Annotated in this window: 52 protein-coding genes, 2 pseudogenes and 1 riboswitch (1 of these 55 running past the window's edge); of the genes and pseudogenes, 12 read left to right on the top strand and 42 right to left on the bottom strand. The window is 35.0% G+C overall.

All coding sequences use genetic code 11. The annotated features are described in order from the left end of the window. The 5 genes from recD2 to cymR form a co-directional block, all read right to left on the bottom strand. Positions 1–730 carry the beginning of an SF1B family DNA helicase RecD2 gene (gene recD2, locus AC1DVK_RS04160; RefSeq protein ID WP_477625919.1) on the bottom strand. The gene continues 1,679 nt to the left of window position 1, outside the view, so only the first 730 of its 2,409 coding nucleotides appear in the window; the start codon lies at positions 728–730; the stop codon falls past the left edge of the window. A gap of 36 nt (positions 731–766) precedes the next feature. Further along, positions 767–1,432 (bottom strand): tetratricopeptide repeat protein, encoded by a 666-nt coding sequence (locus tag AC1DVK_RS04155; RefSeq protein WP_477625918.1) that lies wholly within the window; start codon positions 1,430–1,432, stop codon positions 767–769. A gap of 124 nt (positions 1,433–1,556) precedes the next feature. Further along, positions 1,557–2,672, bottom strand: a complete 1,116-nt coding sequence (gene mnmA, locus AC1DVK_RS04150) for a tRNA 2-thiouridine(34) synthase MnmA (RefSeq protein ID WP_317777383.1) — start codon at positions 2,670–2,672, stop codon at positions 1,557–1,559. A 29-nt stretch (positions 2,673–2,701) separates the two neighbouring features. Further along, positions 2,702–3,847 carry a cysteine desulfurase family protein gene (locus AC1DVK_RS04145; RefSeq protein WP_477625917.1) on the bottom strand — a complete coding sequence of 382 codons (1,146 nt, stop codon included), beginning with the start codon at positions 3,845–3,847 and terminating at the stop codon, positions 2,702–2,704. A 60-nt stretch (positions 3,848–3,907) separates the two neighbouring features. Continuing rightward, positions 3,908–4,327, bottom strand: coding sequence for a cysteine metabolism transcriptional regulator CymR (gene cymR / locus AC1DVK_RS04140; RefSeq protein ID WP_089361582.1), 420 nt, complete (start codon positions 4,325–4,327; stop codon positions 3,908–3,910). Positions 4,328–4,759: 432 nt separating this feature from the next. On the opposite strand from cymR, the gene AC1DVK_RS04135 reads away from it, so the two are divergent. Then, positions 4,760–4,960 (top strand): nuclease-related domain-containing protein, encoded by a 201-nt coding sequence (locus AC1DVK_RS04135; protein WP_477625952.1) that lies wholly within the window; start codon positions 4,760–4,762, stop codon positions 4,958–4,960. On the opposite strand, the gene AC1DVK_RS04130 is transcribed toward AC1DVK_RS04135, so the two are convergent. Then, positions 4,909–5,121, bottom strand: coding sequence for a hypothetical protein (locus AC1DVK_RS04130; protein ID WP_477625916.1), 213 nt, complete (start codon positions 5,119–5,121; stop codon positions 4,909–4,911). The two genes, AC1DVK_RS04135 and AC1DVK_RS04130, sit on opposite strands and share 52 nt — an antisense overlap. A 27-nt stretch (positions 5,122–5,148) precedes the next feature. Between AC1DVK_RS04130 and AC1DVK_RS04125 the strand changes: the two genes are divergently transcribed. Continuing rightward, positions 5,149–5,307 carry a nuclease-related domain-containing protein gene (locus AC1DVK_RS04125; protein ID WP_477625951.1) on the top strand — a complete coding sequence of 53 codons (159 nt, stop codon included), beginning with the start codon at positions 5,149–5,151 and terminating at the stop codon, positions 5,305–5,307. 286 nt (positions 5,308–5,593) lie between these two features. On the opposite strand, the gene AC1DVK_RS04120 is transcribed toward AC1DVK_RS04125, so the two are convergent. Then, positions 5,594–5,719 (bottom strand): hypothetical protein, encoded by a 126-nt coding sequence (locus AC1DVK_RS04120; protein WP_477625915.1) that lies wholly within the window; start codon positions 5,717–5,719, stop codon positions 5,594–5,596. A gap of 222 nt (positions 5,720–5,941) precedes the next feature. Between AC1DVK_RS04120 and AC1DVK_RS04115 the strand changes: the two genes are divergently transcribed. Continuing rightward, entirely contained in the window at positions 5,942–7,213 is a 1,272-nt protein-coding gene (locus AC1DVK_RS04115; protein ID WP_477625914.1) for a replication-associated recombination protein A, read from the top strand. Positions 7,214–7,242: 29 nt separating this feature from the next. Here AC1DVK_RS04115 and AC1DVK_RS04110 read toward each other — a convergent pair whose 3' ends face one another. From AC1DVK_RS04110 to AC1DVK_RS04090, 5 genes are all read right to left on the bottom strand, one after another. After that, the gene (locus AC1DVK_RS04110; RefSeq protein ID WP_477625913.1) at positions 7,243–7,890 is read right to left on the bottom strand and encodes a DUF2642 domain-containing protein; all 648 of its coding nucleotides are present in this window, start codon (positions 7,888–7,890) and stop codon (positions 7,243–7,245) included. A gap of 257 nt (positions 7,891–8,147) precedes the next feature. Beyond that, positions 8,148–9,443, bottom strand: coding sequence for a hypothetical protein (locus AC1DVK_RS04105; RefSeq protein WP_477625912.1), 1,296 nt, complete (start codon positions 9,441–9,443; stop codon positions 8,148–8,150). A gap of 494 nt (positions 9,444–9,937) precedes the next feature. Continuing rightward, the gene (locus AC1DVK_RS04100) at positions 9,938–10,630 is read right to left on the bottom strand and encodes an ABC transporter ATP-binding protein (RefSeq protein WP_477625911.1); all 693 of its coding nucleotides are present in this window, start codon (positions 10,628–10,630) and stop codon (positions 9,938–9,940) included. Then, positions 10,627–11,004, bottom strand: coding sequence for a GntR family transcriptional regulator (locus tag AC1DVK_RS04095; RefSeq protein WP_089361589.1), 378 nt, complete (start codon positions 11,002–11,004; stop codon positions 10,627–10,629). Before AC1DVK_RS04095 ends, AC1DVK_RS04100 begins: the two co-directional genes overlap by 4 nt. Before the next feature lie 3 nt (positions 11,005–11,007). Further along, positions 11,008–11,796, bottom strand: coding sequence for a hypothetical protein (locus AC1DVK_RS04090; RefSeq protein WP_477625910.1), 789 nt, complete (start codon positions 11,794–11,796; stop codon positions 11,008–11,010). A gap of 154 nt (positions 11,797–11,950) precedes the next feature. Between AC1DVK_RS04090 and tagU the strand changes: the two genes are divergently transcribed. Next, positions 11,951–12,880, top strand: a complete 930-nt coding sequence (gene tagU / locus AC1DVK_RS04085) for a polyisoprenyl-teichoic acid--peptidoglycan teichoic acid transferase TagU (protein WP_410861941.1) — start codon at positions 11,951–11,953, stop codon at positions 12,878–12,880. A gap of 463 nt (positions 12,881–13,343) precedes the next feature. On the opposite strand, the gene AC1DVK_RS04080 is transcribed toward tagU, so the two are convergent. The 4 genes from AC1DVK_RS04080 to AC1DVK_RS04065 form a co-directional block, all read right to left on the bottom strand. Next, positions 13,344–13,802 (bottom strand): hypothetical protein, encoded by a 459-nt coding sequence (locus AC1DVK_RS04080; protein WP_477625909.1) that lies wholly within the window; start codon positions 13,800–13,802, stop codon positions 13,344–13,346. Between the two features lie 485 nt (positions 13,803–14,287). Further along, positions 14,288–14,773, bottom strand: a complete 486-nt coding sequence (locus AC1DVK_RS04075; RefSeq protein ID WP_061464175.1) for a VanZ family protein — start codon at positions 14,771–14,773, stop codon at positions 14,288–14,290. Continuing rightward, positions 14,770–14,901, bottom strand: coding sequence for a YwzD family small protein (locus tag AC1DVK_RS04070; RefSeq protein WP_477625908.1), 132 nt, complete (start codon positions 14,899–14,901; stop codon positions 14,770–14,772). The genes AC1DVK_RS04075 and AC1DVK_RS04070 overlap by 4 nt, the downstream gene beginning before the upstream one ends. Positions 14,902–15,201: 300 nt before the next feature. Then, positions 15,202–15,336 carry a hypothetical protein gene (locus tag AC1DVK_RS04065; RefSeq protein WP_260398956.1) on the bottom strand — a complete coding sequence of 45 codons (135 nt, stop codon included), beginning with the start codon at positions 15,334–15,336 and terminating at the stop codon, positions 15,202–15,204. A gap of 352 nt (positions 15,337–15,688) precedes the next feature. Here AC1DVK_RS04065 and purF point away from each other — a divergent pair, with 352 nt between their 5' ends. Further along, the gene (gene purF / locus AC1DVK_RS04060; RefSeq protein WP_477625907.1) at positions 15,689–17,059 is read left to right on the top strand and encodes an amidophosphoribosyltransferase; all 1,371 of its coding nucleotides are present in this window, start codon (positions 15,689–15,691) and stop codon (positions 17,057–17,059) included. A 404-nt stretch (positions 17,060–17,463) separates the two neighbouring features. Here purF and AC1DVK_RS04055 read toward each other — a convergent pair whose 3' ends face one another. From AC1DVK_RS04055 to AC1DVK_RS04015, 9 genes are all read right to left on the bottom strand, one after another. Then, entirely contained in the window at positions 17,464–17,592 is a 129-nt protein-coding gene (locus tag AC1DVK_RS04055) for an anti-repressor SinI family protein (RefSeq protein ID WP_477625906.1), read from the bottom strand. 18 nt (positions 17,593–17,610) lie between these two features. Further along, positions 17,611–17,694: riboswitch (cyclic di-GMP riboswitch) on the bottom strand. A 434-nt stretch (positions 17,695–18,128) separates the two neighbouring features. Then, a complete protein-coding gene (locus AC1DVK_RS04050) occupies positions 18,129–19,928 on the bottom strand; it encodes an ABC transporter ATP-binding protein (RefSeq protein WP_477625905.1) in 1,800 nt (599 codons plus the stop codon). Between the two features lie 259 nt (positions 19,929–20,187). Continuing rightward, positions 20,188–20,670, bottom strand: coding sequence for a lasso peptide biosynthesis B2 protein (locus tag AC1DVK_RS04045; RefSeq protein ID WP_477625904.1), 483 nt, complete (start codon positions 20,668–20,670; stop codon positions 20,188–20,190). 38 nt (positions 20,671–20,708) lie between these two features. Then, on the bottom strand, positions 20,709–20,999 hold the full coding sequence (locus tag AC1DVK_RS04040; protein ID WP_477625903.1) for a lasso peptide biosynthesis PqqD family chaperone: 291 nt from the start codon (positions 20,997–20,999) through the stop codon (positions 20,709–20,711). Next, the gene (locus tag AC1DVK_RS04035) at positions 20,989–21,930 is read right to left on the bottom strand and encodes an HPr kinase/phosphorylase (protein ID WP_477625902.1); all 942 of its coding nucleotides are present in this window, start codon (positions 21,928–21,930) and stop codon (positions 20,989–20,991) included. Before AC1DVK_RS04035 ends, AC1DVK_RS04040 begins: the two co-directional genes overlap by 11 nt. A gap of 140 nt (positions 21,931–22,070) precedes the next feature. Beyond that, positions 22,071–22,202 (bottom strand): paeninodin family lasso peptide, encoded by a 132-nt coding sequence (locus AC1DVK_RS04030; protein WP_141133597.1) that lies wholly within the window; start codon positions 22,200–22,202, stop codon positions 22,071–22,073. Positions 22,203–22,217: 15 nt separating this feature from the next. Beyond that, entirely contained in the window at positions 22,218–24,158 is a 1,941-nt protein-coding gene (locus AC1DVK_RS04025; protein WP_477625901.1) for a lasso peptide isopeptide bond-forming cyclase, read from the bottom strand. A gap of 34 nt (positions 24,159–24,192) precedes the next feature. Next, positions 24,193–24,318 (bottom strand): hypothetical protein, encoded by a 126-nt coding sequence (locus tag AC1DVK_RS04020; RefSeq protein ID WP_410861931.1) that lies wholly within the window; start codon positions 24,316–24,318, stop codon positions 24,193–24,195. An 813-nt stretch (positions 24,319–25,131) separates the two neighbouring features. Further along, positions 25,132–26,367, bottom strand: a complete 1,236-nt coding sequence (locus AC1DVK_RS04015) for a nucleotidyltransferase domain-containing protein (RefSeq protein WP_477625900.1) — start codon at positions 26,365–26,367, stop codon at positions 25,132–25,134. A gap of 479 nt (positions 26,368–26,846) precedes the next feature. Between AC1DVK_RS04015 and AC1DVK_RS04010 the strand changes: the two are divergent. Both AC1DVK_RS04010 and AC1DVK_RS04005 read left to right on the top strand, forming a co-directional pair. After that, positions 26,847–27,592 (top strand): annotated as a pseudogene (locus AC1DVK_RS04010) (integrase core domain-containing protein). A 233-nt stretch (positions 27,593–27,825) separates the two neighbouring features. Then, positions 27,826–29,520 (top strand): hypothetical protein, encoded by a 1,695-nt coding sequence (locus tag AC1DVK_RS04005; RefSeq protein WP_477625899.1) that lies wholly within the window; start codon positions 27,826–27,828, stop codon positions 29,518–29,520. Positions 29,521–30,103: 583 nt separating this feature from the next. Here the strand turns inward: AC1DVK_RS04005 and AC1DVK_RS04000 are convergent. The 15 genes and pseudogenes from AC1DVK_RS04000 to AC1DVK_RS03930 all read right to left on the bottom strand — a co-directional run bounded on the left by AC1DVK_RS04000 (position 30,104) and on the right by AC1DVK_RS03930 (position 47,391). Further along, the gene (locus AC1DVK_RS04000; protein WP_477625898.1) at positions 30,104–31,342 is read right to left on the bottom strand and encodes a hypothetical protein; all 1,239 of its coding nucleotides are present in this window, start codon (positions 31,340–31,342) and stop codon (positions 30,104–30,106) included. A 253-nt stretch (positions 31,343–31,595) separates the two neighbouring features. Next, positions 31,596–33,011: a lipopolysaccharide biosynthesis protein gene (locus tag AC1DVK_RS03995; protein ID WP_477625897.1), complete on the bottom strand. Its 1,416-nt coding sequence runs from the start codon at positions 33,009–33,011 to the stop codon at positions 31,596–31,598. Positions 33,012–33,333: 322 nt separating this feature from the next. Continuing rightward, positions 33,334–34,257 carry a glycosyltransferase gene (locus AC1DVK_RS03990; RefSeq protein ID WP_477625896.1) on the bottom strand — a complete coding sequence of 308 codons (924 nt, stop codon included), beginning with the start codon at positions 34,255–34,257 and terminating at the stop codon, positions 33,334–33,336. Between the two features lie 226 nt (positions 34,258–34,483). Beyond that, positions 34,484–35,599, bottom strand: a complete 1,116-nt coding sequence (locus AC1DVK_RS03985) for a glycosyltransferase family 1 protein (protein ID WP_477625895.1) — start codon at positions 35,597–35,599, stop codon at positions 34,484–34,486. A gap of 108 nt (positions 35,600–35,707) precedes the next feature. Then, positions 35,708–36,805 carry a glycosyltransferase gene (locus tag AC1DVK_RS03980; protein WP_477625894.1) on the bottom strand — a complete coding sequence of 366 codons (1,098 nt, stop codon included), beginning with the start codon at positions 36,803–36,805 and terminating at the stop codon, positions 35,708–35,710. 188 nt (positions 36,806–36,993) lie between these two features. Continuing rightward, the gene (locus AC1DVK_RS03975; RefSeq protein ID WP_289337290.1) at positions 36,994–38,304 is read right to left on the bottom strand and encodes a nucleotide sugar dehydrogenase; all 1,311 of its coding nucleotides are present in this window, start codon (positions 38,302–38,304) and stop codon (positions 36,994–36,996) included. Positions 38,305–38,337: 33 nt separating this feature from the next. After that, positions 38,338–39,444 carry a glycosyltransferase family 4 protein gene (locus AC1DVK_RS03970; RefSeq protein WP_477625893.1) on the bottom strand — a complete coding sequence of 369 codons (1,107 nt, stop codon included), beginning with the start codon at positions 39,442–39,444 and terminating at the stop codon, positions 38,338–38,340. A 39-nt stretch (positions 39,445–39,483) separates the two neighbouring features. Continuing rightward, the gene (locus AC1DVK_RS03965) at positions 39,484–40,368 is read right to left on the bottom strand and encodes an SDR family oxidoreductase (RefSeq protein ID WP_477625892.1); all 885 of its coding nucleotides are present in this window, start codon (positions 40,366–40,368) and stop codon (positions 39,484–39,486) included. Between the two features lie 18 nt (positions 40,369–40,386). Then, complete coding sequence (locus AC1DVK_RS03960) at positions 40,387–41,013, bottom strand: sugar transferase (protein ID WP_477625891.1); 627 nt, start codon at positions 41,011–41,013, stop codon at positions 40,387–40,389. Positions 41,014–41,041: 28 nt separating this feature from the next. Beyond that, positions 41,042–42,061, bottom strand: coding sequence for an NAD-dependent epimerase (locus AC1DVK_RS03955; RefSeq protein WP_284470144.1), 1,020 nt, complete (start codon positions 42,059–42,061; stop codon positions 41,042–41,044). Positions 42,062–42,117: 56 nt separating this feature from the next. Beyond that, positions 42,118–42,925, bottom strand: a pseudogene (locus tag AC1DVK_RS03950) (UTP--glucose-1-phosphate uridylyltransferase). A gap of 72 nt (positions 42,926–42,997) precedes the next feature. Beyond that, positions 42,998–44,818, bottom strand: a complete 1,821-nt coding sequence (locus AC1DVK_RS03945; RefSeq protein ID WP_477625890.1) for a polysaccharide biosynthesis protein — start codon at positions 44,816–44,818, stop codon at positions 42,998–43,000. A 270-nt stretch (positions 44,819–45,088) separates the two neighbouring features. Beyond that, entirely contained in the window at positions 45,089–45,853 is a 765-nt protein-coding gene (locus AC1DVK_RS03940) for a tyrosine-protein phosphatase (RefSeq protein WP_477625889.1), read from the bottom strand. Positions 45,854–45,996: 143 nt separating this feature from the next. Continuing rightward, on the bottom strand, positions 45,997–46,674 hold the full coding sequence (locus AC1DVK_RS03935; protein ID WP_477625888.1) for a CpsD/CapB family tyrosine-protein kinase: 678 nt from the start codon (positions 46,672–46,674) through the stop codon (positions 45,997–45,999). A 36-nt stretch (positions 46,675–46,710) separates the two neighbouring features. After that, positions 46,711–47,391 (bottom strand): YveK family protein, encoded by a 681-nt coding sequence (locus AC1DVK_RS03930; protein WP_477625887.1) that lies wholly within the window; start codon positions 47,389–47,391, stop codon positions 46,711–46,713. A gap of 436 nt (positions 47,392–47,827) precedes the next feature. On the opposite strand from AC1DVK_RS03930, the gene AC1DVK_RS03925 reads away from it, so the two are divergent. The 4 genes from AC1DVK_RS03925 to AC1DVK_RS03910 all read left to right on the top strand — a co-directional run bounded on the left by AC1DVK_RS03925 (position 47,828) and on the right by AC1DVK_RS03910 (position 52,585). Beyond that, positions 47,828–48,139, top strand: coding sequence for a helix-turn-helix domain-containing protein (locus AC1DVK_RS03925; protein WP_477625886.1), 312 nt, complete (start codon positions 47,828–47,830; stop codon positions 48,137–48,139). A gap of 812 nt (positions 48,140–48,951) precedes the next feature. Next, positions 48,952–50,922: a glycosyl hydrolase family 28-related protein gene (locus AC1DVK_RS03920; RefSeq protein ID WP_477625885.1), complete on the top strand. Its 1,971-nt coding sequence runs from the start codon at positions 48,952–48,954 to the stop codon at positions 50,920–50,922. A 257-nt stretch (positions 50,923–51,179) separates the two neighbouring features. After that, the gene (locus AC1DVK_RS03915) at positions 51,180–51,857 is read left to right on the top strand and encodes an acyltransferase (protein WP_477625884.1); all 678 of its coding nucleotides are present in this window, start codon (positions 51,180–51,182) and stop codon (positions 51,855–51,857) included. Positions 51,858–52,519: 662 nt separating this feature from the next. Continuing rightward, positions 52,520–52,585 (top strand): VOC family protein, encoded by a 66-nt coding sequence (locus AC1DVK_RS03910; RefSeq protein ID WP_477625950.1) that lies wholly within the window; start codon positions 52,520–52,522, stop codon positions 52,583–52,585. A gap of 320 nt (positions 52,586–52,905) precedes the next feature. On the opposite strand, the gene AC1DVK_RS03905 is transcribed toward AC1DVK_RS03910, so the two are convergent. Continuing rightward, a protein-coding gene (locus AC1DVK_RS03905) for an IS3 family transposase (RefSeq protein ID WP_477625883.1) occupies positions 52,906–54,056 on the bottom strand; the annotation gives its coding sequence in 2 pieces (ribosomal slippage) (positions 52,906–53,819 and positions 53,819–54,056; 1,152 coding nt in all). 174 nt (positions 54,057–54,230) lie between these two features. Then, positions 54,231–56,246 carry a CDP-glycerol glycerophosphotransferase family protein gene (locus tag AC1DVK_RS03900; RefSeq protein WP_477625882.1) on the bottom strand — a complete coding sequence of 672 codons (2,016 nt, stop codon included), beginning with the start codon at positions 56,244–56,246 and terminating at the stop codon, positions 54,231–54,233. Positions 56,247–56,524: 278 nt separating this feature from the next. Between AC1DVK_RS03900 and AC1DVK_RS03895 the strand changes: the two genes are divergently transcribed. Continuing rightward, the gene (locus AC1DVK_RS03895; RefSeq protein WP_477625881.1) at positions 56,525–57,361 is read left to right on the top strand and encodes a phosphodiester glycosidase family protein; all 837 of its coding nucleotides are present in this window, start codon (positions 56,525–56,527) and stop codon (positions 57,359–57,361) included. The last annotated feature ends 310 nt before the right edge of the window (positions 57,362–57,671 follow it).

Here is a 57,671-nt window from a genome sequence, read left to right as displayed (position 1 = left end):
GAAGGCATTGTGATTCAAGTGTATACAAGCACGCAGCCTTGATTCGGTCGGGATGGCTGCCGGAAATGCCAAGCTGATGCCCAAGCTCATCCGCCCGTCCAAAACCGATCCCTTCAATATCCTCTACGAGCTTATATGGATTTCCCTGAACCATCGTGATCGTATCCTGTTTATACAATTGATAAATCTTCATCGACAGCTGCGGACCGAAGCCATATTGATTCAGGGCGATCATTACCTGCTCCAGACCTTGATGCTCGACTAATGTATCATAGAGGCCCTTTGCCTTTTCCCCGGATAGCTTCGGGATTTCATCAAGTAACGAAGGCTGAGCCAGAATTTTGGAAATTGCCTTTTCCCCTAGTGTATCAACAATGCTCTCGGCTGTTTTTTTTCCAATGCCTTTGAACAGGTCACCGGATAAATAACTGACGATGCCTTCCTTTGATTGGGGCAAATCCTTGCGAAAATGCTCTACATGAAATTGAAGGCCAAAACGCGGATGTTCCTTCATCGCCCCATAAAAAATATAGATCTCATCCTCATGCATCCTTGGAAAGTAACCTGTCACGACAGCTTCCTTCTCTTCATAATTCAGATTCGTTTCATGCACACGAATTCTTACAACCGAGTACATATTTTCTTCATTATGAAAGATCGTCACCAAATGACTTCCTTTCATGAACATTTTCTCTTCTGAAAACAAATCCAATGAATCTTGCTGGCTCAACGCTTCTCCCCACCTTTCCATGCATATGCAGTCTATTTACTCAGCATTCATTTCTTCCATCAGTTTCTTTCCGTGTGCCGCAAGCATATGGTCAGGCTGTGCTTCCAAAGCTTTATCAAAATAAGCCATCGCCGCCTGCGCATCCTCACGATACCCGGCAAACGCAACACCTAAATTATAATAAGCATCGGCATGGCCTGGATCCTGTTCCACGACTATATTCAGTTGATTGATCAATTCATCATATAACTCCGCATTTGCAAGACATAGCGCATATTGAAATCTCGCATCAACGTCATCAGGGCTCAGCTCCACCGTTCTCTGTAAATAAGGCATCGCCAATTTAGGTTGATCTAACGCCATCAATGTCAATCCAAGCATAAAGTAAGCATCGCTGTTCTCCAGACCCAAACGAATAGCCTTTTCAAACATATCCTTCGCTTCGATTAATTTAGTATCGGTTTCATAGTATAAGTTTCCTAATGAATAGTAAGCCGCAGCTGCATTTTCATCCAGCTCAATCGCCTTTTTGTAAAACTTGACCGCTTTATCCGTTTCACCCACTGCAGTCAGTACATTCCCAAAGTTTATGTAGGCAACAGGCTCATTTGGATTTTCCTCGATTGCCTCATTAAAAACTTTCGCCGCTTCTTCGTATTTTCCTTGCTGCATAAACTCAATTCCTTGTTGATTCTTATCCATGATCATTTCACACTCCATTTTTCATATTAAAAAGTATAGCATAAGCCATCGGTCGAATTCAGACAGCACACCCTTAATCCAAAAGAAGTCCCCAACCGCAAACACAGCTGGGGACATGCTTATTTTACCCTACGTAAGTCAGTTTTTCACCTTTTTTAAATACTTCATCAATCGTACCGCCACCCAGGCACACTTCTCCATCATAGAATACGACTGCCTGTCCAGGTGTGATCGCGCGGACTGGCTCGTCAAAGATGACTTCGACATCACCATTTTCCAGAACCTTCACCTTAACACCGCTATCCTCTTGACGGTACCTGAACTTTGCCGTACATGTAAATTCACCAGCAGGTATATGTTCCGCTACCCAGCTGACATTCACTGCACGAAGGGAATTGGAATACAGCACATCATTATCAAAGCCTTGACACACATATAATAGATTGCGCTTCAAGTCTTTTCCCGCAACAAACCAAGGTTCGCCGCTGCCGCCAATCCCTAGACCGTGACGCTGACCAATCGTGTAATACATCAATCCGTCATGCTTGCCCATGACCTTTCCATCCATCGTGACCATATCACCGGGCTGTGCTGGTAGGTAATTGCTTAAAAACTCTTTGAAATTGCGTTCACCGATAAAACAGATGCCTGTTGAATCTTTTTTCGTTGCCGTAGCAAGACCCGCTTCTTTCGCAATCTCTCGGACTTCCTTCTTATCAATGTGTCCAAGCGGAAACATGACTTTTTCCAATTGTTCTTGAGTAAGCTGGTTCAAGAAGTAGGTTTGATCCTTATTATTATCAATACCGCGAAGCATCTTGTATTCGCCATCCCGGTATTCAACCTGTGCGTAATGGCCTGTAGCCACATAATCGGCACCAAGGCTTACCGCATGTTCTAAAAATGCCTTGAATTTGATTTCCTTATTGCACATTACATCCGGATTCGGGGTGCGGCCCGCTTTATACTCATCCAAGAAATAAGTGAATACTTTATCCCAATATTGCTTTTCGAAATTGACCGCATAATAAGGGATGCCGATTTGATTACAAACGGCAATTACATCATTGTAATCTTCCGTTGCCGTACAGACTCCGTTTTCATCTGTATCATCCCAGTTCTTCATGAATATCCCGACCACATCATAGCCTTGATTCTTCAATAGCAGGGCTGACACAGAAGAATCCACGCCTCCTGACATACCCACGACGACGCGTGTATCTTGTGGTGCTTTATTCATTCTGTCACCTCATTTATTTAAAGAAGGAATTATCTTCCAACTAATCTTTTAACGATTTTCACGGTGGTTTCAGCAGCATGCCTGACTTCCTCTTCCGTGTTGTTCAAACCGAAGCTGAAACGAATCGAATTCTTCGTACGCTCCGAATCTTTCCCGAACATCGCCACAAGCACATGCGACGGATCGATTGACCCTGCTGTACAAGCGGATCCGCTCGATACCGCAACACCTGCCAAGTCCATATTAACGAGCATCGATTCCACATTCGTACCCGGGAAACTAATATTCAGCACATGTGGCAGCGACTGTTCCATTGATCCGTTAATTTCATATTGTACATCCGCCCCATCAAGAACGGCAAGCAATACGTCTTTATATTGCTTGTATTGCTCCTTTTTCTTTTCCATCATGCTTTGTGCAATTAAAACAGCTTCTGAAAAACCGGCAATGGCCGGCACACTCTCCGTACCCGCTCGGCGTTTGCGTTCTTGTTCCCCGCCATATAAATGCGGATTCAGCTTCAAGCCTTCACGTATATATAGAAAGCCGATTCCTTTGGGACCGTTGATTTTATGCGCTGTTACACTCAGCAAATCCACACCCAATTCACGAACATCGATAGAGATCAAACCATATGCCTGAACGGCGTCCGTGTGGAAAATGGCTTGATGACCTTTGAGCAATTGTCCAATTTCAGCAATCGGCTGAATCGTTCCGACCTCATTATTGCCGAACATGACCGAAACCAAAATCGTATCGTCCCGCAATGCCGCCTTTAAATCGGCAATGGAAATAAGCCCCGCTTCATTCACAGGTAAATATGTGATTTCAAAGCCAGACTTCTCAAGGAATTGGCATGTATGCAAAACCGCATGATGCTCGATCTCCGTCGTTATGATGTGCTTTCCTTTTTCTTCATAAGCATTCGCAACACCAATGATCGCCGTATTATCCGCCTCGGTTCCGCCGCTCGTGAAAATGATTTCATTCCGCCCGGCACCGATGCTTTTTGCAATACTCGAACGCGCCTCATCTAAAACATGGCGAGCCTCCCGCCCGAAAGCATGAATGCTCGACGGATTACCAAAGTCATGGCTCATGACTGTCATCATTCTATCGATCACATTCGGATGCATCGGTGAAGTCGCAGCATGATCTAAATATATTCTGTCCACTTTATTGTCGCCTCCATTAAAAAACGCAAGCGCCCACATAATAGGCGCATTGCTGATCACTTAAATATAGTACATATAAGAGTTGATTTCACCCGTATCCTTATAGTTCGCCAAATCCATAAGCGTCGTATTATCCAATACATCCTTCACAGCATCGCGGATCCGGATCCAAAGCTGGCGCTTCACCGGCTCTTCATCCTCAATGCCTTCAACAGGGGTAATCGGCCCTTCCAATACGCGAATGACATCACCCGAAGTAATCTCCTGAGGATCCTTAGACAAGACATACCCGCCATACGCACCACGGACACTCTTCACCAGCCCTGCATTACGTAGCGGCGCAATCAACTGCTCCAAATAATGCTCCGACAGATTATGCGTCTGGGCAATCGATTTCAAACTTTTCGGGCCTTCTCCATAGTGTTTAGCAAGCTCGATCATAATCGTTAAACCATAACGGCCTTTAGTAGATATCTTCATACATATACACCTCAAATTATTTATCCGTTTCTAAATTCTTTTGAAATTATAGCATATTCCCGCCAGAAATGCATTCAACCTCCCTTCATTTGTCAAATTATCCTAATTGGAGAGGTGGGGAATATATTGTTAAAAGACGGATTATCCAGTGTCAAGGACGAATTATCTACGCCAAGGACGAATTATTATCTATCAAGGGACGAATTAACTTCTTTGTAAGACAACGTACATTTTTCAAATGAAAGTTCTGTTCTTTGACACATTTACTTTTACTAAAAATAAGGAAACCTATCATTAATAGAGAATATTTCTATTATTAAGGAGTGGTTATGATAAAAGAATGTGAGATACCTTTAAAAGTACATATGATAGAAGTTCTAATGAGACGCTTACAACCTGATCATGCTAAGCAACCGATATTAAACTAAAGACATCAAAAAAATCAAAGCTGGATATAGCGGGGAATATAGAGTCTTATCATCTCTAAATACCCTTCCTGAAAAAGAGTATCTATTTTTTCATGACCTCCGTCTAATTGGATCACCCTTCCCCTTCCAAATCGACATCCTCATTGTCACTTCTTATTTTTTATTAAGGCTGTTTTCACATACTTTGTTGCTATTTACCAGGTAGTGAGTTGTGGTTGATTTCCCCTCCAGATGCTCGCTTTCCTTGGTGCGGGCGGTGAGCCTCCTCGGCGTAAACGCCTGTGGGGTCTCACCTGCCCCGCTGCTCCCGCAGGAGTCTCGCACTTCTGCTCCAATCAACCTTAAATAGTTTCGTTTTAAAAACAACAATCTTTACGAAAAGAGCCTTTATTAATTATTGAAGTGAAAAACATGGCTGGTGAAATCTATTTCGACAACACATTCAATCAACTTATCCGCACAAATCCAGATGGAAAAACAGAAGCTTTTGATGATCCAATTCTGCAAGTGAACCGGCCGCGCCAACAGCTAGTTGAATGGTTGAAATTTTAAAAAATCATCAATCTCCCAGTAGAAATATTAGTCGTCAGCGCCAATTCATCAACGATAATACGAGCTGAGAACAGAGATATTCATGGAAAAGTGATACGTAAAGATAGTATTCTTATAAAAATTTCAGAATTCAAGGAAAAATATGAAAAGAAGAATATCTACTATATTGCTCGACGAACATACGCCTTATATCCCAAATATTTTGGAAAGTTACGGAATACCCCTCACCACCCTTTAAACCGGAGTATACCGCCATAAATGTTATGCTTTTTCTATGGAGAGACGATTAAGAAAGTGGATTTGCCGTACATGTTTGCATTCTTCCCATGATGCCCACATCTCTGCTCTTCAGGATTATGTATTCCTCGTTAAACCAACCATTACCAACAGCGAATTCCGGCAATTCCTCCAACTCAAATCTCCATCAAGTGCAAAAAAGTTATTAACCACATTAAAATTACATCATTCCGGCAACACCAAAGGAAGAGTTTACTTTTTACGTTCGATTATTGAGGATAGGACGAATTAGCTGCCTTAAGGGCGCATTAAATACTAATTCAACTGCATTCACAGCATAATCAGCGCATTTTCCCCATAAGTTGTGATACCTTTATATTAAAAGGAGAGGTGCGCAATGAATATTAAACCGCTTGCTTTCCGGATGCGGCCTCGATCGATTGATGAGATCATCGGGCAGGAGCATCTGGTCGGTGAAGGGAAAATTATCGCAAGGATGGTGAAGGCCAAGCAGCTTTCTTCCATGATTCTGTATGGTCCGCCGGGAATTGGCAAGACATCGATTGCAAGTGCGATTGCCGGAAGCACGAAGTTTGCTTTCCGGACGCTGAATGCGGTGACCAATAATAAAAAGGATATGGAAATCGTGGCAGCCGAGGCTAATATGTCCGGTAAAGTGATTCTGCTGCTTGATGAGGTACATCGACTCGATAAGGCAAAACAGGATTTTCTATTGCCATACCTTGAAAACGGGATGATTACCTTGATCGGTGCAACGACCAGCAATCCCTATCATGCAATCAATCCGGCTATCCGAAGCCGTTGCCAGATTTTCGAGCTCAAATCCTTGGAAACCAATGATATAACTACAGCTCTGGAACGGGCACTTCATGATGAAGAGCGGGGGCTTGGTGCGTATGAAACGGATGTCAGCCTTGATGCCCTTACCCATTTCGCGACTTCTTCAAACGGAGATGTCCGCAGTGCCCTTAACGCTCTTGAGCTCGCCGTCATTTCCACAGAACCCGATGAGTCCGGAACGATTCATATAGATCTGCAAATTGCCGAAGAATGCATGCAGAAAAAAAGCTTCTCACATGATAAGGATGGAGATGCCCATTATGATGTTCTGTCGGCTTTCCAAAAATCAATTCGCGGAAGTGATGTGAATGCAGCCCTTCATTATTTGGGGCGCTTGGTCGAAGCCGGTGATCTTGTCAGCATTGCCCGCCGCATGGTGGTCATTGCCTACGAAGATATAGGTCTTGCCAATCCTCAGGCTGGTCCCAGGGCCCTCGCTGCAGTCGAAGCCGCTGAACGGCTCGGTTTTCCTGAAGCCCGGATTCCACTTGCCAACTCAGTGGTCGAGTTATGCCTATCACCCAAATCGAACACGGCCATTGTCGCAATTGATGCAGCGCTTTCCGACATTCGCAGCGGCCATAGCGGAGATGTACCGGACCATCTTAAGGATGCCCATTACAAAGGAGCCACAGATCTCGGACGCGGCATCGGTTACCTTTATCCGCATGACTACGAGAATGGCTGGGTGAAGCAGCAATACTTACCGGATAAACTGCGCAGCAAAAAATATTACAAACCGAAAAAGAGCGGGAAATTTGAACAAGCCCTGGCATCGGTCTATGAAAATATCGAGAAAAAGAAATAACTCCGGATCGCTTTAGACCCGGAGTTTTTTTATTGTGGGAAATGAAAGCTTTTGACATGTCTCATATTGACAAAGATCGCCTCCCCATGAGCATTCACCATCTCAATGATGCCATCTTTCACCGTACTGAGCTTACCAATATTCTTCGGATGCATCCCTAAGTCGAGCACCACCAGTTTATTGGTCAGCTTTTTCATCTGTTCCTCCAATGTCCTGGCCCAGCTTAAAGATGAGATCTGTGCCAGTTGCTCTGATTTATTCAAACCGTAAGGGCCTTTTTCATCATTTGTAACCGAAAGCCACTTCAAATGATCCATTGAGATGAACATCGTTTTAAATACGGGCGAATAAAAGACGAAATAGTTATTCATGATTCCCACGATATAGCCATGAACCGAGTGTTTTTTCGTGAGCAGGATTTCAACGAACCTCCCCTTCGCATTCATCAACAATTTTCGGAATGATGTCTCTTCGATCTCCAGCTCTCCTCCCGACCCAAACTCCTCTTCGATCATTGGAAAGGAAATATTCTTAATGTGCCTGAATGGAATGTAACGGTACACTTTTCCAGTATACAAGACGATGATGTCCGAGCTTTCTTCAATTAAAATCCCCGCTTCATGTATATTCCCTGCGAGCTCAAGTTCCATATACTGTCCTATATGTTTTGATAACAAGCGTTGCTTCCTCCTTTCTATTGAAATCAATCAAACCAAACAGTATGCTTTGTTCCAACTTGAAACCAGGTTACCAGTCATAATGGTTGCTTGGCCATTTTTTTATCAGTTCCAAATAGCATTTGAACTGATAAAATCGTCATTAAAAAAGTTTATAGAATGAAACATCTCCCATCATGGGCAAAAGCGGCATGTCCACTTTCCATAAGAAGGCACAACAACTCCATATTGGTTGCTGTACCTGTTTGGTATTTCTTTTACCGTGGGTTTTGGGTTGTTGCTTTGATTAAGTTCTCAATCCATATTTGCTTGAACGTATTTACTCGAGGACCCCGAAGTCCCCCTAAACCTCCATTTGATGAACTGCTTGAAGAGCTTTCGTATGATGAACTGCTTGAAGAGCTTTCAATGAATGAACTGCTGCTTTCAACAGAAGAACTTTCATCTAATGAACTGCTGCTTTCAACAGAAGAACTTTCATCTAATGAACTGCTGCTTTCAACAGAAGAACTGCTGCTTTCGTATGATGAACCTTTTCTTTTGTCTGAAGAACTGCTGCTTTCGTCTGATGAACTGCTACTTTCGTCTGATGAACTGCTGCTTTCGTCTGATGAACTGCTGCTTTCAACAGAAGAACTGCTGCTTTCAACAGAAGAACTGCTGCTTTCGTCTGATGAACTGCTGCTTTCGTCTGATGAACTGCTGCTTTCGTCTGATGAACTGCTACTTTCGTCTGACGAACTGCTACTTTCGTCTGATGAACTGCTGCTTTCATCTGACGAACCTTTGCCTTTGTATGATGAACCGCTTGAACTGCTTCCTTTTGACGAACCTCCAGCTGAAGTGCCTCCATTTGCAGAGTTTGCACCTTCTGCTTCTGCTTCGCGATTTTCATTTACCTGTACAGTTATAACTACGAATTGGATATGATCCGTTGTCACATAAAATAATTCTTCATGATGAACAACGATAAGGTGGCTGTCAGTAACTTCCATCAGGATGCCCTCAACTTTATTAGGTCCTCCAGCACTGACGGATACCCAATTGTGGACTAACCGTGATAGTAAGCCGTTAATTGTTTCTGTACCGTCACCAAATTGAGGCAATAACTCATTGTCCGCCAGCTCCAGCACTGTTACACTTTTAATATGGGAAATCGGGTATAGAACAAGCCCGTCATTCTCACTGGATAAAATTAAAAATTCCTCTTTTACATCTACAACCCGGCCAACTTTTGATGCCGGACCGCCGCCATTCACTTGAATGCAGCTAGTTTGAAGTGATTCCAGCATACCTAAAAAATTTGCTGGAAATACTGTTTCTTCTTCGTTGATCGAACATAAATCAAGTTGAGATTTTTTCGCATTCCTCACAACAATTTTCAAATGCTCGATGGCGAAATATACGAGTTGATTTTGTTCTGTTTGAATCACGATATAATCGCTCTGCACTGTTAAAAGCTTGCCTTCTCTAGAATCAGGCCCGCCTTTAAACGCCCTGACAAATTTCCCTGTTAAAGCTTCAAGGTACGGTAAACCAACAGTCTCTTCCATTTTTCCTTTAGCCTCCAATAGTTATTTATACTTTAGTGATATCCGTACTGCATATATATGCGCCTTCTTTCTAATACGGACTCTGCTAATCACCCATTTTGTAGTAAATCATCGTACGCCTAGAAAAATGTTATGAAAAAAACTCTTTCCATTCTATTAAACTATTAAAAAAGGGCCTTCCTTTTTAATAAAAAAACTCCGGAATTTTCCCCGGAGTTACTTCATCATTTACCTTATTGAACGAAATGGCCTTTCTTCCAAGTTACTTAATAATTCCGTCATTTCCCCTCTACTGCTTAACCAAACGCTTCCACACTGGATAACGGCAAATTCATCTCGATCAGCAGAATTGAAAAGGATCCTTGGAAGCAGCCAATAGATCTTTATATACCTCCCATTTGCAAAACAGACTTGCACTCCCTCATAACCTGAAAGTCTGCTCGTATGTCAGGAAAAAAAAAGAATACTCCAAATGGAAATTTGGAGCATGACATTTACCTATGTTTTTCCTTTAGCCACCCGATTACCGATTTCCCACCGTTTTCGCGGAGATCCTCAGCTTCTTCCTTTCCAATGGCATTACCATCCTTGATCACGATCACCTCATCAAGGATTTTCTCGATTTCCTCGATTTCATGAGTGGCCATGATAACCATTTGCCTTTCAAAATCGATATAAGACAGCAAGCTCCGTACTATCGACTCCCTAACCATAACGTCCAAACCTGAGAATGGTTCATCCAATAGCACGACCGGTGCCTCCCGAGACAGGGCCAGCACTAATTTAAGCCGTCCCCGATTACCTTTCGACATCGTACGGACCTTCTTCCGGACATCCAATTTCATGAATGCCAGCATTTCAATTGCCTTATCCAGGTTAAAATCAGCAAATTGCGATGCATGAAAATCAATATACTGACCTGCGGTAAAATTGGTATAGAAAAAATCAAGCTCTGACAGATAAGAAACAACAGAAGCCGTCCTCCTGCTTACCGGCACCCTATCGACCGTCACCTCTCCATGATCCGGTTTCGCGAGTCCGGCAATCAGTTTGAGCAATGTTGACTTACCGCTGCCATTGGCCCCCAACACCCCATATATCTTCCCCACTTCAAACGTGAGTGAAACACCATCAAGGGCAGTAATGCTTCCATACTTTTTCGTTACATCATGCAGCTCAACCGTCATTTTGCATCCCCCTGCTTCTTCAGAAATTGCTGTACCGCTGTCAGCATTTCTTCTCTCGACAAGCCGATTTCTTTCATATTTTCAACGAATGTCTCGATAACTTCCGTTTGAATCCGGGTACGCAATGATGCAATCAGCATCGGATCATTTTTAACGAATGTACCCTGCCCCCTTCTCGTCTCCACAATTCCATCCCTCTCAATCTCGGTATAAGTACGCTGGATCGTATTCGGATTGACACCCATCTCGACTGCCATTTCGCGGACCGATGGCAGCTTATCCCCACTCTTTACCTCACCCCGTACAATTGAATAACAAATTCGATCGGCAACCTGTAAATAAATCGGCTTTGAAGCATGAAAATCCTCTGACATCCTTTACACCTCAATCTTTCGGTCCAAGAGCCAACATGAAGCGAGGAACAATATCACTAATGCGATAACATCCAACCCGCTTGTCAAAAGCGAAATATTCCCTCTACCTTCTAGATAAAACTCCAACTTGGCTTGAGACAAGCTAAACGACGAACCGTTAAAAGCAGGTACAGCCCATAGATCATCCAGTTTCTTATATATCTCGGTATTTCCAACCCAATTTTTCACCAAAACCATTCCTATAAACAGAAAGGACACAATCAGCCAACGAATATTTTTAATAAGCTGAATCCTTGCGAGTGCATGATACACTACCCATAAAAACATCATTAGCACGGCAATGACAATACTGGCCGCCGCCATAACCCCGCCTATCTGTAACAAGCCTACTAATCCCGAAAAACTTTCCACCTGAAAGTCTGGCTGAAAATAACCGGTCGGAACCCTAAAAGCCACAAATACTAAACAGCAGGCAAATAAAATTGAAACCACCTGAAAAAGCACACTTGACAATAATTTACTTCCAAGCAGCATCGCCGCAGACTGGGGATTATGAATCCACAACTGCGTCTTCCCCTCATAATTCAAACATCCAAAAATCAAAGAGAACATAATAAATGGTTGTAAAAACATGATTATCCATGTGCACATATAAAAAAGACCTGCAACTTCCAAATACCTTGATGCCAATAAAGCAATAAATACTAAACCAACCTGTGCAACCAATAGCCAGAGAAGTGTGGATTTCCCGATCAGCCACTCCTTTATCATTAAACCTTTAAACGAATTCAACTTCCCAACCCCTTCATTATTGTTCTAGTTACATAGTACACAGTTACACCAATATATGTCAAAAGCATTATAAAATAACAAAATATACTATTCTTTTATAGTGAATTTAAATATAATAGATGAAGTGGTTACTATAAGAGGAAGGAAGTAAGATATGAGACATGAAAAAAAGACGAAAAAGAAACGGACATGGCTGAAGGTAGTCGGTATAATTGTCCTACTTTTCATATTAGCTGGGGGAGCGTTTGCCTACTCCTTATGGAATGCTCTAACTAAAACCGTTGACTCAATGCATACACCCATAGACCGTAACACGGATAAACGTACAAAAGACCTGGCACTATCGGATCAGGAGCCCTTCTCGATGCTCATGCTCGGTGTCGATGAACGTGATGGCGACAAAGGCCGTTCAGATACAATGATCGTCTTGACGGTCAATCCACAAAAGAAGTCAGTCAAAATGCTAAGCATTCCGCGTGATACACGGACCGAGATCGTCGGTCATGGTACACAGGATAAAATCAACCATGCGTTTGCCTTCGGCGGCGCAAAGATGTCCATGGATACTGTTGAGAACTTCCTCGATATCCCGATCGACTATTATATGAAGATCAATATGGAAGGATTTAAGGATATCGTTGACGCAGTCGGCGGAGTGACTGTTCAAAACGATTTGGACTTCACCTCCGATGGCATTCATTTTGCGAAAGGTTCGCATACTCTTAATGGGAAAGAAGCCTTAGCCTATTCACGAATGAGGCATGATGATCCTAATGGTGATTTTGGCCGTCAGTCCAGGCAACGTTCCATCATCGAGGCTGTCATCAGGGAGGGTGCGAGTGTTTCCTCTCTGACGAAATACAATGATGTCTTCGACGCACTAGGCAATAATATCCAGACGAATTTGACATTTGATGACATGATGGACATCCAAAAGAACTACAGGGACGCTAGCAAAAGCATTACCCAATCATCCATAAATGGCAAAGGAACGAAAATCGACGGAATCTACTACTATATTGTGTCGGATGAGGAAAAAGAAAAGGTTCAATCCGAATTAAAAGAACAATTATCCATCAAATAAGAAAAAATGAAAAAGCTGTCCGGGCCTGCATCCCGACAGCTTTTTCATTTTCACCGTCCAATAATCTGACAAAAAACGAACACCAATTGTAGAGATTTGTTGGAATTTTTGTTGTTTATTAGGCATGAAAAAACGGTATAATCTAGTATGAGCCGATACTTACATTTCCCCTTGCCCCTTTCATCACTTGACACTATTATTCTTTGGACCCGGAATTCCATCAACCATCATTCATCAACCATAATAAATAATCCTAAACAAAAGGAGTGGATTTAATTGAAAATCAAAGCAGGCAGCTGGGCTATGCTAAGCACACAGGACAAAATGTTTATTCTGAAAGCCATCAGTGATCGCTCAAGAATGAAATATGTTTCATGATAAGTAGACCCATTGGATCATTATACGAGAGCATCGCCTCTCCCTTTTCACTAAAACGAACTTGTGCCTGAAAAAGGAGAGGAATCTATTCAAACTGATAATTCCATAACAAACGCCATTCGCCTTTTTCTTTAACGACATAGCAATCCTGTTCCAATGTAAACACCCCAAAACGAGAATTGAAGACCTGTGTAACTGGAATTTTAAAGGCCGTTTTATGCACCCTTCCATCCTTATCCAGACTCCAGTTCTTCACTTTCTTAACACGGCCTACATCATACTGAAAGGTCTCCACATCCATATGCTGTAAAAACACATGGGAGCGGTTTTGCACATAATCTGCCCGATTCGGAAACCGCAGCTTCATTTCAGAACTTAACAAATCCCAGGACTTCCCGAACTCCGCTTCGCTTTCATACTCATAAAAATCTTCCACCACGCTTTTTGAACCGCTCGGCCAAAGAAAAATGATCCAAGCCCCTGCAGCAAATGCCAGGAGAATAATCGCCAATGCTCCCAGTGGAACCTTATTCTGTCTCCTCACTCATCAATCACCCTCACAGGTTATCATTCATTTATATATATAGGGGAAAACGATAAAAAAGAAGCATGTTATTAGACAAAGCCGTTCTCTTTTGAGGTACCGCATGCTAGTTTATTAAATTATTGTTGTATTCCCTTTATGCGGTCGGAATCCCTCTAACTTCGGCATGTTACTTTCGCTCATGTGGAGTCATTCCAAGATGGGCCTTTCTTTTAGAAAATTGCAATGGCAGAATAAATGTGTAATAAACACATTATCGTATTTATTATTTTATCGTATTTTGCAAATATCTTTTTATTGAGTTAACATTGGAATCTGTATAGCCATCGACTTATGGAATAAAAAGATTTCCATCCTTCAAAAACACTAAAAGCAGTGCGATTTCACTTGCGAAATCCACTGCTTTTACTTGTTTTCATTCACTTTTTCCTGTGCGGACACTCCAAAAGAAAGCATATGGTTAGTAGTTTATGTGAAAGGATCTCTCAGATTCTAGGACTTCTCCATCGATAAAAGAAAAGAAAAAAGAATATTCCCAGCAAACCGCCAAACGTGTCCAGCATGACATCCTGCCATAAGGGAGTTCGGCCACCTGTTAGTTTTTGATGCAGCTCGTCAGCACTTGCATAAAAAAGGATGCATAAAAAAGCGCCTGGAAACGAAAGAACAGGATTCTTCACAAAACGGCGCCAAACACCATATGTCAATAATCCAAACACAAAAAAGATAAAAAGATGGGCACCCTTCCGAAGGAAAAACTCCAGAAAACCATTCACCCCTGCTGTTTGGGCACTCACTTCAACGCCACCATACATGAATGAAATGCCGCTTAATCTATCATACCAATACGGCGTATTGAACTGTGTCAATAAAGGGGAAATGCTTTGCTCCTCATACGTTTGCGAGGAAAAAAAGAAGATGACCATCGCCCATAAAACGAGCAAACCCGGGACGTAGTATCTACGGATCATATCCTATCAGGTTCTTCCATGATCCCGCTTAATTTCTCCTTAATCTCCTCCACCAGTTCATTTACAGTAACATCCTGCCCAGACTCTCCTTTGGCAAAAGTGTCTTTTAAAATATCAAAAAAATCCATTCGAATGTTCTCCACTCCAATATAATTGAGCCACCATTTCATACTGTTGTCCTAATCCTTTTTTTCAAAAATAAGGAATATAGCTCTTTTTATTTGATAATCACATATAAAGTGGTGATTGGCAAGCGGAATTAATCTACAAAACGGTAAAATCTGAGTTTTTAAAGAAATAATCACAAAAAGTTCATAACTGATGGAATATTAAAATCATCAGTTGAATAGATGCAGTTCATTTGTTGTAAGAGCCAAATGAAAAAAAACAAAAAAGGGGTGATTCCTCAGCCCCTTCGATACCCACTATTATTGCCCCATTAAATAAGTCATCAATGAAATCAATACTAAAGTAATGGTGATATAAGTCCCAATAAAAATTTTCTTGCTTCTCTGTTTCTTTTCATAAACTTCCTCGAACGTAATGAATTTGTTTTTTGTCATCAAATAATCTCCTTTTATTTTGATGGCAGCTATCTGACATCGCCTTCCGCGAAGTCCCTTTGCTTGATATTTATAGTTATATCGGCATATAACCGAAAACATTTAGGTATTATTCACTATATATTTTATCATACAAAGTACCTTAATTAATATATTCAATTCTACCAACAAGTCTTTTATTCCAAGGTATTCATTCTTAATGCAAAGCAATTATCCCTACCTGTTCATAGAACTGTTTTTTGGGCTGCAATTTGTTTAAACCATATCCATTTACCTATTAGTAAATAAAAAGGATAGAAATTCACCCTTTGCCAAAAATAACAAAAAGGATATCAACGAGAGGAAGAGAAAAATGGATGCAGAAATGCAGGAGAAATGCGGGGTATTTGGAGTGTTTAATCACCCCAAAGCAGCCGAACTAACTTATTACGGACTTCATTCACTTCAACACCGTGGTCAGGAGAGTGCAGGAATTGTGGCTAGTGATGGGAAATCATTCAGGAGTCACAGGGGAATGGGATTAGTTACCCAAGTATTTTCACGGGACATCCTTGATGGGTTAAGCGGAAATATGGCCATTGGTCATGTACGATATTCAACTTCTGGTGAAAGTTTATTGCAAAACGCACAGCCCCTCGTTTTTAAATATAGCGAGGGGGACTTGGCTGTTGCTCATAATGGCAACCTCGTAAATGCAAGGATAGAACGGGATGTGTTACAACAGCAGGGAAGCATATTTCAAACAACAACCGATACTGAAATTATTGCCCACTTAATAGCTCGTTCAAGTAAAAAGCATTTCGCAGAAAGCGCACCTGATATGCTTAAACGTATCGACGGTTCATTTGCCTTGATTATAATGACTGAAAAACAAATGCTAATTGCCTTGGATCGTCATGGGTTACGTCCGCTTAGCCTTGGGAAAATTGGCGAATCAATCATCGCCTCCTCAGAAACATGCGCTTTAAATGCGGTTGATGCTAAGTTCTGGCGGGAAGTTGAACCGGGTGAATGGCTTCTTATAGATGAAAATGGAATTCAAACTGGAAGATTTGCGGAAAAAGGTAAGGTTTCCCTTTGCTCCTTTGAATTTGTCTATTTTGCCCGTCCAGATAGCGTCATTCAAGGAAGAAGTGTCTTAGCAATCCGAAAGGAATTAGGTCAAATTCTGGCAAAAGAACATCCGACAGAGGCTGATGTTGTCGTTGCAGTTCCCGAATCAAGCGTCCCTGCCGCCATTGGTTTCTCCCAACAATCAGGAATTCCATATGAAATGGGGATTATTAAAAACCCTTATGCTGGTCGTTCATTCATTGAGCCCACGCAAGAATTGCGCGACTTAGCTGTTCGACTGAAATTAAGCGCTGTGCAAGAAATCTTGGAAGGAAAAAAGGTGGTATTAGTCGATGATTCGATTGTTAGGGGAACGACAAGCAAGCGCATTGTCCAATTGATTCGGCAAGCAGGTGCCATGGAGGTCCATGTAAGAATTAGTTCACCTATGGTTAGAAACCCTTGTTTTTATGGAGTGGATATGCCAACTAAGGAAGAACTATTTGCCAACAAACACGAACACGAACGAGCGATGGGACAGGTTATCGGGGCAGATTCATTAGCCTTTTTAAGCACCGAAGGGTTATTAGAGGCAGTAGATGTAGATCTTGGAGAAACTAGCAGTCGCTGTATAGCCTGTTTTAGTGGGGCTTACCCAACTGATATTTGATGGATATGCAGGCATCACACAAAAACAACTGTCTTTGTGTGATGCCTAAAACCCCATTTTCCTAATATTAAACCCGCGCGGTATTTCTCCCCCTGACAGTCGAACTCCTCGACCACCAATGAGTGTATCCTTTTATTCCGAGTCTTTAACTTTTTATCTTATAAGTTCATTATAATTTTGACCCACCCGAAAAATGACAACCACAAGGGCAGACTGAATAAGGTTCCCCATATGATTCCCTTCATAATATTTGCAGGTCCATCCATAATAAAAATCCCTCTCATTTAAGTTGATTTTAATATTGTGTCCATGATTCATTGTTCAGGATACCCTTTCATATGTTTTTGGTAAAAAAGTCCATAAAAAAAAGACTGAATATCAGTCTTCCATAAAGTAAATATTTATTAACTCATTAGGAACTTATTATCTCTATTACCTAAGATGAACTCCCGTACATCTTCAATGGATAATCCTAAATTTTTAGCCTCTAAAATTAAATAAACCCATTCTTCTAATTCATTTTTTGCTTTCATGACAAATTCCGCCCCATTTGTGGTAACTCAGCCGCCATAGCATTTAGCCTTAGACCTGTAATTTTGCGTCCCTACTTTTCAATAGGTTTGCCTTTCCCAAGAATATATTAATCCTTCATTTAAATCTATTGAAAAAGACTTTTTGATTCTCTGTTTTCATGGCGCTCAGCCATCATGTCCTCAAAAAAAATTCCCCTACTTTAATACTATATTAATATTAATTATACTTAAAAACGTAACAATTGCTCATAATATTATTCGTTTTTTTATGTCATTTTTCCACATCATTCATCAAAAAGTGACATTACAACATATAACTCAGGTAAAATGCGCTTTCTTTAAACAATTTTATTAAAAAAATAGAGATATAATCCTATAATTAACTCATATTTGCTATACTGAAAAAGTATTTCGAATCAATTGGCTTTACTAGTAATAAAATGATTCAGTTTTAATTAATTTTCCCTAAGAAAAAAAGCCAGCATTACAAACCATAATATGGCTGTAACCTGACTGTTTATTATATATTTTAGAGTTTACACACTTGATTCCATTTGGATCCCTAATAAATTGCTAAACATCCCTCTTTTTTCACTCGCTAATTGGTTATATTCACCGACCTGAATAATTTCTCCCTGATCCATGACCAACACTTGATCGGCATTGCGAATCGTCGATAATCGATGAGCTATTACAATGATGGTCATTTTTCCTTTTAATCTTTCAATTGCAGATTGAATCTTTGCTTCGTTTTCGGTATCCAGTGCACTTGTTGCTTCATCCAAAACAAGGATGGCTGGTTTACGCAGAATCGCTCTGGCCAGTACTAGACGCTGTCTTTCTCCTCCTGACAGGCGGACACCTCGATCACCTATGAGTGTATCCAAACCTTGAGGAAGCTTTCTGACAAAATCGGCAGCTGCAGCGAATTCCAAAGACTCCCATATGGATTCATCACTTGCATCAGGGTCAATGATCAGCAAATTTTCCCTTATTGTTGCATTAAAGAGAAATGGATCCTGTGGAATATAACTTATGGACCTCCGCAACGATAATAAGCGGTCATTTGTAAGGGGAGTATCATCTATTCTGACTTCACCCTTATTAGGCTGATTCAACCCCATTAAAATATCTATTAAGGTGCTTTTTCCGGCACCCGATCGCCCTACAATAGCCGTCATCCGGTTAGAGGGAATGTGTACGTTTATATTTTTAAGGGCATACGTACTCTCACTTTGATCATAACTAAAATACACATTACGACAATCTAACCCTCGTTTAATTTCAATAGGCTTGATATTTTTATAATCGGATTCATATAACTCTCTCGCAACTCTACATTCGTTTTGTAAATCCGACAATGCTTTAAAAGATGGAAGCGTAGATCCTATTTGCTCTAAATTAGATTGAATGCTAGTGAACCTTGGCCATAACCTTGAGAAAATAACCATGATCAGCATTAATTGTGCTGGCTGGGCCATGAACATCTTTATCGAAAAAAACACAAAAATGGCAATTAAAAGTGAAGATACGATTTTGAAGATCATTTGGGAAGTTGTATTTAACGTCGTTAACTTGATTCTGTTTTTTTCCATTCTCTCACTTAAAGAAAGAAACCAATTCAAATGAGACTCCTCTAGTGAATTACTTTTGATATCTTTCATTCCGTTAAGGTGATCTGTCATACCCGCTAAATATGTTTGTGTTAACTGAAAGGTTTCCTTTCCTATAGACTGAGACTTTTTCACAAATTTCCGGGACGAAAAAATAAGGATGAACCCAAAGGCTATTATAAAGCTCGTCATTGGAACAGATAAATAAAAGGCTATACCGATTTGAATGAAAGTAAATATAAGGGAGGCTATAAACTGTAAAAATAAATTTATCCCTGCACTCACATTGAAGGTTTCATTAGTCATGATGTTGATAATATCGGTTTTCCTCTTTTTTAGGTAAAACCCCCAATTCACTTGCAGCAGACTGCCATACGCCTCATCCCTTAACTTTCTAACAAAACCCTGTTGGATTTTCACTCCCAGGATTGTTTGATTCCGCTTAAATACACTTTGTCCTACCATTAATATCACGTAAACTCCAAGTATTAATATAAGACTGAGCGTTTCCGGGATTCCTAAGAATAATTCATTAACCCAGCTTAAGAAAGGAACTTCATCCGTTTTTATATCCATTACACCGGTCAATCCAATCAATGGGATCAATAAGAAAATTCCTACACCTTCTAAAAAACCTATTAAAATCATACAAATAAGATTGATATATAGAATTTTCCCCGAATAATCATGTATTCGTTTGGTAAAAAGTAAGAGATGCTTCATAATCATGTCCTCCATTCGCAGGCCCTATTTAATCGTTTTCCTCCATGTTACCCGGTGGCACCATATTTTATTGTGGTAAAGAGCGAAAATAGAAGGAAAGGTATTGGGTATCCACTTTTCTAAGATTATTAATTCACATTGAAGATGAAGAAATAAATGAGTATGTGTGGGGTTGGTGAAGCGTGGGCTCATGGATCTGCTTATATTCATTATTGATACTCAACACCTGGGGTATTATAAACTTCCTAATATAAGATTATTAACCAGACTCTTGTTCCGTCAGCTTCCTAGAATTGTTCTTTTTAGAGAACTTAGAAACAACAGTGAACCTATCCATCACTTCAAAACCAGTTAGATAAAAAGGTCCACTGCGTAGCCAAGCATGTGCAATGAGCCCTCCATTCTCATCTTTAGCTGTACCTAAATAGAGAGTACTATCAATCTTTCGTTTTTCCAGCATTTTCATACCTGCAATAGCTTTAACAAGACATTGGCTTTCCCATATGGTATAGCGGCTCATAATATTAATAGCCCTCGATACATTTGCTAAAGTCTCTTTATTCGCTGCATTCAAGTCATATGATGACTCTTCCATCTGCTCACCAAGTGTTGGGGCAACCTTTGAAAATGAAAGGCTTTTAAGATAACGGGCCCTGCCTAAATGTAAAAAAGCTTCGATAAACAGCAACTTTGTCTTAAAATTCAATCGAAGAAAAGTCTGAGCTTTCTTTATGATATTCATTTTTTATCCTCCTAGAGCCTAAAGATAAAGATTCATTACTAGGATTTGATACTAACTAAGCCTTGTTCTAACAATTGATTTAAAAAGTCAGTGACATGTGACATACAATCGGCTGGATCGACATTATATTGTGACTGCAATGTTGTAACTAACTCTTGAATTGAAATGGGTTCCTTCATTAACTCCCATATTTCTCCGCCCAGCTCACCTAAATTATAATATTTTCCGTTAGAAACGCTTAACATCACTTTTTCCCCATCCATATCACTTACTATGTTTCCTGGACTTTGGCTATATAGAGTTTTCGTATCAAGTTGATTAATATTCATGAACCATTTCCTCCCCTTTTAATACATGTAAAATTATTTCCGATAAGTCTGTTGCTGTAAAACGATTTGTTGGTCTGCGTATTTGAAAAAACTCAATTTTCTTGATCATTCTAGCAGAAGTATTAAAATGCCAGTCCATCAATCCAGACTTTTGGATAAAAAAATTACGGTATGTATGATGATACAATTTATAAAACCTTTGAAGAGATTGTATAGGCTTAATATCTATCTCTGAATCTTCTCCCTTGATCAATTCAAATACACCAGCAAGCGGGAGTGGTTCAGAAAAAAACTGACTTTGAACAGGAACAGCGAATTTATCTTCTCTAACAATGAGTGGCTGATAGTTATTTGAATCCATTTCAAAATGATTTAAGCTTTCCAGCCATAACTTTTGTTGAGGATATGAAGGTGTTACAATTGGTATATTCTCATGATTAAGAGTTACTGGTATGACATCATCACTCATGAGCTTATAGCCCCTTTTTAAGAAGGCTGAAGCAAGAGTCGATTTCCCAGCACCAGAATCACCAACAATCGCATATGCCTTTCCATCTATGGCTACCGCACTTCCGTGTATAGGAAGGATTTTTCTTTGCATCAATATGGCTCCCATGCAGGTCCCAAGGAGATAAAGTCGAATTTCATCTTCTTGTGCCGCATCAATTGGGGAAAATTCTATTCTATTTCCGCTTTGGATCAAGAAAATGGCCGTCTTGGAAACATGGAACATGATCCAGTCTTTCTTAATGACAAAATCATCATCAGGAACTGAATGCTCAGACCATAATGTATGTAAATCAGCTTTTTCGATAACAATATCCGTTTTACCATCCTCTACATTAATAGGAAGCAATTCAGGCAAAGGTATTTCACTTGAAATTGTTAAACCATACGCTTCATAAACCGTCTTTTTTTTGATATCGATCATATAAATACCCCCGAACAATAAATAACGTCTCTTCATTAGCTGGTCCTAATGTTTAATACTTTGTTATTGAAGTCATACCCCTATTAACTGGAATAGGGGCTTAGGGGAATCCTAACAGACTTTGTTGCGCAAAAAAAAGGTTAACTAAAAGTTATATCACCTTTAGGAGTATGTGATGGGAAAGCAGCATCTGTATATTCTCCATCAGTTCCAAGCATCGTTTGATTAACATCAAGAATTTCTAATTCAGGTTTTTTCCATTCCTTTTTCATAGTATTCACCTCCTTTTAATTAAATTGTTTTAAAAACCGATACACGATTAAACTTCGCATTAGGAACTTATGTTCAGGATTTGTAGCAAGTTCTGGTCCCGTTCCTTTTTTTATCGTAACTAATGCATTCTTGATCGCTTGACCATCCAGGAATTCCAGAGCTTTATCATCTGTGCTAAGCTGCTCTATCTCCTCTATGAATTCACCCCATTTAGGAAGCATCCGGTGTATCCAATCAACTCCTTGCACACCCCTGTACCTTTGGTTAAGCCTTACTCTATCGGGCAAGAAATTCACTGTAGCATTTCTAATCAGGGCACGATCCATGCCATCTTGTACATATTGACCTTCCGGAAGTGATAAACAAAACCGAATAACACGGATATCATTCGTCGGATCTCGCTTCCACAACTTGTATCGTAAGGAGAGCTTTGTGGAAAGCGTATTCCCTGCATTCCATTGAAAGATATCTTCAAAATGCTTTTTTCTTTCATTAAAAATATCAGAATTCGAATACCAGCCTGTTTCATCCATGCCGAATTCTTTAAATTTGTCATACACGCCTATTTCTTCTGCAAATCTTGGAGCGATTAAGGAAGGAATTTTATATGGCGCGCCTTCCGGAAAAATCCGCTCAATGATTGGAAAGCCGATTCTAGCAATAGCTTTCATCTTTCGCAATCTAGATCCACCAACATTTCTCCTATGATGGTCCAACTCTTGGTAAAGTCGAACCCATTTTAATCTTTTTAATAGGAGCGAGTAATACTCTAAGGGGAACCCCCAGGAAATTGAAAAGTTCCCTCTATCCCCATTAAGCAACACACCTACGTCATCCTCATTCGCTTTTTCAAACATTCCTTTCAACCAGAAAGAATTTTCAAAAAACTTATATGGCATCTCCATGATGTCAAGAAAGTCTTCCATTTCAGAATAGGAATCTTTCCCCTTAAAGTCACAATAATGATCAATAATGCCACCAACATGTCCTACCGTCGATTTAATGAAAGGCCGCTCATCTGCAAAAAAATATTTAGGCGTAAAATCTTTGAAATCTTCGGGAGGAATATAACTATATGTATGTAGTGCAGTGCTTTTCCGCTGCAATTTATTCACAGCAAAGCCAACAACAGCCCCAGAATCCAACCCACCACTTAACTGGGCACCAACTTTCCGATGTGTCCTTAATCTAGATGTAACAGCCTCCTGGAAGACACTTTGAAATGCTTCGATGTAATCTTCATTAGATTTAAGTTTTAACTTATCCCCCTGAGTTAAATAGGAATATCGTTTTAACGTTATCCTATTATTCTCTATTGTTAAGCTATGGGATGGTGGTATCTGATTTATGGTTGTATACGGCGTTATTGAAGAATCTACTGCATCAACCATTCCCGATACTGCCAAATACTCAGCAAGCCACTGCTCATTCAACTTTTTTTCAATAAAAGGTAATGACAAAAGTGGATCCATAGTCGTGCAAAATGCAAATTTCTGATAGTTTTGGTGATAATAAAGAGTTCTGCTCCCCGAAAAATCCCTTGCCCCAAACAACTTCTGTTTCTTTTCGTCCCAAATGACAAAAGCAAAATCCCCTACTAAAAATTTGGGCGCATCTTCCTCCCACTTATAGTAGGAAAGGAGAATTAGTTCACTATCCGTCATGCCCTTTTGAGTGGATGGCTTAACTTGTAACCTCTGAAATAACTCATCACGATTATCTATAATTGCATCAGCAGTGATGGTACACTGCCTTTCAAAATCATAAAATGGGAGCTGCTCTCCAACAGATTCTGGCGTGATCCATTGAGCATGACAACCAAGGAAAATCTTTTCAGAATGCCACATCTGAATCGAATCAGCAGGGTACTTTTGTAAAGCCGACATCAAATTATGGCATTGTTGAAGATTTATAGACTCTTCATTAAAATGATAAATACCGGCTATAGCACTCATGTTTTCCCCCTGCTTGTTTTGTTATGTAAATTAATCACATTATCTTTCTTCTATGTTGGTTAAAAACTTTGATGAAAACACTTCTATCATCTGATTTAAAAAATTTCACCCCAACTAATTTTAAAGGTGTCCATATTTCTTTCATTTGTAATAGAGGCATAAATATTCCTCCTTTCTTTATGAATTCATCAACAATTGTCTTTGATCTGTATAGACAATCTTTTATAAAAAAATTCACTTGAATAAAATTCTATTTTAAATGTACTACTGTTGATTTATCTTCTGATGATTTTTACCATCAGTATGATATTGACATCCCTTTTACCTCATATAAGAACGGGTTGTTCTTTATAACGAATTACATAAGCTAAAATTACCATCTATTTATGCCTATGTCAACAAATTTTTAAAGTAAAAAATCTCTAAATATGAGAACCTTTTACTTTGTAAAATTTATTTCAATCGCTCTTTTTTAGAGCTCACCATCTTTGATAAATTACCCAGATAATACAGTTTAAAGTTAAAATATCAGTACTCATATAGTGGATCTGAACAAGATATAAATGAGGGATAATTTAATTTTAGTGAAAAACTTCAGAAAGGTTGGAAGATTAAAACCTTTATGAAGAAAAACCTAATAATTTTTTGGTCTCAGATCCTTTAAGCTTATTTATTAAAAACCTTTAATATGATTAGTCTCACAGAGGATGATTTAACTGTTAGTATAAAGACTCGTATATGACGTCAATTCAAAAGTGATAGCTAAAAGTAGAACGGACAGTCAATTATTAAAGAGAAGCTTCTTCCACTGAAGGGCTAGAATAATTTTTTTCATAAGAAGAACACCTCAATTAGTATGAATTTGCATACTAATTCGATGTTTTGTCTAAATTATAGTACAACCTAACATTTATTCATAAAACTAAAAATGTAAATTCATAAGTATTTCCCACCCCATTTTTACACCATAACCTTAATTAACATTTTTATTAATCTTTCTCCAAAACAACAAAAATGGACGTAAAGGAAAATACAAAAAAAATAGTGGTTTAGGCAGCCTTATTGTATCTATATCTTTAGAACTAGGAGTTAATAATGTAAGAATAAATATTCCCTTCTGTATTTTTGACTTTATTGAAAATTTATATAGGTTAAAAGAGAAAGATTTTCGAATTTTTGAATAAAAATAATTTCCTTGGGCAATATTCATATCCTCTTTTATATTATGCAATTCTGTATTCCCTATTTCTACTATATTAGTTATAGCTAAATTTGCTAACTTTCTAGATTTTTTCCCTGTTGTATATGTATGTTTATCTTTACTAAGTGGAGTTTTTAACAATAGAGAGGCTAGTATTAATGCTTGCCCTATTAAAAGAACGTTTTGTTTTCCCAAATGGTTATTTTGAAACTTTTTTAAAATTATTTTATCTTGGTTTGTAATTTCATCTTTTCTTACCATTTGGTCGATATCCGCCAACCATCGAAGTCGAAACCATCCATGCCTGGAACCATGAGCAACTAGATATAAAAATAAATCCTCATTTCCTAGATAATAGACTGGATAGCCAGTCAATTTACTCTCTCTTTTTCGTTTCCACAATTCATTAAAACTCGGTTCTTTAGTGGGTGCAGGATGAAGTCGCCAATGAATTTCAATCTGAATTTTCTTTTCTGGATGAAAGAATGCCTCATGGTGTTTCCTCCATTTCCAATCAATAAATGTTATTGAATGTTCTTCCTTCTCGTATCCAAGATTCAATAGTAATTTTTCAACTCTATTATAATTTTTCTTTTCAATAAGAATATCTAAATCCTTAGAAGTTCTAAGAGAAATGTCACCGTATATTTCATTAGCAATTACTGGACCTTTTAAATATAAGAGATTTACAGAATTTTCAGTAAAACATTCACTTACTTCCCCCATTTCCCCACTTAGTTGAAGCATTTTTATAGTATTTATTTTATAATCTTGATATAGAGTTTGAACTACATGAGAAGGAATAAATTCATTATTTATCTTATTTATCTTTGAATAAATTAATGGGAAAACTCGATGATGCCTTGCCAGCTGTAGAAATTTGTTCCAGTCGATGTTTAAAAATAATTCTTCTTTAATCGTTACTGTATCATTTCCATTAGTTAATTCCAGTAATAATATTAATTCATTATGTAACATAGACAAATCGCCCTCGTAATTATTATTCATCATCTTCTCCTTTTTATAAAAAACAGATCTATTTCTTAATATTAAAATTGAACCCATAGATTTATAGGTATTCAAATATATTATAATACCTATTAAATAATGGGTGTAAGAGATTGCTAGTTTAATAAAGTCAAAATTACTAAGTTCATTTAACTATTTTGTCTCCATAAGCAACCCCATTATATCTCTGTTTGTAATCATAGCATGAGTTTAAATTATGTCTCAATATATTTTTCAAGCTTTCCGATTAAGGGATATAGGATAATAATCTAAAGTCCTTAATCATAAACATTAAGCAATAATTTTTTAAGTAGTAAAAATAAATAATTCACTATTAGAACTTTTAAATTTTTAATATTATCGGGCAAATGGAGTTAGTATAGTTTCATGGACACATTTTAGTTAAGTCCTTACAATGATTTTTGAGAGGATGTGTCCGTCTTGGAACGTAAGAATACAGGTAAAAAATATAATAATGAATTAAAAAAACTATTGTAAATCTTTATCACTCGGGTAATTTGGTCAAAGAATTAAGCGGCGAATATGGCGTATCAGAAGTTACCATTTATAAATGGATTAAAGAATTTACTCCTATTGGTTTAGGGAAAAGTCCATGACTCCAAAGGATCCCTTCAAATAATCGTATCAAATATTGAACAGGAAAACAAAGAACTCACGAAAGAAATTCATCTCATTTACTTGGAAAGCAAGGAAGGTCTCCAAAGATCCATGAAAGCTTATTAACCAAAGGTTTTTCCCTAAGTCTTAGGCGTGTTCAACGTTAAATGAGCAAGGCAAGAATTCGTTCTACTACTAAGAAAAAATCGGTTTTGGACCTTTATTCTAAGAAAATAGCAGGGTATTCTTTTTCTCGTTCAATGACAACAGAACTGGTCATAAAAGCTTTCAATGACGCACACTATCACAAAAGCCCTCGAAGGTCTTAGTTCTTCAAACGAATCTTGGCTCACAATATACAAGCAGTGAGTTTACATATCCAAAGCCATCATATTAATCAATCCTTTAGTCAGAAAGGTTGCCCGTACGATAATGCCTGTATTGAATCCTTTCATGCCCTATAAAAAAAGAAGAAGTCAACCACGCACAATATCTAGACTATCAAACAGCTAAATTAGCAATGTTCCAATTTATTGAAGGTTGGTATAACCGAAAAAGAATTTACAGTAGCTTGGGCTATCAAACCCTACCAGCCAGATCTAATTAGGAACAGTTTAAGATTTAACCTTTTTGTGTCCAATATATTGACTCAAATCCAAAATGAGTGTTTAGTTCAAATAGATAAATAAATAAAAATCGAAAAAACTTTTTATCATTCATTTAATAAAAAAACTAATACTAAGTGATAGAAGAAGGTATCATTAGATTGAAGTTTTTTTATTTAGTCTATCATCAAATCTAAATTAGTTAATAAAACAAAATAAAAGGGAGAGAAATACCTTGAAACGAAGAAATTTTCTATGGACTAGTTTACTTTTGATTTTTGGTTTCTTTTTTGGCTATACAGTCAAAAAGGAGGGGGATAATTTGATATTCCAACGATTAGATATATTAAAAGATAGTAACGAGAAATCAAAAGAAAATAATCACCCAAATTCAATAAAGGTAATACAACCCACTGGCACTAGTAATGATAGTACTAATATCAATAACTTATTATGTAATGGAAATGGAAAGTTTATCTTCAAAACTGGAACATATCACATTGAAGAAGATATTATTATCAAAAGTAATTCTATATTAGAATTTGAAGAAGGTGCTATTTTTATTAAAAATCCTTCTAGGTTAAAAGAATATAATATATTATTCCTTAAAGATGTCTCTAATGTTACATTATTAAATATTTCTATAGTAGGTGATAAATATAATCATATAGGAACTTCAGGAGAGTGGGGGCATGGAATTACGTTACAAGGTACAACTAACGTAAAAATACAACACTCGAAAGTAATAGAGTGTTGGGGAGATGGAATATATATCGGTGCTGTTCCTATGCAAGGTACTAGATTCTCGGGAAACACATGGATTAATAATGTAATCTGTGATGACAATAGAAGAAATGGACTTACAGTGAGTAGTGTTAAAGGGTTATATGTGCAGAACAGTCAATTCAATAACTCAACAGGTGCAGACCCACAAGCAGGTATAGATTTTGAACCTGACAATGATACCATGTTTTTAGAAGGTTTAGTCTTTGATAATATTATTTTAAAGAGTAACGGTAAAAGAGGAGTATTCTTTTGTTTATGGCTTTTATTTGGTGATAAGGATGAATCACCAATAAAAAACGTTTCTATAACTATGAATAATGTAATAACCGAAGGTGGATTATATGGATTTGAGACATTAATGAGTAATTTCACAGGAAATGCGGGTGGAGACTATTTTAATCGTGTGGCCATCAAAAACCTTAAAGGAGAAATAATCTTAAATAATTGTCAAACAAAAAATAATTTCAAAAACGGTATACGCCTATATAGATGGTATGATGCTGGATTAAAAATAACTTTTAATAATTTTAAATTATTATATCCTAATGGTGAAAAGGGGCAACACTTAGAAAGTAATGCTGCTATATCTTTATTTGACCCAAATGATTCATCAACACCAAACACTTATCATTTAGGTGGAGTAGAATTTAATGATTTAATCTTGATTCATTCAAGGAAGGATCCATTAAGGAAGTCCATCATAGTAAATGACATTACAAATAAGAACCCAGCAAAAAATTTCATTTTATGTAATACAAAAATAATAAATGGCACTATCAAGTTCGCTCAGATGTTAGAAGAAAGTTGCATGGTTATTGATCAAAATAAAGTTCATAAATTAGTAGATACAGTATCAGGTCCCGTTATGTTCGATGACGATTTTTATACTATATTTTCAAACAAAGGAGCACTAACTCCGGTTACAAAAATATTAGATGCAACTAAAATGCATAATGAAGAAATCACATTTATCAACGAAGAAAATCTTTCCTATATTATAAAGTGTAAAGATGGCCAATCATTCTTTCCATTTGATTCAACAACTTTGACACTATCCGGTATGGGTAGCAAAGTAACAGTTAAAAAAGCTAACGAAACTTCTTGGTTTGTAACTAATATATATGGAAAGTGGATTAAGAATTAATACTTTGACTGGATAAAATTAAAACACTTCAAAATAATAAAAAAGTTCAATTTTTTATTAAAAATATCTCTGAAAACTCCTTGATGCTAATCTTAGTCTGGAAAAACCTAACTTGGTCATCTCTATAACTAGAATATAAACTGCTTTATCTAAAAATTCTCAGGACAATTCTCTGAACTAGTTGGATCCCAATTAGAAATTGTCCTGTAAAACTAATGAAATATGAAGATTTCAGTATAGAATATCTAAAATAGACAAACTTATAAATTTTAACACCATTAAGTAGCTATCTTACTAAAACTACATTAGTATAATTAGACGAATTATACTATATGGCGAAAGAGTACAATTATCCTCCATACTCTCTGCAGAAAAAATCATATGAATACAAAATAAATAGGGAATGAAACTTTTGAGTCAAAGACAAGTTTCTCCCTCAATCAGTTTATTGCAAGATTCTGTTTGATTTCGAGCTATCTTTTAATTTCATGATAAAGCATATTACACTTTATAGTATTGATCATCATTATATTAAAGTGGATTAAGGTAACAATAACTACATTATAATATTTTAAATATACAATTATAACAACTTATAATTTCTTTTTGAACAGATGATTCCAATTATTATTATAGGATTAATAAATAAAGAATTATGCCAATAAGTGTAAAATGCCCCAACTAGGCAAACAAATAAAACAACATAAAAGTATTCTGAATATAAAATCTTGGTTAGAATGTAAAATAATAAAAATAATAGAGATATTGTAACTATAATTCCCATTTGTAGTAGATATTGAATTACAAAGTTATGAATTTCCATAGTAATCCCATACTTATGTAAATCAGGCCAGCTTGAACCTATACCTAAAATTAAATTATCAAATATTACTTCTTTAGAGTTAAATATTAAATCAAATCTTCCATTATCATCAAGTAAAGCTGTAGATGTTCTACCTTCTAAAAGTAATTCAGACGCTCCAAAAAAACTAATTATTAATATAAATATTAATAGGAAAGTTTTAAAATTCTTATAAATATATTTAGTATTCATAATTACATATAAAGTAAATACTAGTATTAATACAACTAAGCCAGTTCGAGAAGTGTTAATAATATTTGCTAATAATAATAAACTAAAAACTATAAAACTTCGAAATTTGAAATTTTTATATAATCTTATTAATATTATAATAGCTCCACTACAAACGAATGCAGAAAGAGTACTTTTAGGAATAAAATATAGATTGAAAATCGTTCTTTCCGAATAAGTAAAGATTTCACCCAATTTTATATTAAATACATAAAAAGATAAATATTGTAAAATTAAGCCAATTGCCAACGAAATACAAACTGATAAATACATGTTTATATAATTATGTATCTCTTCTTTTTTTATCGTAGGGTTATTGTCAACATATAAAAATGTTACTAATATAACTAAAATAAAAAGAATTAAATTTAATGTATTCTTAAAGCTCTCTATAGGATCTAGTGATAGAAAAACTCCTATTAAAATAAATATGATAGAGGAAAAGGCTATTAAGAAAACTAATATATTTATTCTATAGTTTTTATATAAAGTACTTATAAATATAATTAAAATATATATAATCAAACACAGTTTCATCAATGAAAAATTAGATACTAGGTTAATATTATAAAATGCAGAAGTAAATATTATTAGTGGCAAAAATTTCCTCAAAGTTCCCCCTTTATATCTTCTATATAAGATAATTATTGAAATAAATGAAAAAATTACTGCTGTCTTTCCATTTATTAAATATAAAATTACGTTAAGCAAACTTAATAGAAAAAACATAGTACCATTCCTTTTTAGAATCCTAATTTATCATCTTATTTGTACTTAATAAATTTTATATAAGAATATTCTTGCTACCCACCAAAAATCCGGAATACAATACCACACCAGAGAACCACTTATCTTAGAGTTCCTTGTTGTGTTACCTCATAGAGTTTTAGCAAAAAAAAATATCATCTTTTTACAAAAGAAATCTGAACTTTAAACAATATTATTCAACTTTCGGAATAAATCTCCGGCTAATATTCGTATATTAAGACCGCTTTAATGCGTATATAATCTTTATATCTTTTATATATAGAAAAACTAAAAAAATAATGCAAATGGCTCCAAAAAGCAAATTAAATAAAGACCTATCATTATAAGTTGCAAGACTACTAACTATAGTCACAATTACAATTGAGGTATATAATTTCCCAAGTCCGTAATTTACTTTATAATATTTTAGAGAAATATGTGTTCTTAACATAAAAAACACAAGAAAAGAGAAAGCTGTAGAAAGTGCAGCTCCTAACCCTCCAAATTGTGGAACCAAAACCCAATTCCCTATAATATTACATATACAAGAAACACCCGCTATTACAATATGCCATTTAGGCTTTTTATAAAAGTTTATGCCTAATACAGTTGTTTCAGAAATTGTATACATCAATGGCATAAAAACAAGAAAAGGAAGAATTTTACTAGCCCCTTGATATTCAGGCCCAAGTAAAACTACAATTAAATCCTTTGCCATGATGGTAACTATTGCAACAATAGACATTAAGAAAGTAACTATTTTTGATACATTGCTATAAATCATGGTGTTATTTGGGTTATTTTCAAAAGATTCATATGCTACTGGGGTCCAAAAAGTTGCGAAGACCTTCTGGAAAATTGTAAGTAGAGCTACAATTTTGAAAGCGGAAGAATATAACCCTAATTCTTGAAAATCCGCCCATTGTCTTAAAGCAATTTTATCAAACGCTTCAAAAAGCCATGTAATTAGAGTTGTTAAGACTAGTGGATAACTATATTTAAGTATTTCTTTATTATTATGTTTTAAAGAATTCTCTGAATAGTACTTAAAACTCCACATATTCTTTTGATTATATATTAGATAAATAGTAAGAAATAAAAAGGTAAACACTGTTGAATATACAACTATTTCAAAAGTAGGGCCCATTATTAAGTAAAACATTATTATTAAAATGAATGTAAATATACGATTTAATAACTCAATTAAAGAAAATAAATGCCCCTTTTGTTGCATTCTAATTACCAAGGAAGCATACCTGTAAAGAATCTGTACTACAATCCCCAACGCCAACATTGCTGCAACTATACTATTGTACTCCCCAAATAACATTAGAGATAATTTTTTTTTGAAGAATAAAAATGTCAGAAGTAAAAATAACGTTAAATAGAAGACCGGTTTCAAACAACTATATAGTAAACCGCCTCTTTTAGATTTTTCCTCTTCATAAAAAAACCTGACAAATGCTTGATCTGTGCCAAAAATAGCAAATATCATTGATATATTAATTGCTAAAGTAAACATCGAAACTTTACCAAATTCCTCTGGCTGCAATATTCTAGTTGTTATCATTGTTGTAATAAATCCAATAATAAGACCTAAAAAACTACCATATGAAAAAGAAAGAAACTTTTTAATTAAATTGTTATTCATGTGTTTTATCTCCTACCCGAAAACAGACGTGACCATTTGCACCGTTAATAACTTTTATTTCACATTTCTTCTTGATTAAATTAGACCACTTGAATATTAAACAGAATATTCTGCCTTAGCGAAGTTATTTAATATTTAACTTATCTAACCTATTGATTATATATTTCTTTATAAAGATGTTAATTATCATTATTTTTCTAACCTTTTCCTAGGCATCGCATCAATAGCCTTCGCAGAGAAAAATTCTCATTTGAACACACAAGTTAATATCAAAATCAACAATAAATGAGGGTATCTCACTATTGTTGATTTCCATGAAAACTCAATCAAAAGGTACATTATACTTATTTAATACCGCTTTAAGTTGCTCATCATTCTTGTTTCCAGCAACGTTTATCTCTCCTAGAGATTCCTTTTGGCTAGACTCAATTGTAAAAAGATCATAGGAAAAGTTGGATGATTTAATTACACTAGTATTATTTTTCAATGACATTATTTTTAGCCAAAGATCGTCAGCATAGAAACATAGACTCCTAATACTATCTTTATTTAAGACTTCTAAATCAATTGAATTTGGGGGATAAAGCACACCACTGACACCTGTAGGGCATAATAATTTTGAAGGGCCTATAAAACCAGCAGGATTATGTGTCCATTTTTTATAACTTTCTATGGTTTTATCTTTTTTCATTTTTATTAAATGAGCTCGATTACAGCAGATATTATTGGGATAAATTTTATTAAGCTCTATTAAGACCTCCAGCGTATTTTTTGGATAAATCACATCATCATCTACTGTTATAATGATGTCTTTTGGATATTCCTTAAAAGCATAGTAATACTTTTTATGTGACCTTAAATCTTCATCACAAAAACGAATGCTCAATCCCCTTTTTTGTTGTTCAATTAATTTTTCAGGTAAGTTATCTAACCCATTAAATTGATCTTTTGCTAACCATAATATTATTTCATCTGGCCTATATGTCTGTCTTAAAAGTGATTCTATAGCTATCCAGATAACGTTTATCCTAGCTGGAAATGTTGTAAGGGAAACAATAACTTTATTTTGTCTTTTAACATTATTATTAATACCTATCGTTTTATGCTTAAATGGTAATCTATAGAGAAAGTTTACCCAAAAATTTGCAATCTTTCTTAGTATAGTATATTTAATTTTCTTAATAGACCTATTACCATGATTTTTATTTAAAAAATTGAAATTTATAAAGTATAGAAAACGTAACATATAATCCTCCATCGCATCTTAAAACAGCTAAATCATAATTTTTGTTTATAATTCATTTTTTTATTTTCCAACCCAAGTAATTAAAACCTTTAAGCAATTTACTAAATTTACGACTTTGAGTATAAATTTTTTGAGATTTCTTCCATAAATAAAAAAATCAAATTCAGATAACCCGAATAAAATGCTGGTGCTTTTTTATCGGTATATTAACCTAAGTTAATTACACTCAAAGATCAGATAAGTAAAACTTCTCTAAAAACTTTATAGTACTTTTAACATCGAATCCTGCTCTAACTATTTCTTCATACATAATATTACGTTTATAACCTTTTGAATATTGTAATATATTATCAGCCCATTTTTCAGGACCAATGGACAATGGTAAATGTTCAATTAAATCAGTAACATCAACCGATGAAGGTACTCCATCGGATACTATACACCTTAAACCAGCAGTTTGTGCTTCAATAGCAACTGTTCCAAAACCTTCAAATTGAGATGGAAATAAAAATACATCCATAGCTTGTAAATACTTCTCTACTTCCGTTTGCCTACCCAAAAACAGCACCTTATCAACCAAGTTTAATTCTTTAACCTTTGCCTTGATATTTTCTTCAGTTGGCCCGTCACCTAAAAGCATTAATATAGAATTGTTATTTACTTTGCATATCTCATAAAATATATCAATCATAAAGGAATGATTTTTAACAGTTGAAAATCTCCCAACATTTCCAATTACAAAGTTATTATTTAGTTTTAATTTTTCTCGAAGTTTCATTCTAGTATTATTATTAAAAATAAAATTTTCTGCTTCTATTCCATTATCTATAATTTTAACTTTCTTATCTAGTATAGCTTTTTCTCCAAATAACCAAGTACCAGCTTCATTTGAACAGGCAAAATAGTCTGTTGCATAAATAGTCGATAATTTTTTTAAATAATTTCTAATAGGTATGAAAGAACTCTCACTATTAAATTGAGTTGTTCTTGAATGCAAAATTCTTATTGGAATGCCACTTTTCATAGCTCTATGGAGAACAAAGTGTCCAGTTATTGGTGAATGACAGTGTACTGCATTATAATCATGTTCATTAAAGAACTTTTTTAACTCTTTCTGAAATATGAAGTATGTCTTAGGTGAAAATTTTGGTAGAGTAAATACCTTACCTCCTAACTCTTTGAATTTTACAATAAGTGGGTTTTCTGTATCTGGCGTTAATTTGATTAAATCGAATTGAATTTTATCCCTATCTATGTTTTTATACCAATCAATCAATCGTGATTCTATTCCACCATGATCAAACCCAGGGACATAATGTAGTATTTTAACTTTATTGTACATTGAATTTCTCCTTATTAACTTATACTCATTTCAAAACATTCAAATTTCAGTATTATCACATAGAAATGCGAACATTCTTTTTAGCCATTCAACAATCTAAATTTAGTGTTATACCTTTAAATATAAATTCATATAACCATCTACCATTTTTTCAATACTATAATTACTAGCTCTTTTTAAACATTTTTCTGAAACCTTTCTATATTCTTCCCCATTGATAATTAGAGTATTGATTTTTTGAGCAAGTTCTAAACTATCACCTTTCTTAAACAAAATCCCCGCTCCTTCTACTACTTCTTTTAAACCTGTAACGTCACTTGCTATTACTGGCTTTCCAGTAGCCATACCCTCAACTGCCGCTAACCCAAAACCTTCCCATTTTGAAGAGAGTACAACTATATCTGAAGTCTTATAAATTCTGGCAACATCATTTCTAAATCCCAAAAAGTGTATTCTATGTTCTACTCCTAATTCTTTTGCCAAAAATTCACTTTGAGCTTTTAAAGGTCCTTCTCCTATTAACAATAAATGTACATTTTCTGATAAACCTTTCATTGCGTTAATTAGAGTAACTTGATCTTTTTGTTTTGAAAAACTACCAACCATGCATATTAATATTTTTTCTTCATTTAATTTTTCACTAATTTGTGATTTCAGATAAGGTTTTGATTCGTGAAATTTTTTGAAATTAACTCCATTTTCAATCACAAGATATTTATCGAAACTTTTTTGTTTTGAGTCTACCCAGGATATTAAATTGTCCTGAGTTTTCTGACTAATGGATATTACTCTAGAATAATTTGAATAAATAAATCTATCTAAAAATCTAAAATAGAATTTTTCTCTTCTTCTGTTATGTGTATTATGTTCTGTCGTAATAAACGAAGGTTTATTTTTAAAAATTAATTTTGAAGCAATCGATGTCCAATAGTTCGTTGGAAATAAATGAGAATGAACAATGTTATATTTTCCCTTAATAATAAAATTTCTTATATAAAATATATTTAATGGACTATATACTTTTTTTAAGGGTAATACATTTATATCAAATTCATCTAAATTATTTTGAAAAACATTATTAACATCTGTAAGTAATAAAACATCTACTTTTACTCCTTCAATCTTATTCAATAATGGGAAAGATTCTTCTATTAGTTTTTCTGCACCACCAGAACCTAGATTATTAATAATATGGAGTACTTTCATATAAACTCTCCTTTTTTCCAACTTTTCCTTTTGACTTTCATAAAAAATAATATAAACCCAATATAGTCTCTTTATATCATTAGTTAAATTAAGATAGGGCCATATTACAATGGCCCCTAAAAGATAATTGTAGTTTAAGTTTAAACTGTAAAAACCAATTCTAATAAGATAGTTAAACAAATTATTAGTTAGAGACTCCAGTATAAAAAGTTTTCACTCTCTACTTCTTTTCTATTAAACATTCCTTTAACATCAACTAATACCGGTTTATGATTCCAATACATTTTCCTAATATCTTTAATATTCAAAAATTTGAATTCTTCATGTGGTACTGCAAAAATCAAAGCATCCATTTCTTTTATTTCATTAATATCACAAGGATTAATTCTATATTCATTCCATAAATCTTCTTTATCTGCTAATGGGTCTACTACTTTTACATCAATACCATATTCCTCTAATTCCGATTTGATATCTATCACTTTTGTATTTCTTACATCAGGACAGTTTTCTTTGAAAGTAATGCCAAAAATAGCTACTTTTGCACCTTTAATTTGCTTATCAGCTTTAATCAAATTTTTCACTGTATTTTCAGCAACATATTTGCCCATATCATCATTAATTTTTCTACCAGAAAGAACAATTTGAGAGTGGTATCCCATTTCTTCTGCTTTATAGGTCAGGTAATATGGGTCAACACCAATACAATGTCCACCTACAAGACCCGGAGAGAAATTCAAGAAGTTCCACTTTGTACCAGCCGCTTCCAAAACTGATTTTGTATCTATCCCCATCTTATTAAAAATAATTGATAGCTCATTCATAAAGGCAATGTTAATATCTCTCTGAGAATTTTCAATAACCTTAGCTGCTTCTGCTACTTTTATACTTTCAGCTCTATACACCCCAGCTTCAATTATCATTTCGTAAACATTTGCAATATCACCTAGTGACTCTTCATCCATACCAGCAACAACTTTTACAATAGTTTCAAGCCTATGTACTTTATCACCTGGATTAATTCTTTCTGGGGAGTAACCAACCTTAAAGTCCACACCATATTTTAATCCTGATTCTTCTTCTAATATAGGCACACAAATATCTTCTGTTACACCAGGATATACAGTCGATTCAAATACAACTATTGATCCTTTAGTAAGGTTTCTTCCAACTGTCTTACTAGCTCCAATTACAGGCTTTAAATCAGGCGTTTTGTCTGAATTTATTGGAGTTGGAACAGCAACTATATGAAACTTGCAATCTCTTAAATCCTTTTCTTCCCATGTAAGTAATGCTTTAGTCTCTTCTATCGCTTTGTTTCCAACTTCTTTAGTAACATCAATTCCATTTAAATAATTCTGTACCTTTTCTTTTGAAATATCAAAACCGATAACATCTGTAACTTTCGCAAATGATACCGCTAATGGCATACCTACATAACCAAGCCCGATAACTGATATTTTTTCTTTTCTTTGTTTTATTTCCTCATATAAACTCATTGATTACCTTCCCTTTTAGAAATATATTTTATTTTATAAATCCATAGTTTTTAATATCACTTCATTAACTTTGTTTACGTCAAACTTTTCTTTACAGATTCTGAGACTTTCTTGTCCCATTCTTTCAACTTCTTCTTTATGCTCGATCATCCAAATCATTTTTTCAGCAAGCTTATTGGCGTTTTTTACAGGAACTAAGAATCCATTAATATTATTAACAACTGTTTCTCTACAACCAGGAGCATCCGTTGTTATTATAGGTCGACCTGTAGCCATTGCTTCAAGTACACTTTTAGGTGTTCCTTCATGATAAGAAGGCAAAACATATACTGAGCATTTTTCAAGAAATGGCCTTACATCATTAGAAGATCCTAAATACTCAATTACTCCTTTATTTACGTATTCATAAATCTCTTCTTCTTTAATTGCAGTTGGATTTGTATCAAAATAGCCTAATATCTGAATTCTTGCTTCAGGATATTTTCCTTTCACTATTTTTGCAGCTTCAGTGTATTCAATTATTCCTTTATCCCTTATGATTCTTCCAAMGAATAAAAATACTGGATTATCAGGAATTTTTTTTCCTGTAAACTTATCTAAATTAACACCTGAGCCATTAATCATAATTATTTTATTCTTTTTTATTAAGTCTGCCTTTATTATCTCATTACAATCATCTTTGTTTTGAAAAAAGACTTTATCGCAGGCATAAAAAGCATATTTATACTCTATTTTAAGAATATCTCTTGCAAAACTTTTTTGGCCATTATTACGAAAGACAGAACCAAGCCCGCCCATTAGTGCATAAATCCCTTTTACTCCTGCGAATTTAGCTGCTATACAACCGTAAATAATAGTCTTTGCTTGATAAGCAAAAACTTTATCTGGCTTTTCCTTCTTTATTTGATTAAGAATTGAAAAAAAACCATTAATATCTTTTATTGGATTAGTCCCAGTACGCTCTATTCCTTGAATAGAAACATATTTTATATTACGCTCTTTGAATTTATGCCCCCATTCTTCCACTGGTTCAGGAGCAGCTGCTATCACTTCATGGCCTTTATTTATCATTGCTTTCATCATATCTTCTCTAAAATAGAACAAAGTAGGAGCGTAACTTGATAAAATCATAACTTTCATAAAAGAGGCCAACTTTCATTTTTAGTGTTATTTACTCTCTTAGTTTTTTTTAAACTCATTTATTTCGATTTCTATTCCTTTTTCAAAATCCATAGGAGTATAGTTAAAGTCTTTTGTAGCTAACTCATGACTATAAGCCCGATTCTCGCCCATCCGTAGGACTTTTTCAACTATATCTATTTTACCAAGAGATAGAATTTTGATTACGCTTGCAGCATAAGAACTTAACTTTAATGAAACAGGAATAAATAATGTTTTTTTATTTAATTTATTGCTTATCATAGAAAGTGCTACTTTTATGCTAATTGGCTTATCCCCAGATAAATTGTATTGCTTATTACTTGTTAATTCAGGGTTCATTAAAACATTATAATATGCTTGTCCTAAGTCTCTAGCATTTACAGGCTGAATTAACCCTTTTCCACTATCGATTAATGGATATATTTTCATTTTATTTATCATTTTTATAAACTTACTCATATTATGGTCACACATGTCACCATAAATCATTGTAGGTCTCAATATAGTTAGATTCAATCTGCTTTGTTTGGCTATTCCCAATACTTCTGACTCTATCTTTATATATTCAATTGAAGCATCTTTAAATTCAGAATAAATACCCGTGGTATGGACTAAGATTGCTCTTGTTATTTTATTATCAATACCAGCTTGTATTATACTAGGAGAATGATGAATATTATAGATATGCATTACTGTGTGAATATCTTTCATAATTTCATTTGTGAAATTTGCGTCGTTCAAGTCACCGGCCACGATTTCAATATCAAGACCACTTCTTTTTAATAACTCAACATTACTATTTTCCCTTACAATACACCTTATTGGGCCTTTGTAGTTTTTTTTCACTAGTTCTTGAAGAAAATACCTACCTGTATGCCCTGTAATACCTGTAACTAATAGCATAATTCCCCCCTCCATACTTTAACTATTAATTTTTTTCTTAAGTTCAGTTTTTACATCACTATTCCCTTCTTTAACTCCCTCACTTCTAAGTACACTAAATACTGTCTTAAAAAAGACCTTTGTATCAAAGGAAAGACTCATTTTTTTAACATATTCTCCATCAAATGACGCTTTAACTTCTATAGGTAGTTCATCCCTTCCGTTTACTTGAGCCCAACCTGTCAGGCCAGGATATATGTTATTAGATCCATACTTATCTCTTTCAGCAATTAAATCATACTGATTCCATAGAGCAGGTCTAGGGCCAATAATGCTCATATCTCCTTTTAGAATATTAATAATCTGAGGTAGTTCATCAAGACTAGTTTTCCTTAAAAACTTTCCACTTTTAGTTATAAATACATCTGGGTTCTGTAACAAATGAGTAGGCATATCCTTTGGTGTATCTGACCTCATTGTTCTAAATTTAAGTATATGAAAATGCTCTTTGTTTTTTCCTACACGCTTTTGCTTGAAGAATATCGGTCCATTAGAGTCTATTTTTATTATTACTGCTAATATTAAAAAGATTGGCCAGAGAAAAAACATTGCAGTAAATGAGAGTATAAAGTCTAAAGACCTCTTGATTATTGGATAAACTTTCACGTAAACACCCTTTCGAAAATCTTATAAATCATTCTTTGTTAATCTTGTAATACTCTAGATACCAATCTATAAAATTACCAATACCATTTTTAATAGAAGTTTGTGGACGGAAGTTTATATCCCTAAACAAATCCTCTACATCTGCATATGTTTCAGGAACATCCCCTGCTTGTAAAGGCATGAAATCCTTCTTAGCTTCAATACCTAGTTTACTTTCGATTGCCTCAATGAAGTCCATTAATTTCACTGGGTTATTATTGCCAATGTTATAAATCTTATATGGTGCATAACTTGTTCCGGGGTCCGGTTTTTTTCCGTTCCATTCAAGGTTCGGCTCAGGTGTTTTTAATGTTAAACGATAAATACTTTCAACAATATCGTCAACATATGTAAAGTCTCTCATCATATTACCGTTATTAAATACCTTGATTGGTTCGCCAGTGATAATGGCTTTAGTAAACAAGAATAACGCCATATCTGGTCGGCCCCATGGACCATATACAGTAAAGAATCTTAAACCGGTAGTTGGAATACCATAAAGATGGCTATAGGTATGAGCCATCAATTCATTAGCTTTTTTTGTAGCAGCATATAAACTAATTGGATGGTCTACATTATCATGTACTGAGAATGGTAAACTTGTATTTGCGCCATATACGGAACTTGATGATGCATAAATCAAATGATCCACTTTGTGGTGACGGCTACCTTCAAGAATATTAGTGAACCCTACTATATTAGATTCAATATATGCCTGGGGATTTTCCAAACTATACCGTACCCCAGCCTGCGCAGCTAAGTTAACTACAATTTCAGGTTTGTAATTAGAAAAAACCGAATCTACTGCTTCTTTGTCTTCTAATGCAGCCTTCTCAAAAGTAAAGTTTTCATGTCCTTGGAGTAATCCAAGACGAGAGTATTTTAAGTTCACTTCGTAATAATCATTTAAATTATCAATGCCTATTACCTTAAAACCCTCTTTTAATAAGCGATTGGAAAGATGAAAACCGATGAATCCAGCTGCACCTGTTACTAAAACTTTTTTCATTATATTACTCCTTTTTATTTTATTCTTTTGATATTCATGAATTATATATTAATATTTTAATTTTCAACTAATGTACCTTCACCAATTTGGACTACTTCTTTTAAATAAGCAATGATTTCATCTCTAATGTCTTCATTTTGAAGAGCAAACTCAATCGTAGTTTTCACAAATCCAGCTCTTTCACCAATATCATACCTTTTACCTTAAAATCATTTGCAAAAACTTGTTGTATTTGGTTTAACTGTTGAATCGCATCTGTCAACTGAATTTCCCCGCCTGCGCCCGTTTCCTGCTGATCAAGCATACTGAAGATTTCAGGAGTAAAAATATATTTCCCATTATTGCTAAATTGGAAGGGGCTGTTCCTATGGTTGGTTTTTATACAAAGCTTTCAACTTGATAAAGTCACCCATCTTGAAAACCTCCCATAGCGATTCGTTTCTTCCTTAGGCACAGTTTGAACTCCAATAATTGAATGGTTTATTTCCTTAAACTTATTCATCAACTGTTTTAAGAAAGAAGTCTCACTTTGGACAATATCATCACCACCTAAAAGTACGGCAAATGGTTCGTTCCCAATGAATTTACTTGCACACCATACAGAGTGACCTAACCCTTCGGCCTCCTTTTGTCTAATGTAATGGATATTAGCAAGGTTGATGGCGTATTGTACCTTATTGAGTAAATCCATTTTCCCTTTTTCTATTAGGTTTGTTCGAGTTCTGGAGCATAATCAAAATGATCCTCAATCGCACGTTTACCTTTTCCAGTTACGATGATTATATCTCTATTCCTGATGCAACGGCCTCCTCCACTATGTTCTGGATAGTAGATTTATCAACACATAGCTTTTGTGGCTGGCAAAAAACGAGTACCCTAACCAGCGGCAGGAACTATTGATTTTCTGACTTTTCTCAATCATATTCCTACTAATATCTATTTCGTTGCTGAGAAAGCTTTGTTTTTTCTCCTATTTGCTAAATTTATTACAAATTCTTTAAGTTCTGTCATGGAAAAATGATCATATGAGTTTAAAAGGTACTGTATCTCTTCTTCCTGTTCCAGTACCGCTTTTCCTATAAAGATCTTAGGGAACACAGCTTCACGATGAACCTCTTTCTCCCCTAATAGTTCTTCATACATCTTCTCACCAGGTCTGATTCCAGAATATTCAATTCCAATATCCTCAATTAAATAACCTGATAACTGGATAAGATTTGTTGCTAATTCTACAATTTTAACAGGTTCACCCATATCAAGAACAAAGATCTCCCCACCTCTAGCCAAGGAACTTGCCTGAATGACTAATCTGGATGCTTCAGGTATAGTCATGAAATACCTTGTCATGTCTGGATGTGTGACCGTTACTGGTCCACCTGCCTGGATTTGCTTTTTGAATAAAGGAATGACACTCCCTCTGCTGCCTAACACATTTCCGAACCGAACTGCGACAAATTTTGTTGTGCTATTTTTTGCTAACTGCTGGATGATCATTTCAGCAATGCGCTTGGTCGATCCCATGACGTTTGTTGGGTTGACGGCTTTATCGGATGAAATCATCACAAATGCACCTACACCAAAAGTGTCTGCTGCTTCTGCAACATTCTTTGTACCAAAAACGTTATTCTTAACTGCTTCACGTGGATTATATTCCATAAGCGGTACATGTTTATGTGCAGCCGCATGATAAACAACGTCAGGTCGGTACGTGTCCATCACTTCAAAAATTCTTTCTCGGTCCTGGATATCTGCGATGACAGGTATGATTTCTATTTGATTTGCATATAGTTTTTTCAGTTCCATATCAATCAGATAAATACTATTTTCTCCATGTCCTAAGAGAATAAGTTTGCCAGGTGAGAACCTGCATATTTGACGGCAAATCTCCGAACCGATTGAGCCTCCAGCCCCAGTAACGAGGATGGTCTTGCCTGTTACATATTCAGAAATACTGGTTATATCCAATTCGACGGGTTCTCTCCCTAAAAGATCTTCGACTTCCACTTCTTTAAACTGATTAACATTTACTTTCCCTACCATAATATCTTCAATCATCGGCATGATTTGTGTTTTGGCATTCGTTTTTACACATTCATCAAAGATGACCTTCAATTCTTTCTTACTTAATGAAGGAATCGCAATGACAATATTATCTATATGGTATTTTTCCACCATTTCAGGGATATGTTTAGAGTTACCAACAACGGGTATTCCTAAGATGTCTAACTTATTTTTCTTCGGATCATCATCAATGAATGCTACTGGTTTAAGCACCGTACCATGATTATTAAGAAGTTGACGCACAACCATGGTTCCTGCCGATCCTGCGCCAATAACCAATGTGTTCCTGGTTTCCTTTTGATTATGTATCAAGCGGTCACGCAGCATTCGCCACGAAAAACGGGAACCGCCAATAAGGATGACGTGCATCATCCAAGTTAATGCCATGGCTCTTACATAAACATCTTGAAAGACCATTAACTGGATGCCGATAACAGTGATAACCGATAAGCTTACGGCTTTTACAATGGACAGTAATTCCCCAATACTCGCATATTCCCAGGCCTTCTTATACAGTTTATAAATAGAAGCAAAAAAATGATGGCTAATTAATAAAGAGACAGATGTGACCAAGAGCGTTGGTAATTTAAATATATTTAAATATGGATACAAGAATAAATAACTTACATAAATGGCCGATAATACTATTAAGGAATCTAAAAGCGCCAGCAGTGTTAGTCGTTTTCGGTAGGCCAACCACATTTCCCCCTTAAATGTCGATATACTTTCTATTAAATACAGTATTAATGCATTGTATTTTTTTCACAGGATATTAATTTTTCATATCATGATGAATGATGCTGTCCCTCTTAAATGCCCTTATTGATCCTAATGATAATTTTGTTAGAAAATCAGGAGGTGGTTTATCCCTCCTAAATAAGTCTTTCCAGCAACAAAAAACCTAAAAATTTTTACATGGAGACAAAATTTTTTTATGATGTGTAGGCCTATTAATTATCTTTATCCTTAGAAGATTCCAAAAATTTTTCTTTTAAATAGTACAGGTTTTTCAATTAAAGGACTTTGTCCCTTTAATAGCAGTTCAGCATTTTCTTTGAAATAAAATGTACGCTCAATTCCATATGCTTTTGTAATGGTTTCATAGGCTTGTTGTAACGTGAATCCCCTGGAGCCTATATTATGGGCATCGGTTGCAATGAAATGAGCCAGATTACGTTCGATTATTTTTTTTGAAAAAGACTTAACATTTTTCCCAAAGAGTCCGATAATACTGCCAGAGGTAAGTTGAGTTAACGCTCCCTCCTGGACCAAGTCAAATAATAGTTTATGATTCTCGATCAATTCCTTATTTCTTTCCGGATGTACGATAATCGGTGTGATTCCTTTAAGCAGCAGCTCATAAATCACTTCTTGTGTGTATGCAGGAACCTTACCCGAAGGGAGCTCTAGCAATAAATATGTACCATTATCATCCAGCGTTAGGATCTCTTCTTTTTCTAGTGAAGTAAATATGTCCCGGTGTATTCTTACTTCTTGTCCGAAATGAATGGTTAGAGGAATATTGTCTTGTTGTAAACTCTCATTTAACCTCACTGTACGTTCAATGATGTCACACTTCACATTTACATATTTCCCATTTAAGTGATGTGGCGTTGCAAATAAATGGGTAATTCCTGCTTCCGCCGCTTTTTTTGCCATGTTCAAGCTTTCCTTCATGTCCGCGGACCCATCATCAACTCCTGGGAGAATATGACAATGTATATCAATCAAATTTCACACACTTCCTTTTAACAAATCGGGATAATAGGCTTAATCACTGAAAAAATAGATAGGAATTAATACCCTGGATAATCGTAGCATATTAAACTGCCATTAAACAGGGTGTTATTTTGTCGAATTTTGTCTTATTTTCTTTAAGATTGATAGTAATAATAATTGCTKTTATCCGTTTCAACGCCATTTAAAACGACTCCAAGCAAGGATGTATTAGCTTTCACTAAAAGCTCCTTTGCTTTCACTGCGCTTTGTTTGTTTGTTTTGCCGCTCGACACTACCATGATCACGCCATCACATTTATTGGCTACAATCTGGGAATCAGGCACTATCAGAACGGGCGGTGTGTCAAAAATGATATAATCATACATTTGTTTAAGTTCTTCAATGGCTGTTTCTATCGCTTTTGAATTTAATAATTCCGAAGGGTTAGGCGGTATTGGTCCGCTTGTTAAAATGTCTAAGTTTGAAACATTTGAATTCAAGATAGTTTTTCTTAAGTCCATTTTCTTTGTCAACACGCTAGTAAGTCCATGTATATTACTAAGGTTAAAAGCATAATGAATCGATGGTTTCCTTAAGTCTGCATCCACAAGTAATACTTTTTTCTCTTCTTGAGCAAGCACAATCGCTAGGTTGGCAGCTGTCGTAGATTTGCCATCATTAGGCTCCGATGAAGTAATCACAATGGTTTTGATTTCTTTATCCACTGAAGAGAATTGTATGTTTGTCCTAATTAATCGATATTGTTCAGTAATAGGCGATTTAGGATTAGTCTGCGCAATTAAATACACTTGTTTTTCATCTTTACTTCTCAAAAATCCCACTTCCTTTCTTAATGTCACTGAAGTTCTTTATTTATGTTGCGATATTTTTTGAATAGATCCAAGGATGGGCAATTCCAGGAGTTTCTCAATATCACCCTCGTCCTTGATCGTATTGTCCATATACTCAAGGAGGAATGCCAAGCCGACACCAGCCATCAATCCGACTACCACCGCAATAGCGATATTCAATAATGGATTAGGTTTTACAGGAGCAGGATTGTCCTTTATTTCTGCTTTGGCAAGAATGCTAACATTATCGACGTTCATGATATCCTTGATTTCCTTTTGGAAAGTTGCAGAAACCGTGTTAGCTATTTCTACTGCTTTAGTAGCATTACTATCTTGAACCGTTAAAGAGAAGACCTGCGAATTTTCCTGGCTGTTAATCGTGATTTTTTCACTAAGTTGATCTACGCTTTGTTCAAGGTCAAGCTCATCAATGACCTTCTCCAAAATGGCAGGGCTTTTTATGATCACACTATATGTATTGATCATGTCGATATTAGATCGGATTTGATTAGAGTCCAATTGGTTCTCTGATTGCTTCTGATTAACCAGGATCTGTGTTGAAGATTGGTAAACGGGTGTTAATAAGAAATAAGAAATCGTTCCGCTTATCAAAGCGGCAATTAATGTCAGCAGCATGATCAGCTTCCAACGCTTCTTTAATGTTTTAAAAATATCTTGAATACTAATAGTTTCTTCCATTTCATCCTCCTGATATGTTAAAAATGACCTATTCCATTATAGCATAATATTACCTATATATTTTGTATTTCCAAGGAAATTTACATGAAACTTACAAACTACTTCTTCCATGCAAAAGTAGTTTCATTTCCTAAATTTACCTACATCATATATATATATATAGGCCATTTCCCGGAATATTCAGACCCAAATTTCAATAAATCTAAGTATACACCAAATCCCAATTTTGCTTAGATGATTTTTCGGTTTTGCAAAAATTTCTTGAAATGGACCTAACTAAATGCCTACCAAGACAGGAAAATCCGTTTATACATATAATTGTGCCGAGTATTTTAGTGCCTAGTTATCATTAAAAAGGGAGAAGAAATGTGTAAACTGAAAGTAATAGTTTAAAAATCATTTATAACTTTCATTTTAATGGTTAGGTGTGGTCAATATGATAGGTTACCGAGTTAAATCGCTTAGGGAAGAAAGGAAAATGTCAATTAGTGAACTCTCCACAAAATCCGGCGTTGCCAAATCCTATATAAGCTCACTGGAAAGAAACCTTCAAACAAACCCTACTATTTTAGTTTTGGAAAAAATCGCCAGAATCCTTTGTATTAAAGTGGATGCTTTGTTGTATGAACAGGCAGACAAAGTCATGGATCAAGAGTGGATGGATATTTTGCACGACCTTATGACGGCTGGCATTTCAAAAGAGGAAATACGTGAATTTATTCAAGTTAAAAAATGTTCTTCTGTATGAAACTACTTCATTTTGATTTTTAATTGAAACGACTTACCCTTAAAAGAGGAAAAGAGAATAACTCCCTTTTCCTCTTTTATTAATAATAGAAGAATGTAATCTGGTACAATTTAACCTGAATCTTTGCGCGGATAAGGATAAGAAATTAAAATGATTAAACATCATGAACACTAATATAATTTTTTTAGATAAAAAACATTATACATAATCTGATATATTTTAGAAAACATCATATCAACGCCACAAAAAAGTGCCCCCGAAAGGTGTTGAAATTTTTTGTACATGCCACATTTGTCTCCTATATATACTACTTTCACTATTTCCAACTAAACTTAAATGTAAATTACGCATTAACTAATACCTTTTGGTTACTAAAATGCTTCTTAACTATCCTTTTTATTACCATTTGAACTTTGTATTAATGCTTCTCTCCTCTGTTATTTCTTCCTATCTCCTCTACCTGTTTTCTTAAGCATATTTTCATAAGTAATGACTAGTTATTACTTCCAAACTAAATTTTCTTTATCTATAGCAATAGTTGAGATTGGTACTTTTCTAGAACAGTGTCAAAAATATTAGAATGACTTTCAACCTTAATAATTTTTAATTAGTTTATTGTTCTTAATCACACCCAGGCATTAAAAATCGGTCAATAATAAATTAAGGTTTAAAATTATAATAAAGTACAAGCAAATGAAGAGTATTTTTAATATTGTGAATTAAGTCAAATAATTATTAGAAAAAAGGAATGGTTATATGTTTACAATAAAAAAGAGCAGAGTTACTTATTTACTTTTAAATGAGGAAATGTTGTGATTAATGTCAAAACGTTTGGCGCTATTGGTAATGGAGTTTCTGACGATAGTTTAGCTATATTACAAGCGATTGCACAAAAAAATATCCTTTACTTTCCAAAAGGGCATTACATTATAAATAAGCTTCCTCAAAACATAAAAATAAAAGGAATAGTCGGTGAGAGCATAAACGATACAACGATTGAATTTTCAAAAGACGTTTCAATTATAATGGAAGATGGATTTGTATTATCAAAAGTAACAATAAAATCAAATTCTTCTGTTACAAATACTATTAATACTAGAGCTCTATTTCGTAGTGATGTATTTATAAGTAATTGTTCATTTGAAAGTATTAAATATATAACTGATGCTAGCCCTTCGGGAGATACTCGAGGTTCAACTTTAATTTATGGATATATTAAAGACTCATATTTTAATAATATCAAGATAAGTGGTGCTAGAACGAGTTTTACTTTGCGTGGTTGTGGTCCCATAAATAATTATTTCAATTCAATACACTTCAATAATGTTCAAACTGGATTTTATATAACAAGTACAGGTAATATGCTAGAACAAATTACTTTTGAAAATAGCCATTCAAATTTAAATTTCAATAACATTTCTTTAATTAATACTCCGGAACAAAAAGAACAATATTCTCAAGCTAATGGTTCAAATTTGTTTATGTTCGAACAAGTTAAAGACGCCATCATTTCTAATATATACTGTGAAAGAGCATGTGAAAGAACTGCTTATTTCAACTGCTGTGAGAACATAGCAGTTTCTAATTTTACTAACAAAGATTGTGAAGGTTACCACTTTGCAGGATATCTCAATCTCGCTAATAACGTTCAGAACATCGGAAAGGGATTTAGATTATCGAACGGAAATATGATTCGAGGGGTTAATAAAGAGAGAGATCATGGCGTAATGCTGTATGATTGCGAAAACGTGGTGATCGAAAATATTACAGCAAAAGGTTCGGATTCACCAAGTGTTATATCCTCTAATTGTTTTTTAACTGCACATTCTTATTTGAAAAATGTAACCATAAAAAATATTATAGCATCTAACTACAATCGGAATTTTATACAATTCGTAAACGAAAAAATAGTAGTAACTACAGGCAATGTTTCTTCTTGGATTGTGAAACCTATTATGTATGATATATTAATTGAAAATTGTAAAACCCAAAATACAAATTTAGGTCCATACCAATACCCTGCAATTAGGTTCGCTACAAATAAATCAGTTATCGAAAACATTGGTGTTGGTAATTATGTATTTAATAATGTCACAATTATTAACAATGAATTTAAACAATCAGTAACGAATCCAACAGAAATTGGCTATCAAAATAGTGAAAGATTGAAGGCTATTGTTACTATTGATTCAATAAACGGGTTGAATTTATCAAATAACCTTATTTCTGGACATTCTACAAAAGATGCCATTGAGATAGGTATAGCATCAAAAAATGTAGTAGTTGATGTTAAAACTGTTCAACAAAACGATAATTTATCTCCCCCATCGAAGGTATATGTTTCACTGAAATCTAAAATCACGAGGGAATATATAACAAATAATATTAATTTTATCTATGAAGCATTCCCCTTGCAAAAAACTTCTATAAATAAAGATGCGACAAAACTAATTGATCAACAATGCTTAATCAAAGTTAACGGCGACATTTTATTGAATCCAACAGAAACATTTCATCTATTCGAAGTTGATGGCTATTATAGGTATTCTGAATTAACTGTAATCAAACACAGTCACGGTGACAGGTGCAGTTTTATTCACAAACATGTATTAGGAGAGATCGTAATAAATGGAGATAACATATTCTCTAAAACTGATGCTGTAGGAAAAGTTTGTTTTTATAGAGATAGTACAGGACTAACACTTAAAAATAATACAAAAAATCCAATTAGTCTTGTGATTTCTGGTCTTGTAATTTATGACAATACCCCTAGGTACTATTAATGCATATTATCTAAAACTCACTAATTTACTTTTTAGTGTTTTTTTTTATGAACAACAGCTTAATCAAAATCACAAGCATACTACAAAGAATGTGCGTAATAAAAATAAATTTTCGTACCTGACAACAATTCAAGAAAGAAACAATAATCCTTAATTTTTTACATTTCAAACTTTGCAAAAGTAATCAATAAATTATCAACAGTATTATCTTTTTGTGGTTATAATTAAAATAACTCAATAATAAGGGGATGTCTATTTTGATAAAAAACTCACTAAAAAATTTCCGAAATAATAATACGTTTAATAAATTAGCATCAAGAATATATAATTTTTACGGTGTAAGACTCAAAAATAAAGGAATTAACAATAAGGTATATTTTCAAGGGGCTTATATATTAAAAACAAAAATAGAGATAGTGGGGAGCAATAATTCTATAAAAATTGGAAATCTATCAGATTTAAGAAATTGTTCTATATTGATTATTGGTAATGGTCACGATATATCCATTGGTGAAAAATGTCAAATAAACAATACTAATATATCGTTTACACAAACATCAGGAAAGATTAAGATTGGGGACAAAACGACCATAGGAGGAGCAAAAATATATTCCGGGGAAGGAAAAATTATTGAATTAGGTGATGATTGTATGCTTTCAAGCAATATAGAAATAAGAACTACTGACTCACATAGTATTATTTCTTTAGAAAATAATAAAAGAACAAATAAAGCATCTAATATATATATTGGTAACCACGTATGGTTGGGGAACAGTTGTAGAATTTGGAAAGGTGCTTATATTGGAAATAACAGCGTAATAGGGTTTGGTGCAACGGTAAGCAAGAATATTGAACCAAATAGTTTAGCTGTTGGAACGCCTGCAAGTGTTAAGAAAAAAAGTATAACTTGGACTAGGGAGTTAATTAATGATTAAAATTTTTTCTTGACACTAATCACGTCCATTACTCATTCCATGATTTCTAATAGCAATAAAAGTAGAGTCGCATTTTGCTCCTGTTTTGGAATCAGGGGCTTTTTATAATAGTTACTCCTGCATGTCTTATTACTTTATGGCACATCTATTAAAAAATTTTTCACATGTAGTCTCTCCGCTTTTTCTATTATCTCTCTCCCCTTACTAATTACAATATGTACAACTTAGCATCTACAGAATCACCCCACATAATGGAAGGGACTTCTGTTAAAATTTCAAAAAATATCTATTTTGTTTTAGGAAAACTTAAATAGTGATCCATAGACGTGCATCTTTATATTCACTTATCAGCACATTTTTTAAACCCATGTAAACTATGTAATGGCTTTATTTGCTTAAATTATTGTTATTGTTTCCCTGTTTCCTACTCTCTTTTTCTTTGTATAATCGAAAAAAAGTTGGGGAATGATTATTCTGCAGTATATTTAAAAAGTTTTTTCATTCATGCAAAAGGATTAATAAGTAAAGGTGAGTATAATAGGAGGCTTTAAGAGGGTGAAATTTAAAGAATTTCGTGAGGTCGATATGTAATCAAAGAAGCAGTATTGGCTATTGCTTCTTTTTTTGTTCCAAAACAATACAGTTGCCCCCGACTTAAGGCTGTGCCTGATTTGGATGCTGCGATTAAGTGGTATGAGCAGGTGTTGGGATTCAATTTATTGGTGTAATCCTGCGAGTAAGCAAGCATTCTTAAGAAGTACTTAATTAACTGAGTGAGTTCATATAGAAAATCAACAACACTTATTAACAGAGCTAAAATTAAAAACTCCAACAGTTCTCCTTGCAAGTCATTGATTGGGCTAGCGAAGTTCCTGCATTTTGTTTTGACCTTAAAAAGAGCTGCCGAAGCAACTCTCTTGAAGTGAAGGAACTGTTAGTTATAAGTATTAATTTGCAATTATACTTACCAATAGATAACAAAGGTATTTTTCTCTAATTTTGAATGTATGGATTTGAGTCAATATTTTGGACACAAAAAARTTAAATCTTAAGCTGCATTTCTAATTTGGTCTTCAATRGCTTGTGGAGTTTTATATCCTAAGCTGCTGTGAATTCTTTTTCGGTTATACCAACCTTCWATAAATTGGAATATCGCTAATTTAGCTGTTTGGTAATCTAGATACTGGACGTGGTTGACTTCTTCCTTTTTTAATATCGCATGAAAGGATTCAATACAGGCAYTATCGTACGGGCAACCTTTCTKACYAAAGGATTGCTTAATATGATGATTCTGRGTATGTTGAGTRAACTCACTGCTTGTATATTGTGAGCCAAGATCCGTATGAAGAACTAAGCCCTCCGAGGGCTTTTGTGAAGAGTGAGCGTTATCGAAAGCTTTTATGACCAGTTCTGTCGTCATAGAACGTGAAAAGGAATACCCTACTATTTTCTTTGAATGAAGATCCAATACAGAAGCTAAATAACACCATCCGTCTTTTAACGTGTGGATATACGTAATATCAGCTACCCATTTCTCATTAATGGTCTGGGTGGTAAAGTCTCGTTTAAGCAAATTATCWAACTGAATAACTTTTTCTTTAGATGGMTAAGGACGGTATTTTTTCTTCGTGATARAACGAATACTCGCCTTGCTCATTAAGCGTTKAACACGCTTTAGACTGAGGGAAAATCCTTTGGTTAATAGGATTTGATGTATCTTAGGAGCACCATACYGTCCCTTGCTTTCTAGGTAAATGAGATTMATTTTATTCGTTAGTTCTTTGTTTTCCTGTTCGCGATTGGATACGACAAGTTGAAGAGACTGATAATGGCTGCTTCTTGGGATTTCTAATACTTCACACATTCTCTGTACAGGGTATAGATTCCTATTTTCCTCGATAAATTCGGTAAGATCTGTCTCGGTTATTTTTTCGCGAATATGGCCATAGCCTTTTTTAAGATTTCAACTTCCTGCTTTAACCGAAGGTTTTCCTTCTGTATGGCGGCTAATTCCTTCGGAGTCATAGACTCATTCCCTAAACCGATAGGGGTAAATTCTTTAACCCATTTATAAATAGTTACGTCTGATACACCATATTCGCCACTTAATTCTCTTACTGAATTACCCGAGTGATAAAGATCTACAATAGTCTTCTTGAATTCATTATTATATTTTTTACCTGTATTCTTACGTTCCAATACGAACACATCCCCTCAAAAATCATAGTAAGGACTTAACTAAAATGTGTCCATGAAACTATACTAACTCCATGTATGATGTAAATTATCGCACATTCAAAAGACCACCATTTGGTGGCCTTCTTCTTGATATAATACCCTCTTTGTCTCAGGTTGACGTTCCATTCAGAACAATCAAGAAGCAGAAGATTGCTTTTCAGTAATAAATGTATCCTCTTCCTCTAAAGGGCTATGTTCATTTTCGAAAAGTATGTTTTGAATGTAGTCATAGGTATTTTCTGTGTTGTGACCACTTGTGCACTCCATTAGTTTTGAAAATTGTGCAATATGGAAAGGAGATTGCGGGTTATTGTAACTGGAAACAATTTCAGAGTGCAAATCCTTGAATGTTTCTGCTATGCCTCCAAAAGCAATCTCTTTCTGGAGAATGTTTGGCGCGCCATATTCCACTTCTGCCAAAGCCTTGTCTTCCCAATAGAAGATTACATTACTTCCACCTGCAAACGCATAAAAAGTAATAGAAGAATAATCGGATATGACAACTTTACTGCTTAATAGAGCATCCTTTATGTCCCCCATATAAAACGATTCTTCGTATTTATCATATATATCTGGGAACTGTTCTTGAAGTATGATTCTTGATTTAGGATGGAGAATAATATTAATTTTTTTATCTATGTAGAACTTCTCTTTTTGAATCAATTCTAAGAATGAGAAATACCGGTCTAAATAGCTTCCAACTTCAATGCTTCCTGTGAGATCCCATGGTCGCCATGTAAGCATAAATGTAATTTGATTTTTTTCACTTTGTTGTTCCTTTACATATAAATCAAGATTAGGCAGCCCTGTTACCATCAGTTCTTTTTCCGTATAACCTGTATTATTAAGGAATAAGTTTTTCTCAAAATTGGAATTTACGAGCATGTAATCTGGTGCTATCGGCACTTTACGGTTAAAGTAACCACGTTCGAATATATTGGTCGCCATACAAGGCCCATGCTGTAACATTATTTTTTTATCTGTTGAAAGAACCTTTTTCTTAATTAAGTAATCATTATCGTACAATCGGCGTTGTATATGTCCCACAAGATCGGAAGATTGAAAACTTCTTGCTAAAAAGATGTGATAGAAAGCAAGAAAACTATTTTTCTCAACAAGGGCTCTGCCGTAATGTTGCTTAAGATTATGGTATTCGGGGTGGCTTTTTTCTAAGATATAAATGCAGGAATYCCCCATCTTAAATGCATATTTAAACAGTTCAAAGGCAGATTCCGAAGCCCCTGCACTGAACTTTTCAAAATAGATATCGTATTTTTTTTTGTTTAATGAAAAAAGGCTAATCAGATAAGCAAATCTTTCTTTTATTATAATGCTTTTAGCCATTTTACTTGTCAATACGATAACATATTGGCCTGTTATAGACTTTCGAATAAAAAGTTCACTATTCATCTTACCCAAACGATAGGAACGGGTGTTGTACAGATAATGATTTTTATCGTATTTATGCTTAGAGTCTGATTTAAAATTATACCAATAATTATGATCAGAGTGACTGAGTTTGATAAAAATAGGCGTATTAATATCGCTAGTGTTTACATAATGTTGATAAATTTCCTTCATTGGCACGAAAGTCCAGTAAGTATGAATGAGTATGGATATCTTCCCTGTCCTCATTGCAAATTTCTCTCTTATTTTGACTGGAAAAAGAAAATGCACTTTAAAATTTATGCTTTTATCGTAACCGAACGATAAATATGCTTCTTTGAACGAATAATTTCTGATACGCATGACCCCAACAAATAGGAAGCGAAAGAATAAAAGGAATACTAAACTTTTGAAAAACGGGCTTTTCTCTATTTTATCTAGCGTTTTGTCTATCTGCAGATTTTTTTGATGTGTTTTCACGAAGGAAAGTTTGCAGTTTGTATCTACGAAGAAAATGATTCTTTCATCCTCTAATTTCCCCTCTTTATTAACATATCCTTTCGTAAAAGTGATTGTTTGTAAGATTGTCATTGGTTCATATTCTGAGAGAGTAATCGTATTGTTGGTTTCTTGACTATACACGAAATACTTCATATTATTTTTCCTTTTTTTACTAATACTCTTTGTGCCATTGAAAAGACAATAGCCATCCAATAAAACAGGATTTCCCTTTTCAAGACGACCATAAACTGTTTCTTGTTTCAATTCTTTTCCCCCATGTTTTCCGGAACTTGTAACTCTACGACATATTTTACAGGTACCTTTGTCCCACCCTATTTTTTTAAAAAAAAGACAATATACCTATGATATTATAAATAGTTAAACACTTCAATGTAATTATTATTTTAAAAAACTTTTCCTTCGAGATAAAATGTTGGTTCGTCAAAAGTATCCGTAGGGTAACTTTCCCCCTATTGTATCCATATTGTGATAAAATTGTTCGGCAAACTAAAGAAACAAGCAGCGAGGGGATTATGGCGACTATGAGGAAGATTATTGTAATCTTATTTTTTTCATTTTTATTATATGGATGTAAAGCAACAGAAAAGGAAATTCAGCCTGATACTGAAAGACACGTCACACTTGAAAACTCTGATTTGGCCAATGATTTAAATTTAAATTCTAATGGTTCTTACGAATATCATTCAAATACTTTAAACATACGAATCCAACCTGTTATTAAATCAAAACTGAAATATTGGGTTTCTACCATAAAAGTAAATAATGTATCACAAGTAAAATCTGCATTTGCAGGCGGTAGCTTTAGTAGTAAAAAAGAGGAAACATCCGAAATAGCAAAAAAAAACAAAGCTGTGTTTGCAGTTAATGGAGCTGGTATTCAGTTTAAATCCAGGAGTACTGTTATTCGAGATGGAAAATTATTCAGATCAGATTTTGCTCCACTAGAAGTTAGAAAAAATGGCAAACTCTTTATTGGTGATGGAAGAAGAACGTCAGAGGACATGCTTGAACAAGGCGCATTACATACCTTTGATTTTGGGCCGGAGTTATTGATTAATGGAAAGGTTCCTTCTTTTAAGAACCAAGATTGGTTTACAACAGTCCGTGCGCCAAGAACGGCGATAGGTCAAAGGAAACCATATGAATATATCATTATAACGGTAGATGGTCGTTCGTCTGAATCTAGTGGCATGACGTTTGCAGAGCTAGTAAAGGTATTTCAATCAATGGGAGTAACGTGGGCGTACAATCTAGATGGAGGAGGCAGTACTACCTTATATTACTTGGATAACATTTTAAATCACCCTTCAGATGGAAAAGAAAGACAAATATCAGACATATTATATTTTACTGAGTAGCATATGCTACAAAAGAGTTTTTAATTTATACTATCAATAAGTTAGAGAAGGGCTTTTACCATGGAGCACCTTCTGTATAGCATAATAATAGAAGCGTCATTAGTGAAAAGTGCTTAAGCCTACCACATATCAGATCGTCTCCTTTGACTTATCATTTGTTAGTTTAACAAATGATAAGTCAAAGGAGTGATAAATTTGAAAGTGGAAGGTGTATATACATATTTATGTAAAAATTATCCAACGCTGTTTGGCGTTGTATCTCGTTTTTCTGGCATGGAAGATAGAGTTGATACACTGACGTGTCCCAAGT

The sequence above is a fragment of the Peribacillus sp. P4_B1 genome (genome assembly GCF_056402395.1).
The sequence above is the reverse complement of the archived record's forward strand: the minus strand, read 5'-3'. Positions and strand labels throughout refer to the sequence as shown.

Coding starts and splice junctions, on each gene's coding strand:
- tagU (WP_410861941.1), top strand. CDS start 11,951: ATGAGACATGAAAAAAAGACGAAAAAGAAACGGACATGGCTGAAGGTA.
- AC1DVK_RS04115 (WP_477625914.1), top strand. CDS start 5,942: ATGAATATTAAACCGCTTGCTTTCCGGATGCGGCCTCGATCGATTGAT.
- AC1DVK_RS04095 (WP_089361589.1), bottom strand. CDS start 11,004: ATGTCAGAGGATTTTCATGCTTCAAAGCCGATTTATTTACAGGTTGCC.
- purF (WP_477625907.1), top strand. CDS start 15,689: ATGGATGCAGAAATGCAGGAGAAATGCGGGGTATTTGGAGTGTTTAAT.
- AC1DVK_RS03965 (WP_477625892.1), bottom strand. CDS start 40,368: ATGCTATTAGTTACAGGTATTACAGGGCATACAGGTAGGTATTTTCTT.
- AC1DVK_RS04100 (WP_477625911.1), bottom strand. CDS start 10,630: ATGACGGTTGAGCTGCATGATGTAACGAAAAAGTATGGAAGCATTACT.
- AC1DVK_RS04015 (WP_477625900.1), bottom strand. CDS start 26,367: ATGAATAATAATTACGAGGGCGATTTGTCTATGTTACATAATGAATTA.
- AC1DVK_RS04000 (WP_477625898.1), bottom strand. CDS start 31,342: ATGTTTTTTCTATTAAGTTTGCTTAACGTAATTTTATATTTAATAAAT.
- AC1DVK_RS03895 (WP_477625881.1), top strand. CDS start 56,525: ATGAGGAAGATTATTGTAATCTTATTTTTTTCATTTTTATTATATGGA.
- AC1DVK_RS03930 (WP_477625887.1), bottom strand. CDS start 47,391: ATGGAAGAAACTATTAGTATTCAAGATATTTTTAAAACATTAAAGAAG.
- AC1DVK_RS03955 (WP_284470144.1), bottom strand. CDS start 42,061: ATGAAAAAAGTTTTAGTAACAGGTGCAGCTGGATTCATCGGTTTTCAT.
- AC1DVK_RS04035 (WP_477625902.1), bottom strand. CDS start 21,930: ATGATCGATATCAAAAAAAAGACGGTTTATGAAGCGTATGGTTTAACA.
- AC1DVK_RS04105 (WP_477625912.1), bottom strand. CDS start 9,443: ATGGAAGAGACTGTTGGTTTACCGTACCTTGAAGCTTTAACAGGGAAA.
- AC1DVK_RS03995 (WP_477625897.1), bottom strand. CDS start 33,011: ATGAATAACAATTTAATTAAAAAGTTTCTTTCTTTTTCATATGGTAGT.
- AC1DVK_RS04025 (WP_477625901.1), bottom strand. CDS start 24,158: ATGAGTGCTATAGCCGGTATTTATCATTTTAATGAAGAGTCTATAAAT.
- AC1DVK_RS04055 (WP_477625906.1), bottom strand. CDS start 17,592: ATGAAAGCAAAAAATGAATTAGAAGAATGGGTTTATTTAATTTTAGAG.
- AC1DVK_RS04030 (WP_141133597.1), bottom strand. CDS start 22,202: ATGAAAAAGGAATGGAAAAAACCTGAATTAGAAATTCTTGATGTTAAT.
- cymR (WP_089361582.1), bottom strand. CDS start 4,327: ATGAAGATATCTACTAAAGGCCGTTATGGTTTAACGATTATGATCGAG.
- AC1DVK_RS03990 (WP_477625896.1), bottom strand. CDS start 34,257: ATGTTACGTTTTCTATACTTTATAAATTTCAATTTTTTAAATAAAAAT.
- AC1DVK_RS04045 (WP_477625904.1), bottom strand. CDS start 20,670: ATGAATATCATAAAGAAAGCTCAGACTTTTCTTCGATTGAATTTTAAG.
- AC1DVK_RS03980 (WP_477625894.1), bottom strand. CDS start 36,805: ATGAAAGTACTCCATATTATTAATAATCTAGGTTCTGGTGGTGCAGAA.
- AC1DVK_RS03975 (WP_289337290.1), bottom strand. CDS start 38,304: ATGAGTTTATATGAGGAAATAAAACAAAGAAAAGAAAAAATATCAGTT.
- AC1DVK_RS04040 (WP_477625903.1), bottom strand. CDS start 20,999: ATGAATATTAATCAACTTGATACGAAAACTCTATATAGCCAAAGTCCA.
- AC1DVK_RS04020 (WP_410861931.1), bottom strand. CDS start 24,318: ATGCCTCTATTACAAATGAAAGAAATATGGACACCTTTAAAATTAGTT.
- AC1DVK_RS03925 (WP_477625886.1), top strand. CDS start 47,828: ATGATAGGTTACCGAGTTAAATCGCTTAGGGAAGAAAGGAAAATGTCA.
- mnmA (WP_317777383.1), bottom strand. CDS start 2,672: ATGAATAAAGCACCACAAGATACACGCGTCGTCGTGGGTATGTCAGGA.
- AC1DVK_RS04050 (WP_477625905.1), bottom strand. CDS start 19,928: ATGAAGCATCTCTTACTTTTTACCAAACGAATACATGATTATTCGGGG.
- AC1DVK_RS04070 (WP_477625908.1), bottom strand. CDS start 14,901: ATGGATTTTTTTGATATTTTAAAAGACACTTTTGCCAAAGGAGAGTCT.
- AC1DVK_RS04155 (WP_477625918.1), bottom strand. CDS start 1,432: ATGGATAAGAATCAACAAGGAATTGAGTTTATGCAGCAAGGAAAATAC.
- AC1DVK_RS04065 (WP_260398956.1), bottom strand. CDS start 15,336: ATGACAAAAAACAAATTCATTACGTTCGAGGAAGTTTATGAAAAGAAA.
- AC1DVK_RS03985 (WP_477625895.1), bottom strand. CDS start 35,599: ATGTACAATAAAGTTAAAATACTACATTATGTCCCTGGGTTTGATCAT.
- AC1DVK_RS04075 (WP_061464175.1), bottom strand. CDS start 14,773: ATGATCCGTAGATACTACGTCCCGGGTTTGCTCGTTTTATGGGCGATG.